48 protein-coding genes and 3 pseudogenes (2 of these 51 running past the window's edge) are annotated in these 57,671 nt (G+C 59.8%); 29 read left to right on the top strand and 22 right to left on the bottom strand.

What is annotated here, in order from left to right; genetic code table 11:
• From hutH to BLL42_RS12240, 11 genes and pseudogenes are all read left to right on the top strand, one after another.
• Window positions 1–165 carry the final stretch of a histidine ammonia-lyase gene (hutH, locus tag BLL42_RS12290; RefSeq protein WP_071552339.1) on the top strand. 1,368 nt of this gene lie to the left of the window's left edge, so the window shows 165 of its 1,533 coding nt (coding positions 1,369–1,533); the start codon falls outside the window, past its left edge; its stop codon occupies window positions 163–165.
• A gap of 71 nt (window positions 166–236) precedes the next feature.
• Window positions 237–1,646, top strand: a complete 1,410-nt coding sequence (locus BLL42_RS12285; protein ID WP_071552338.1) for an L-histidine transporter HutT — start codon at window positions 237–239, stop codon at window positions 1,644–1,646.
• A 16-nt stretch (window positions 1,647–1,662) separates the two neighbouring features.
• Window positions 1,663–2,864 (top strand): annotated as a pseudogene (gene hutI, locus BLL42_RS12280) (imidazolonepropionase).
• Window positions 2,865–2,877: 13 nt separating this feature from the next.
• Entirely contained in the window at window positions 2,878–3,681 is an 804-nt protein-coding gene (gene hutG, locus BLL42_RS12275) for an N-formylglutamate deformylase (protein WP_071552337.1), read from the top strand.
• 344 nt (window positions 3,682–4,025) lie between these two features.
• Window positions 4,026–4,997, top strand: a complete 972-nt coding sequence (gene pip / locus BLL42_RS12270) for a prolyl aminopeptidase (protein WP_071552336.1) — start codon at window positions 4,026–4,028, stop codon at window positions 4,995–4,997.
• Entirely contained in the window at window positions 4,994–5,431 is a 438-nt protein-coding gene (gene dtd, locus BLL42_RS12265; RefSeq protein WP_071552335.1) for a D-aminoacyl-tRNA deacylase, read from the top strand. The genes pip and dtd overlap by 4 nt, the downstream gene beginning before the upstream one ends.
• A 277-nt stretch (window positions 5,432–5,708) precedes the next feature.
• Complete coding sequence (locus BLL42_RS12260) at window positions 5,709–7,484, top strand: glucan biosynthesis protein G (protein WP_071552334.1); 1,776 nt, start codon at window positions 5,709–5,711, stop codon at window positions 7,482–7,484.
• Window positions 7,477–10,064 (top strand): annotated as a pseudogene (gene mdoH, locus BLL42_RS12255) (glucans biosynthesis glucosyltransferase MdoH); the annotation flags it as partial. The gene BLL42_RS12260 and the pseudogene mdoH, both read left to right, overlap by 8 nt.
• Before the next feature lie 277 nt (window positions 10,065–10,341).
• Window positions 10,342–11,139: a transporter substrate-binding domain-containing protein gene (locus BLL42_RS12250; RefSeq protein ID WP_071552332.1), complete on the top strand. Its 798-nt coding sequence runs from the start codon at window positions 10,342–10,344 to the stop codon at window positions 11,137–11,139.
• Window positions 11,140–11,198: 59 nt separating this feature from the next.
• Window positions 11,199–12,158 (top strand): amino acid ABC transporter permease, encoded by a 960-nt coding sequence (locus BLL42_RS12245; protein ID WP_071552331.1) that lies wholly within the window; start codon window positions 11,199–11,201, stop codon window positions 12,156–12,158.
• Window positions 12,151–12,885: an amino acid ABC transporter ATP-binding protein gene (locus BLL42_RS12240; RefSeq protein WP_071552330.1), complete on the top strand. Its 735-nt coding sequence runs from the start codon at window positions 12,151–12,153 to the stop codon at window positions 12,883–12,885. The genes BLL42_RS12245 and BLL42_RS12240 overlap by 8 nt, the downstream gene beginning before the upstream one ends.
• Before the next feature lie 88 nt (window positions 12,886–12,973).
• On the opposite strand, the gene BLL42_RS31050 is transcribed toward BLL42_RS12240, so the two are convergent.
• The 11 genes and pseudogenes from BLL42_RS31050 to ubiE form a co-directional block, all read right to left on the bottom strand.
• The gene (locus tag BLL42_RS31050) at window positions 12,974–13,687 is read right to left on the bottom strand and encodes a methyl-accepting chemotaxis protein (protein ID WP_408004029.1); all 714 of its coding nucleotides are present in this window, start codon (window positions 13,685–13,687) and stop codon (window positions 12,974–12,976) included.
• 144 nt (window positions 13,688–13,831) lie between these two features.
• Window positions 13,832–14,773 (bottom strand): annotated as a pseudogene (locus tag BLL42_RS31045) (methyl-accepting chemotaxis protein); the annotation flags it as partial.
• 194 nt (window positions 14,774–14,967) lie between these two features.
• Window positions 14,968–15,675: a 16S rRNA (uracil(1498)-N(3))-methyltransferase gene (locus BLL42_RS12230; RefSeq protein ID WP_071552328.1), complete on the bottom strand. Its 708-nt coding sequence runs from the start codon at window positions 15,673–15,675 to the stop codon at window positions 14,968–14,970.
• Entirely contained in the window at window positions 15,672–16,466 is a 795-nt protein-coding gene (gene tatC, locus BLL42_RS12225) for a twin-arginine translocase subunit TatC (RefSeq protein ID WP_071552327.1), read from the bottom strand. The genes BLL42_RS12230 and tatC overlap by 4 nt, the downstream gene beginning before the upstream one ends.
• Window positions 16,463–16,897: a Sec-independent protein translocase protein TatB gene (gene tatB, locus BLL42_RS12220; protein ID WP_071552326.1), complete on the bottom strand. Its 435-nt coding sequence runs from the start codon at window positions 16,895–16,897 to the stop codon at window positions 16,463–16,465. The genes tatC and tatB overlap by 4 nt, the downstream gene beginning before the upstream one ends.
• A 10-nt stretch (window positions 16,898–16,907) precedes the next feature.
• Entirely contained in the window at window positions 16,908–17,189 is a 282-nt protein-coding gene (locus BLL42_RS12215) for a twin-arginine translocase TatA/TatE family subunit (RefSeq protein ID WP_071552325.1), read from the bottom strand.
• Window positions 17,190–17,214: 25 nt separating this feature from the next.
• Window positions 17,215–17,547 carry a phosphoribosyl-ATP diphosphatase gene (locus BLL42_RS12210; RefSeq protein ID WP_018929162.1) on the bottom strand — a complete coding sequence of 111 codons (333 nt, stop codon included), beginning with the start codon at window positions 17,545–17,547 and terminating at the stop codon, window positions 17,215–17,217.
• A complete protein-coding gene (gene hisI, locus BLL42_RS12205; RefSeq protein ID WP_071552324.1) occupies window positions 17,540–17,938 on the bottom strand; it encodes a phosphoribosyl-AMP cyclohydrolase in 399 nt (132 codons plus the stop codon). Before hisI ends, BLL42_RS12210 begins: the two co-directional genes overlap by 8 nt.
• Window positions 17,939–18,019: 81 nt before the next feature.
• A complete protein-coding gene (gene ubiB, locus BLL42_RS12200) occupies window positions 18,020–19,624 on the bottom strand; it encodes a ubiquinone biosynthesis regulatory protein kinase UbiB (protein WP_071552323.1) in 1,605 nt (534 codons plus the stop codon).
• Window positions 19,621–20,244, bottom strand: a complete 624-nt coding sequence (locus tag BLL42_RS12195; protein ID WP_071552322.1) for a ubiquinone biosynthesis accessory factor UbiJ — start codon at window positions 20,242–20,244, stop codon at window positions 19,621–19,623. Before BLL42_RS12195 ends, ubiB begins: the two co-directional genes overlap by 4 nt.
• Window positions 20,244–21,014, bottom strand: coding sequence for a bifunctional demethylmenaquinone methyltransferase/2-methoxy-6-polyprenyl-1,4-benzoquinol methylase UbiE (ubiE, locus tag BLL42_RS12190; protein ID WP_071552321.1), 771 nt, complete (start codon window positions 21,012–21,014; stop codon window positions 20,244–20,246). The genes BLL42_RS12195 and ubiE overlap by 1 nt, the downstream gene beginning before the upstream one ends.
• Window positions 21,015–21,169: 155 nt before the next feature.
• On the opposite strand from ubiE, the gene BLL42_RS12185 reads away from it, so the two are divergent.
• The 3 genes from BLL42_RS12185 to BLL42_RS12175 all read left to right on the top strand — a co-directional run bounded on the left by BLL42_RS12185 (window position 21,170) and on the right by BLL42_RS12175 (window position 22,860).
• Window positions 21,170–21,445, top strand: a complete 276-nt coding sequence (locus BLL42_RS12185; RefSeq protein WP_054595210.1) for a polyhydroxyalkanoic acid system family protein — start codon at window positions 21,170–21,172, stop codon at window positions 21,443–21,445.
• Window positions 21,446–21,650: 205 nt separating this feature from the next.
• Window positions 21,651–22,073 (top strand): phasin family protein, encoded by a 423-nt coding sequence (locus BLL42_RS12180; RefSeq protein WP_071552320.1) that lies wholly within the window; start codon window positions 21,651–21,653, stop codon window positions 22,071–22,073.
• A 10-nt stretch (window positions 22,074–22,083) separates the two neighbouring features.
• Entirely contained in the window at window positions 22,084–22,860 is a 777-nt protein-coding gene (locus tag BLL42_RS12175) for a phasin family protein (protein ID WP_071552319.1), read from the top strand.
• 156 nt (window positions 22,861–23,016) lie between these two features.
• Here the strand turns inward: BLL42_RS12175 and BLL42_RS12170 are convergent, their stop codons facing one another.
• From BLL42_RS12170 to BLL42_RS12125, 10 genes are all read right to left on the bottom strand, one after another.
• Window positions 23,017–23,637, bottom strand: a complete 621-nt coding sequence (locus tag BLL42_RS12170) for a TetR/AcrR family transcriptional regulator (RefSeq protein WP_071552318.1) — start codon at window positions 23,635–23,637, stop codon at window positions 23,017–23,019.
• Window positions 23,638–23,699: 62 nt separating this feature from the next.
• A complete protein-coding gene (gene phaC, locus BLL42_RS12165; RefSeq protein ID WP_071552317.1) occupies window positions 23,700–25,382 on the bottom strand; it encodes a class II poly(R)-hydroxyalkanoic acid synthase in 1,683 nt (560 codons plus the stop codon).
• Window positions 25,383–25,496: 114 nt separating this feature from the next.
• Entirely contained in the window at window positions 25,497–26,354 is an 858-nt protein-coding gene (gene phaZ / locus BLL42_RS12160; protein WP_071552316.1) for a poly(3-hydroxyalkanoate) depolymerase, read from the bottom strand.
• Between the two features lie 112 nt (window positions 26,355–26,466).
• A complete protein-coding gene (phaC, locus tag BLL42_RS12155; protein ID WP_071552315.1) occupies window positions 26,467–28,146 on the bottom strand; it encodes a class II poly(R)-hydroxyalkanoic acid synthase in 1,680 nt (559 codons plus the stop codon).
• 242 nt (window positions 28,147–28,388) lie between these two features.
• On the bottom strand, window positions 28,389–28,766 hold the full coding sequence (locus tag BLL42_RS12150; RefSeq protein ID WP_071552314.1) for a gamma-butyrobetaine hydroxylase family protein: 378 nt from the start codon (window positions 28,764–28,766) through the stop codon (window positions 28,389–28,391).
• Window positions 28,767–28,896: 130 nt separating this feature from the next.
• Entirely contained in the window at window positions 28,897–30,237 is a 1,341-nt protein-coding gene (gene hslU / locus BLL42_RS12145; RefSeq protein WP_071552313.1) for an ATP-dependent protease ATPase subunit HslU, read from the bottom strand.
• A gap of 55 nt (window positions 30,238–30,292) precedes the next feature.
• Entirely contained in the window at window positions 30,293–30,823 is a 531-nt protein-coding gene (hslV, locus tag BLL42_RS12140) for an ATP-dependent protease subunit HslV (protein ID WP_007899242.1), read from the bottom strand.
• A 254-nt stretch (window positions 30,824–31,077) separates the two neighbouring features.
• On the bottom strand, window positions 31,078–31,779 hold the full coding sequence (locus tag BLL42_RS12135) for an SPOR domain-containing protein (RefSeq protein WP_071552312.1): 702 nt from the start codon (window positions 31,777–31,779) through the stop codon (window positions 31,078–31,080).
• Between the two features lies 1 nt (window position 31,780).
• Window positions 31,781–33,517, bottom strand: coding sequence for an arginine--tRNA ligase (gene argS, locus BLL42_RS12130; protein WP_071552311.1), 1,737 nt, complete (start codon window positions 33,515–33,517; stop codon window positions 31,781–31,783).
• 185 nt (window positions 33,518–33,702) lie between these two features.
• Window positions 33,703–35,922 (bottom strand): primosomal protein N', encoded by a 2,220-nt coding sequence (locus BLL42_RS12125; RefSeq protein ID WP_071552310.1) that lies wholly within the window; start codon window positions 35,920–35,922, stop codon window positions 33,703–33,705.
• 169 nt (window positions 35,923–36,091) lie between these two features.
• On the opposite strand from BLL42_RS12125, the gene rpmE reads away from it, so the two are divergent.
• The 4 genes from rpmE (at window position 36,092) to BLL42_RS31040 (ending at window position 39,947) form a co-directional block, all read left to right on the top strand.
• Complete coding sequence (gene rpmE, locus BLL42_RS12120) at window positions 36,092–36,325, top strand: 50S ribosomal protein L31 (protein WP_071552309.1); 234 nt, start codon at window positions 36,092–36,094, stop codon at window positions 36,323–36,325.
• Window positions 36,326–36,339: 14 nt separating this feature from the next.
• A complete protein-coding gene (locus BLL42_RS12115; protein ID WP_071552308.1) occupies window positions 36,340–37,143 on the top strand; it encodes a thermonuclease family protein in 804 nt (267 codons plus the stop codon).
• Between the two features lie 181 nt (window positions 37,144–37,324).
• On the top strand, window positions 37,325–38,593 hold the full coding sequence (locus tag BLL42_RS12110) for a malic enzyme-like NAD(P)-binding protein (RefSeq protein ID WP_071552307.1): 1,269 nt from the start codon (window positions 37,325–37,327) through the stop codon (window positions 38,591–38,593).
• A gap of 1,144 nt (window positions 38,594–39,737) precedes the next feature.
• Window positions 39,738–39,947, top strand: a complete 210-nt coding sequence (locus tag BLL42_RS31040) for a DUF6124 family protein (protein ID WP_408004017.1) — start codon at window positions 39,738–39,740, stop codon at window positions 39,945–39,947.
• Window positions 39,948–40,020: 73 nt separating this feature from the next.
• Here BLL42_RS31040 and BLL42_RS12100 read toward each other — a convergent pair whose 3' ends face one another.
• Window positions 40,021–42,459 carry a penicillin-binding protein 1A gene (locus BLL42_RS12100; RefSeq protein WP_408004028.1) on the bottom strand — a complete coding sequence of 813 codons (2,439 nt, stop codon included), beginning with the start codon at window positions 42,457–42,459 and terminating at the stop codon, window positions 40,021–40,023.
• Window positions 42,460–42,675: 216 nt separating this feature from the next.
• Here BLL42_RS12100 and BLL42_RS12095 point away from each other — a divergent pair, with 216 nt between their 5' ends.
• From BLL42_RS12095 to hemE, 11 genes are all read left to right on the top strand, one after another.
• Window positions 42,676–43,740 (top strand): pilus assembly protein PilM, encoded by a 1,065-nt coding sequence (locus BLL42_RS12095; protein ID WP_071552305.1) that lies wholly within the window; start codon window positions 42,676–42,678, stop codon window positions 43,738–43,740.
• Complete coding sequence (locus tag BLL42_RS12090; protein ID WP_071552304.1) at window positions 43,740–44,306, top strand: PilN domain-containing protein; 567 nt, start codon at window positions 43,740–43,742, stop codon at window positions 44,304–44,306. The genes BLL42_RS12095 and BLL42_RS12090 overlap by 1 nt, the downstream gene beginning before the upstream one ends.
• A complete protein-coding gene (gene pilO, locus BLL42_RS12085) occupies window positions 44,303–44,926 on the top strand; it encodes a type 4a pilus biogenesis protein PilO (protein WP_071552303.1) in 624 nt (207 codons plus the stop codon). The genes BLL42_RS12090 and pilO overlap by 4 nt, the downstream gene beginning before the upstream one ends.
• Window positions 44,923–45,450 carry a pilus assembly protein PilP gene (locus BLL42_RS12080; RefSeq protein ID WP_071552302.1) on the top strand — a complete coding sequence of 176 codons (528 nt, stop codon included), beginning with the start codon at window positions 44,923–44,925 and terminating at the stop codon, window positions 45,448–45,450. Before pilO ends, BLL42_RS12080 begins: the two co-directional genes overlap by 4 nt.
• Before the next feature lie 13 nt (window positions 45,451–45,463).
• Window positions 45,464–47,539 (top strand): type IV pilus secretin PilQ, encoded by a 2,076-nt coding sequence (locus BLL42_RS12075; protein WP_071552301.1) that lies wholly within the window; start codon window positions 45,464–45,466, stop codon window positions 47,537–47,539.
• A gap of 4 nt (window positions 47,540–47,543) precedes the next feature.
• Window positions 47,544–48,062: a shikimate kinase AroK gene (gene aroK, locus BLL42_RS12070; protein ID WP_071552300.1), complete on the top strand. Its 519-nt coding sequence runs from the start codon at window positions 47,544–47,546 to the stop codon at window positions 48,060–48,062.
• A 148-nt stretch (window positions 48,063–48,210) separates the two neighbouring features.
• A complete protein-coding gene (aroB, locus tag BLL42_RS12065) occupies window positions 48,211–49,311 on the top strand; it encodes a 3-dehydroquinate synthase (protein ID WP_071552299.1) in 1,101 nt (366 codons plus the stop codon).
• Between the two features lie 10 nt (window positions 49,312–49,321).
• Window positions 49,322–50,917 carry an AAA family ATPase gene (locus BLL42_RS12060; protein WP_071552298.1) on the top strand — a complete coding sequence of 532 codons (1,596 nt, stop codon included), beginning with the start codon at window positions 49,322–49,324 and terminating at the stop codon, window positions 50,915–50,917.
• Window positions 50,918–51,265: 348 nt separating this feature from the next.
• Complete coding sequence (gene gltB / locus BLL42_RS12050; protein WP_071552297.1) at window positions 51,266–55,711, top strand: glutamate synthase large subunit; 4,446 nt, start codon at window positions 51,266–51,268, stop codon at window positions 55,709–55,711.
• 33 nt (window positions 55,712–55,744) lie between these two features.
• Window positions 55,745–57,163: a glutamate synthase small subunit GltD family protein gene (locus BLL42_RS12045; protein ID WP_054595236.1), complete on the top strand. Its 1,419-nt coding sequence runs from the start codon at window positions 55,745–55,747 to the stop codon at window positions 57,161–57,163.
• A gap of 216 nt (window positions 57,164–57,379) precedes the next feature.
• Window positions 57,380–57,671 carry the start of a uroporphyrinogen decarboxylase gene (gene hemE, locus BLL42_RS12040; protein WP_071552296.1) on the top strand. 776 nt of this gene lie beyond the right edge of the window, so 292 of the gene's 1,068 nt are visible here — the first part of the coding sequence; the start codon lies at window positions 57,380–57,382; its stop codon lies off the right edge, out of view.

The raw sequence follows: 57,671 nt of genomic DNA, 5'->3' as shown, positions 1-57,671 counted from the left end.
AAGACTTCGTCGAAACTGGAAAAAGCCCGCAGCACCCTGCGCGCCAAAGTACCGTTCTACGAGAAGGACCGTTTCTTTGCACCGGACATCAACGCCGCGATCGAACTGCTGGCTTCGCGTTGCTTGAATGAGCTGGTGATGGCGAAGCTGTTGCCAAGTCTGTAAGCGACCGGATCGTTCCCACGCGGAGCGTGGGAACGATCATTTCCGCCGATAAAAATAACTAAGGACGAGAAATGCAAAAGCCAGCAAACGGCTTGAAACGCGGGCTATCTGCCCGACATATTCGCTTCATGGCGCTGGGGTCGGCGATCGGCACCGGGCTGTTTTATGGTTCTGCCTCGGCCATCCAGATGGCCGGTCCTGCGGTGCTGCTTGCCTACCTGATCGGTGGCGCAGCGGTGTTCATGGTCATGCGTGCCCTCGGCGAGATGGCCGTGCACAACCCGGTCGCAGGTTCTTTCGGTCAATACGCCAGCACTTACCTGGGACCGATGGCAGGCTTCATTCTGGGGTGGACCTACGCCTTTGAAATGGTCATCGTCGGTCTGGCCGACGTCACCGCTTTCGGCATTTACATGGGCTTCTGGTTTCCGGAAGTCGCGCGCTGGATCTGGGTGCTCGGCATCGTTTCGGTGATCGGCGGCCTGAACCTGTGCAACGTCAAAGTCTTCGGCGAAATGGAGTTCTGGTTTTCGCTGCTCAAGGTGGCGGCGATCGTAGCGATGATTCTCGGCGGCTTCGGCATCATGCTGTTCGGTATCAGCCATGCGCCAGGCTCCCAAGTCACCAGCATCACCAATCTCTGGACCCAGGGCGGCTTCATGCCGAATGGCTTTGGTGGCTTGATTGCTTCGTTTGCCGTAGTGATGTTTGCCTTCGGCGGCATCGAAATCATCGGCGTTACCGCGGGTGAAGCCAAAGACCCGCAGAGCGTGCTACCCAAGGCGATCAACGCCGTGCCGCTGCGCATTCTGCTGTTCTATGTGCTGACCCTGTTCGTGCTGATGTCGATCTTTCCATGGCAGCAGATCGGCAGCCAAGGCAGCCCGTTCGTGCAGATTTTCGACAATCTGGGCATCAGCTCGGCCGCGACCGTACTCAACATTGTGGTGATCTCGGCCGCGGTGTCGGCGATCAACAGTGACATCTTCGGCGCCGGCCGCATGATGTACGGCCTGGCCGAACAAGGTCATGCGCCGAAGGCCTTTGCCCAGTTGTCGCGTCACGGTGTGCCATGGATGACCGTGGTCGTGATGAGCGTCGCGTTGCTGTTGGGCGTGTTGCTGAACTACCTGATCCCGGAAAATGTCTTTCTGTTGATCGCGTCCATTGCGACCTTTGCTACCGTTTGGGTCTGGCTGATGATTCTGTTCACTCAGGTGGCGATGCGTCGCTCCATGACCGCCGAGCAAGTTGCGCAACTGAAATTCCCGGTACCGTTCTGGCCTTATGCGCCGATGGCGGCGATTGCCTTCATGTTGTTTGTCTTCGGCGTGCTGGGCTATTTCCCGGATACCCAAGCGGCGCTGATCGTCGGCGTGGTCTGGATCGTGTTGCTGGTACTGGCCTACCTGACGTGGGTCAAACCGGCGGCAGGGCAGGCGGCCCTGATCGCGCGTGATCCTTCTTTTTCTCATCGATAACTAACGGAGGCCTCGGATGAAAACTCTCTGGCAACACTGCCACGTTGCAAGCATGGCGCAGGGCACTTACTCGATCATCGAGGATGCCGCCATCGTGACGTCAGGAGCGCACATTGAGTGGATCGGCCCACGTAGCGAACTGCCGTCCGGTGAGTACCCCGAGGTCCATGACCTCGCGGGGGCCTGGGTCACTCCGGGCCTGATCGACTGCCACACCCACGCGGTGTTCGGTGGCAACCGCAGCGGCGAGTTCGAGCAACGCCTGCAAGGCGTGAGCTACGCAGAAATCGCAGCGGCCGGTGGCGGCATCGCCAGCACCGTGCGCGCCACGCGTGCGGCGACCGAGGACGAACTGTTCGCCAGTGCGAAGAAACGTCTGAAAAGCCTGCTGCGCGATGGCGTGACCAGCATCGAGATGAAATCCGGTTATGGCCTCGACCTGGCCAGCGAGCGGAAAATCCTGCGGGTAATCCGTCGCCTCGGCGCTGAACTGCCGGTCAGTGTGCGCAGCACCTGCCTGGCCGCTCACGCCTTGCCGCCGGAGTACGCTGACCGCGCCGACGACTACATCGACCACATCTGCGCCGAAATGCTGCCGGCACTGGCCGCTGAAGGTCTGGTGGACGCGGTGGATGCGTTCTGCGAATACCTGGCGTTCTCGCCTGCGCAGGTCGAGCGGGTGTTCGTCGCTGCGCAGCAACTCGGTTTGCCGGTGAAGCTGCATGCCGAGCAACTGTCGTCCTTGCACGGCTCCAGCCTGGCGGCTCGTTATCACGCATTGTCGGCCGATCATCTGGAGTTCATGACCGAAGAGGACGCCATCGCCATGGCAGCAAACGGCACCGTTGCGGTGTTGCTACCGGGGGCCTTCTACTTCCTGCGTGAAACCCAATTGCCGCCGATGGATGCCTTGCGCAAGCACGGGGTGAAAATCGCCATTGCCAGCGACCTCAATCCTGGCACCTCGCCGGCGTTGTCGGTTCGGTTGATGCTGAACATGGCCTGCACCTGTTTCCGCATGACCCGGAAGAGGCTCTGGCCGGCGCGACCATTCACGCCGCCACGGCATTGGGCATGGAGCAAACCCATGGCTCGCTCGAAGTCGGCAAAGTGGCCGACTTCGTGGCCTGGCAGATCGATCGCCCAGCCGACCTGTCGTACTGGTTGGGTGGAGACCTGGAAAAACGCGTCGTGCGTCACGGCGTTGAAGTCGAGTGATAGGAGAACGGTTGTGGATAAGGTTCTGAACTTCAAACAAGGCCGGGTGCCGCTGCTGATCAGCATGCCTCACGCTGGCGTGCGTCTGACGCCTGCGGTTGAAGCCGGTTTGATCCCCGAGGCGCAAAGCCTGCCGGACACCGACTGGCATATTCCCACGCTCTACGAATTCGCCGCCGAGCTGGGGGCCAGCACCCTGGCCGCCGAGTATTCGCGGTTCGTCATCGACCTCAATCGGCCGTCCGACGACAAGCCGTTGTATGTCGGTGCGACCACCGGTCTGTACCCGGCAACGTTGTTCGACGGCGTGCCGTTGTTCCGCGAAGGGCTGGAGCCATCGGCGGCGGAACGTGCGACCTACCTGGAAAAGGTCTGGACGCCGTACCACAGCACTTTGCAGCAAGAACTGGCGCGGCTGAAGGCCGAGTTCGGCTATGCGCTGCTGTTCGACGCGCATTCGATCCGCTCGGTGATCCCGCACCTGTTCGACGGCAAGCTGCCGGACTTCAACCTCGGCACCTTCAACGGCGCCAGTTGCGATCCACAGCTGGCCAGCCAGTTGGAAGCCATCTGCGCCAGGCATCCCGACTACAGTCATGTGCTCAACGGGCGCTTCAAGGGCGGCCACATCACCCGTCATTACGGTAATCCGGCCGAGAACATCCATGCGGTGCAGCTGGAGCTGGGGCAGTGCACCTACATGGAAGAGGTCGAGCCGTTCCGCTATCGCCCGGACCTGGCAGCGCCGACACAAGTGGTGTTGAAGGAGTTGCTGCAAGGGTTGTTGGCGTGGGGGCAGAAGCACTTCGGGGGATGAAGATCAAAAGATCGTCCGAACGCGGCCCGAACCTGCGGCAGCTTCTACGACGGACGCATTCCCCTGTAGGAGCTGCCGCAGGCTGCGATCTTTTCCGGCAGTCGCGAACCGTGCAAGAAACGGTCGCCTCAGGGCGCTTTTGTCGTTCAGACGCGGGGCGCGTGGCCAGGTCGCCGAAGTGGATCGGCTCTATGAAAACCTGTTGGCGTATTTGCATCGTTTTCTTGTAAGCGAAGTCTGATTTTTTGCGGGCATGCTCATTCACGTAATTCGGGTTTATGATGCCGGACGGCAGAATAATTGAAGTCCCCCAGGGATGACCTCGACCCCTTACGGAGTGCGCAATGCAGACTTTGTACCCGCAGATCAAACCCCACGCCCGGCACGATCTGGCTGTCGATAAAATACACACGCTGTACGTCGACGAAAGCGGTTCACCGGAAGGTTTGCCGGTGGTGTTCATTCACGGCGGCCCGGGGGCTGGTTGTGATGCGCAGAGTCGGCGCTACTTCGATCCGAACCTGTATCGCATTGTTACGTTCGATCAGCGCGGTTGCGGCCGTTCCACCCCGCACGCCAACCTCGAAAACAATACCACCTGGGATCTGGTCGCCGATCTTGAGCGGATCCGCCAGCACTTAGGGATAGACAAATGGGTGCTGTTCGGCGGCTCCTGGGGTTCGACCCTGGCCCTGGCCTACGCACAAACCCACCCGGAGCGTGTGCACGGTCTGATCCTGCGCGGGATCTTTCTCTGCCGTCCGCAGGAAATCGAATGGTTCTACCAGTCCGGTGCGAGCCGTCTGTTCCCGGATTACTGGCAGGACTACATCGCACCGATCCCGCTGGACGAGCGCGACGACCTGCTCAGCGCATTCCACAAACGCTTGATCGGCAACGATCAGATTGCCCAGATGCACGCGGCCAAGGCCTGGTCGACCTGGGAAGGCCGCACGGCTACCCTGCGTCCGAACCCGATGGTGGTCGACCGCTTCTCCGAGCCACAGCGCGCGCTGTCGATCGCCCGGATCGAATGCCACTACTTCACCAACAACGCGTTCCTCGAGCCGAACCAGCTGATTCGCGACATGGGCAAGATCGCCCATTTGCCGGGTGTCATCGTTCACGGCCGGTACGACGTGATCTGCCCGCTGGACAACGCCTGGGAACTGCATCAGGCCTGGCCGAACAGCGAACTGCAGGTGATCCGCGATGCCGGACACGCGGCGTCCGAGCCGGGTATCACCGATGCATTGGTACGTGCGGCCAGTCAGATGGCCCGGCGTTTGCTTGATCTGCCGCCTGAAGAAGCATGAAGGGCCTGTTACAACGCGTGCGAGGCGCGCGCGTCGAAGTGGCGGGAGAAATTGTTGGCGCGGTAGACCAGGGTTTGCTGGTGCTGGTGGCGGTCGAGCCGCAAGACACTCGGGCCAGCGCCGACAAACTTCTGCATAAGCTGCTTAACTATCGGGTATTCAGTGACGCCGAGGGCAAGATGAATCTGTCCTTGGCCGAAGTCGGCGGTGGTTTGCTGTTGGTCTCGCAGTTCACCTTGGCCGCCGATACCAAAAATGGTTTGCGTCCGAGCTTTTCTACCGCTGCCCCACCGGCACTGGGAGAAGAGCTTTTTGACTATATATTAGCCAAAGCGCAGCAGGTTCATGGCAAAGTGGCATCAGGTAAATTTGGCGCAGACATGCAGGTGCATCTGGTCAATGATGGCCCGGTAACCTTCCTGTTACAGACCTGAAGGTGCTTGAAACATCTTTTCAGGCGTGTTTCGGTCGAAAATAGGGGTTTTTCGCGATAAATACTTTGTTACCCCTGATGCGTTGTAACGCGGCCTACTAGATAATCCCGCGCTACGGGGATCAGCGTTCGTTGGCCCATTTTTGACTTAGGTAGAGACTTGTCCGGAACCGTTTGGGGAATCATTTAGCCCCATCGGAGTCGGAACAATGCTCGCCAACCTGGCACATAGATAGCTAGCCGTTGGTTTTTTGATCTGTTTTCGGCGAGGGTTGCTCGTGATTGTTAGTCCCTGTAATGCACCAAAATTGTCTGCCAAACGGTTACGAAACGCACTGGTGACGGGCTCTGCTTTGCTTTGCCTGCTCAGCGCCGGCCAGCTTTGGGCATTCAATCTGGATGATGTGTCGGCCAAGGCAAAAGAGCTGGCCGGGCAGAAATACGAAGCCCCGCGCAGCAATCTGCCGAACGAATTCCGTGAAATGAAATTCGCGGACTATCAGAAAATTCGCTTCCTGACCGAAAAAGCCGAATGGGCCGATCAGAAAACCCCGTTCAAGCTGTCGTTCTATCACCAGGGCATGCACTTCGACACGCCGGTGAAGATCAACGAAATCACCGCCAACACCGTTGAAGAGATCAAGTACGACCCGAGTCGTTTCGATTTCGGCGACGTGAAGTTCGATCCTAAATCCACCGAAAAGCTGGGTTATGCAGGCTTTCGCGTGCTGTACCCGATCAACAAGGCCGACAAGCAAGACGAAATCATGACCATGCTCGGCGCGAGTTACTTCCGCGTCGTCGGCAAAGGCCATACCTATGGCCTGTCTGCCCGAGGCCTGGCGATCGACACTGCGCTGCCGTCCGGTGAAGAGTTCCCGCGTTTCACCGAGTTCTGGATTGCGCAACCCAAGCCGACCGACAAGCACCTGGTGATCTACGCCCTGCTGGATTCGCCGCGTGCCACCGGTGCCTATCGCCTGACCCTGCGTCCGGGCAGCGATACCATTGTCGACGTCAAGGCGCAGATGTTCCTGCGTGACAAGGTCAGCAAACTGGGAATCGCGCCACTGACCAGCATGTTCCTGTTCGGCGCCAACCAGCCGTCGAAAGTCCTCAACTACCGTCGCGAACTGCACGATTCCAGCGGTCTGTCGATCCATGCCGGCAACGGCGAGTGGATCTGGCGCCCACTGAACAACCCGAAACACCTGGCCGTCAGCAACTTTTCGGTTGAGAACCCGCGTGGTTTTGGTCTGCTGCAACGGGGTCGTGACTTCAGCCACTACGAAGACCTCGATGACCGCTACGACAAGCGCCCAAGCGCCTGGATCGAGCCTCAGGGTGACTGGGGCAAAGGTACTGTAGACCTCGTAGAGATCCCGACCGCCGACGAAACCAACGACAACATCGTTGCATTCTGGAGCCCGGAAAAACTGCCTGAGCCAGGTCAACCGCTGGACTTCGCCTACCGTCTGCACTGGACCATCGACGAAGCTGCCCTGCATTCGCCGGACAGCGCCTGGGTTCAACAGACCCTGCGTTCCACCGGTGACGTGAAGCAGTCCAACCTGATTCGTCAGCCGGATGGCAGCGTTGCCTACCTGGTGGACTTCGCGGGTCCGGCCCTCAAGGCACTGCCAGAAGACGCACCTGTTCGTAGCCAGGTCAGTGTGGGTGACAACGCTGAGGTGGTCGAGAACGGCGTGCGTTACAACCCTGAAACCCAGGGCTGGCGCCTGACCCTGCGCATGAAGATCAAGGACCCGAGCAAGTCCACCGAGATGCGTGCGGCGCTGGTCAAGGACATCGTAGTCCCTGAGCCGGTCAAGGCCTCGCTGCCGAACGCCAACTCTTCCATTGCCAAGGCCGACAAGATCGCCGCCAAGCAACTCGAGAAGAAAGATAAAGACGCCAAAGACACGAAAGACAAAGATGCCAAGCAGCCTGCCGCTGCCGAAGCAGCCCCTGTCACACCTCCTGCCCCGGATGCAGCCAAGACTGAACAAGTGCTGACCGAGACCTGGAGCTACCAGTTGCCAGCCGATGAGTAATTCCCAAGTACAGCCAGAAACTCTCAGCGAGTATCTGGCGCACCTGCCAATGACCGATGAGCAGCGCGCAGAACTTGCGGGCTGCAAATCTTTCAGCGAACTGCATGAGCGCCTGTCGTCGCAGGCCTTCGACGCTCCGAGCGAAGCTGCCCAGGCTTCGGTCGGTCGCCGGTTGACCCTCAACTCCGCCGAGGAGCTGATCGATGCCGAAATGCTGGCGCTCGACGCCAGCGGTAGGGTGTGCCTGAAGGCAACTCCGCCGATTCGTCGGACCAAGGTCGTGCCCGAGCCATGGCGTACCAATATCCTGGTGCGTGGCTGGCGGCGGCTGACCGGTCGCACCAATCCTCCGGCACCGCCGAAGGATGAGCGCGTGCTGCCGGCAGCTCGCTGGCGCACTGTCGGTTCAATCCGCCGCTACATTCTGCTGGTGTTGATGCTGGGCCAGACCATCGTCGCGGGCTGGTACATGAAAGGCATCATGCCGTACCAGGGCTGGTCGTTCGTCGATCTCAACGAAGTCCTGCACCAACCGCTGATCCAGACGGCCACGCAAGTGCTGCCATATGCCTTGCAAACCAGCATCCTGATTCTGTTCGGGATTCTGTTCTGCTGGGTGTCGGCCGGTTTCTGGACTGCACTGATGGGCTTCCTCGAGTTGCTCACCGGGCACGACAAATACCGCATTTCCGGCGCGAGTGCCGGCAACGAGCCGATTCCAAAGGACGCTCGCACCGCGTTGGTGATGCCGATCTGCAACGAAGACGTACCGCGGGTGTTCGCCGGTTTGCGCGCGACCTTCGAGTCGGTCGCCGCCACCGGTGATCTGGACCGCTTCGACTTCTTTGTGCTCAGTGACAGTAACGACACCGATATCTGCGTTGCCGAGCAGCAAGCCTGGCTGGACGTCTGCCGCGAAGCCAAGGGCTTTGGCAAGATCTTCTATCGCCGCCGTCGCCGCCGCGTGAAACGCAAAAGCGGCAACCTCGACGACTTCTGCCGTCGTTGGGGCGGTGATTACAAATACATGGTCGTACTCGACGCTGACAGCGTGATGAGTGGCGAATGCCTGACCAGTCTGGTGCGCTTGATGGAAGCCACGCCGGATGCCGGGATCATTCAGACCGCGCCACGTGCCTCGGGCATGGACACGCTGTATGCGCGCATGCAGCAGTTCGCCACGCGGGTATACGGTCCACTGTTTACCGCTGGCCTGCACTTCTGGCAGTTGGGCGAATCCCACTACTGGGGCCACAACGCGATCATCCGCATGCAGCCGTTCATCGAGCACTGCGCCCTGGCGCCGTTGCCCGGTAAAGGTGCGTTTGCGGGGGCAATCCTTTCCCACGACTTCGTTGAAGCGGCGCTGATGCGCCGTGCAGGCTGGGGCGTGTGGATTGCTTACGATCTGCCCGGCAGCTACGAAGAACTGCCGCCGAACCTGCTCGACGAACTCAAGCGTGACCGTCGCTGGTGCCACGGTAACCTGATGAACTTCCGGCTGTTCCTGGTCAAGGGCATGCACCCGGTGCACCGAGCGGTGTTCCTGACCGGCGTGATGTCGTACCTGTCGGCACCGCTGTGGTTCTTCTTCCTGGTGCTGTCGACCGCGCTGCTGGCGGTCAACACGCTGATGGAGCCGCAGTACTTCATGGAGCCGCGACAGCTGTATCCGCTGTGGCCACAATGGCACCCGGACAAGGCCGTTGCGCTGTTCTCGACGACCATCGTGCTGCTGTTCCTGCCGAAGTTGCTGAGCATCATCCTGATCTGGGCCAAGGGCGCGAAAGAGTTCGGCGGCAAGTTCAAGGTAACCCTGTCGATGCTGCTGGAGATGTTGTTCTCCATGCTGCTGGCGCCGGTGCGGATGATCTTCCACACCCGTTTCGTACTCGCCGCGTTTCTCGGCTGGGCTGCGACCTGGAACTCGCCGCAACGTGACGACGACTCCACACCGTGGAGCGAAGCGGTGCGCCGCCACGGTCCGCAAACCTTGCTGGGCTTTTTCTGGGCCTTGCTGGTGATCTGGCTGAACCCAAGCTTCCTCTGGTGGCTGGTACCGATCGTCGGTTCGTTGATGCTGTCGATCCCGGTGTCGGTGATCTCCAGCCGCGTGAAACTGGGCCTCAAATCCCGTGACGAAAGCCTGTTCCTGATCCCTGAGGAATACGCACCGCCGCAGGCCTTGCTGGCAACCGACCAGTACACCCACGAAAACCGTTGGCACGCGCTGAACGACGGCTTCATCCGGGCAGTGGTCGATCCGCAGCAGAATGCCCTGGCTTGCGCGCTGGCGACTTCGCGTCACGGTCAGGCCGAGCCGATCGAGTGGCTGCGTATCGAGCGGGTGCGGCATGCGCTGAAAGCCGGGCCTGCCGGGTTGAACAACCATGAGCGCCTGCAACTGCTGAGCGATCCGGTGGCACTGGGTCGCCTGCATGAGCAGGTCTGGAGCGAAGGTCATGCCGAGTGGCTGGATGCCTGGCGAGCGTCGGTGAAAGCCGACCCTCACGCACCGTTGTTGCCACTCAAGCCGGCAACGTCCCAGGCGCTACCGGCCTGATGAAAAGCCCCGCTTCGTTCAGAAGCGGGGCGCCTACAAAAAGATCGCAGCCTGCGGCAGCTCCTACAGAGATTGTGTTAATCCGTAGGAGCTGCCGCAGGCTGCGATCTTTTTGTTTTTCCGTCCTCCCCGAAACAACATTTCCCACCCACCCCCTTGTGCAAATGGACGAGTGAGTTAGCATCGCCACCCTCTTTGGTGTGCCCGGACAACTTTCTGTCCGTAACTGTCGGTTTTGAAAAGAAAATCGGCTTTTTGCGCGCCTCACAACACAATGGGTTAGGGGAGTTGATGATGAACAAGTATCTCTCGATGCTGCTACTCGGCGTCACGGCACTGGTTGCCGTCAACGCGGCGCATGCCGGTGCCATCGACGACGCAGTCAAGCGTGGCACGCTGAAAGTCGGCATGGACCCGACTTACATGCCGTTCGAAATGACCAACAAGCGCGGCGAGATCATTGGCTTCGAAGTCGACATCCTCAAAGCCATGGCCAAGGCCATGGGTGTCAAGCTGGAGATGGTGTCCACCGGCTACGACGGGATCATCCCGGCCCTGATGACCGACAAGTTCGACATGATCGGCAGCGGCATGACCCTGACCCAGGAACGCAACCTGCGCCTGAATTTCAGCGAACCGTTCATCGTGGTCGGCCAGACATTGCTGATCCGCAAGGACCTGGAAGGCACCATCACGTCCTATAAAGACCTGAACACCGCCGACTACCGCATCACCTCCAAGCTTGGCACCACCGGCGAAATGGTCGCGAAGAAGCTGATCTCCAAAGCCAAGTACCACGGCTACGACAACGAGCAGGAAGCCGTGCTCGATGTGGTCAACGGCAAGGCTGACGCCTTCATCTACGACGCGCCTTACAACGTCGTGGCAGTGAACAAGGTCGGCAACGGCAAACTGGTGTTCCTCGACAAGCCGTTCACCTACGAACCGCTGGCCTTTGGTCTGAAGAAGGGTGACTACGACAGCATCAACTTCATCAACAACTTCCTGCACCAGATCCACGAAGACGGCACCTACGATCGCATCCATGACAAGTGGTTCAAAGACTCCGCCTGGCTCAAGGATATGGAGTAACACCCCAGACCTGATCGTTCCCACGCAGAGCGTGGGAACGAGCGACAGAGAATTTCGCAATGAAACAGAAAAAAGCCCAATGGCCCTGGCACGTGTTGACCGTGCTGGTGCTGATCGGCATGGCTGGCGCGTTGTACTACGCCACCTCGCTGATGTCTTACGAATGGCGCTGGAACCGCGTGCCGCAGTACTTCGCCTATCACGCCGAAGAAACCCAGCGTGCCGCCGACATTTCCACCGTCAGCGAACTGGTGCGCAAAGGCGACAAGGCTGAAGTGACCCTGCGTAACGACGCCGGGGTCGAGCAGCACCTGACCGTTGATGACAGCAGCCTGCAAGTCGCCCGTGGTGACGATGTGGCGGAAGGCGATGTGGTTGGCGTGACCCGGCATTGGGCGGCAGGACCGCTGTTGTGGGGCCTGTGGACAACCTTGTGGCTGTCGCTGGTGTCGGGTGTGCTCGGGCTGCTGATCGGTCTGGCAACCGGTCTCTGCCGACTGTCGAACAACCCGACCCTGCGCGACCTGTCGACCGTCTACATCGAACTGGTGCGCGGTACGCCGTTGCTGGTGCAGATTTTCATCTTCTATTTTTTCATCGGCACGGTGCTCAACCTGTCCCGCGAGTTCGCCGGGATCGCCGCACTGTCGCTGTTCACTGGCGCCTACGTGGCAGAGATCATTCGTTCGGGTGTGCAATCGATTGCCCGTGGGCAGAACGAAGCCGCGCGGTCGCTGGGTTTGAGTGCAGGTCAGTCGATGCGCCACGTGGTGTTGCCGCAAGCGTTCAAGCGCGTGCTGCCGCCGTTGGCCGGGCAGTTCATCAGTCTGGTCAAGGACACCTCGCTGGTGTCGGTAATCGCCATCACCGAGCTGCTCAAAAGCGGCCGTGAAGTCATCACCACCTCGTTTTCGCCGTTCGAAATCCTGTTCTGCGTGGCGGGTCTGTACCTGTTGATCAACCTGCCGCTGTCGAAAATCGCCAGCCGGCTTGAGCGGAGGCTCGCGCAAAGTGATTGAAGTCCGCGATCTGGTAAAAGTCTTCGACACACGCGGCCAAGTGGTCCGTGCGGTCGATAACGTCACCACCCAAGTGGCCAAGGGCGAAGTGCTGGTGGTGATCGGCCCGTCGGGCTCCGGCAAGTCGACCTTTCTGCGCTGTCTGAATGGCCTGGAAGCGTTTGACTCAGGCTCGGTAAGCATCGACGGCCTGCAACTGGCGGACCCGAAAACCGACGTCAACGCTTACCGCCGTGAAGTCGGGATGGTGTTCCAGCACTTCAACCTGTTCCCGCACATGACGGTGCTGGAGAATCTCTGCCTCGCACAGAAAGTCGTGCGCAAGCGCGGTAAGAAAGAACGTGAGGCCAAGGCCATGGCCTTGCTGGAAAAGGTCGGCATCGCGCAGAAGGCTCACGAGTTTCCGTCGCGCCTCTCTGGCGGTCAGCAACAGCGCGTAGCGATTGCCCGGGCGCTGGCCATGGAGCCGAAGGTCATGTTGTTCGATGAGCCGACGTCGGCGCTGGACCCGGAAATGGTCGGCGAAGTGCTGGACGTGATGAAAACCCTGGCCGTGGAAGGCATGACCATGGTCTGCGTGACCCATGAAATGGGCTTTGCGCGGGAAGTCGCAGATCGGGTGCTGTTCTTCGATCACGGTAAATTGCTGGAAGATGCCTCGCCGGCCGAGTTCTTCGATGCGCCGAAGGATCCTCGGGCACAGGCGTTTTTGCGGCAGGTTTTATAAAAAAGATCGCAGCCTGCGGCAGCTCCTACAGGGATCACCTCAATCCGTAGGAGCTGCCGCAGGCTGCGATCTTTTTGGCGGTATGACATCAAACCTTGAACTTGCCCACCAGCGTCTGCAGATGGGTGCCCAACCGCGCCAGCTCGGCGCTGGAGGCCGCGGTCTCTTCGCTGGCTGCCGAGGTCTGATCGGAAACGTCGCGCACGTTCAGCACGCTGCGGTTGATCTCTTCGGCCACCGCGCTTTGCTGTTCGGCGGCGGCGGCGATCTGCTGGTTCATCGCCTGAATCGCCGAGACGGTCTGGGTGATGTTTGAGAGGGAGCCACCGGCGCGGCGGGTCAGTTCAACGCTGCTCATCGTCAGGCTGCGGCTGTTGTCCATGATGGTGGCGACCTGCTGAGTACCGCTTTGCAGGCCGACAATCAGCTCTTCGATCTCTTCGGTGGACTTCTGGGTGCGTTGCGCCAGGCTGCGCACTTCGTCGGCAACCACGGCAAAACCACGTCCGGCTTCACCGGCCCGTGCAGCCTCGATGGCGGCGTTGAGGGCCAGCAGGTTGGTTTGTTGGGCCACGGACTTGATCACATCCAGCACGCTGCCGATCTTGTCGCTCTCGCGCTTGAGATGGCCCATGGCTTCAGTGGAATTGCCCACTTCGGTCGCCAGACGTTCGATCTGAGCGATGGCTTCGCCGACCACCTTGTCGCCTTCGCGGGCCTGCTGGTCGGCGGCGACGGCGGCTTCCGATGCTTCCTCGGCGTTGCGTGCGACTTCTTGCACGGTGGCGGCCATTTCGTTCATGGCGGTGGCCACCTGGTCGGTTTCAACCTTCTGGCTGTTGACCCCGGCGCTGGTTTGCTCGGTCACGGCAGAGAGTTCTTCGGCGGCGCTGGCGATCTGTGTCACGCCTTCGCTGATACCGCCGATCAGTTCGCGCAGGCCGACGGTCATGCTTTGCATGGCGCGTTGCAGCTGGCCGAGCTCGTCGCGACGCTGGGAGATGAGATTGTGAGTCAGGTCGCCGGCGGCTACGCGCTCGGCGACTTTGAGGGTCAGGTTCAGCGGAATGACGATCTGTCGGGTGATGGTCCAGGCAGCGAGCAGACCGAATGCCAGCGCCAGCGCGGTCACCAGCAGCAGGGTGTTTTTGGCCTGGGCGGCTTCGGTGTCACGCGTAGCAGTTTGCGCGGCGGTGAGTTTCTTGCTCAGGTCGAACAGCAGGTCGCCTTGCTGGGCCATGTCTTTGAGGGCGGTGGCGCTGGCCACTTGGGAGTCGCGGTATTGGCTGACGGCCGCGCGGTAACCGATCAGTGAGTCGGTGGCTTGTTGCAGGTTGGCAGTGTGCTGTTCCGGTAGTTTTTCCAGCAGGGTCTTGAGGTACTTCAGGGCGTTGTCGATGGCATCCAGTGCCGGTTGTTCAGCTTCAGCCTTGCCACTGTAGGTGTAGCCGCGCACCTGGAAGCGTGCTTGCTGGATCAACTTGCTCAGCTCGATGACGCTGTTGAACTGGGCAATGTTGTCGCCTTGCAGCAGGGACTTTTCGACCTCCGCCACACGGGCTGCGGCGTTGTCGGCGGTGGCTCCGAGTTTGGCGCGGGCGGCTTCGCGGTTGGTGGTGGCCTGGGTCATGTCGGCAAAGGCGTGCTTGTACTCGCTGACGGCTTCAACCTGCTGATTGAGCATCGCCACATTAGCCGGTTGCACGATTATCTTGAGGGCGCCTTGCAGGCCCTCGTCGAGCTTGCCCAACAAGTCGCTGACCGTCGCCGGGCCTTGTTCGCCGCGGCGCATTTCATAGTCCAGACGAGCAATGCGCAGGTCTTTGGTCAGCTCGTTGAGGCTGGAAATATAACCGAGCTTGTCACCGCGACTGATGATGCTGCTCATGCCCGTCCAACCGTCCACGGTGATCAACAGGGTCAGGAGCAACACCAGGCCGAAGCCAATACCAAGCTTGCGATTGACGCTCACATTTCCAAGGTGTTCGGCTAACCATCGGTACATGCTGCGGACTCCCTCTGACCACTTTAATTGGATTTCTAGAGAGAATATCGGCGGGTGAGCAGTTTTCTGTAGGGGTGTCAGAACAGCCGGGAAAGCAGGGCGGTGACGGCGGTTTCGACCCGCAGGATGCGGTCGCCGAGCTGTACCGGTTGCAGACCGGCCTTGGTCAGCAGGTCGATTTCGTAGGGGATCCAGCCGCCTTCCGGGCCGATGGCCAAGGTCACCGGTTCGTCGAGCCCGCGGGGGCAGGGCGGGTAATGGCCGGGGTGGCCGATCAGCCCGAGAGTGCCGTCGGCGATGGCCGGGAGGCGGTCTTCGACGAAGGGCTTGAAGCGCTTCTCGATGACGATCTCGGGCAGCACGCTGTCGCGAGCCTGTTCGAGACCGAGGATCAGTTGCTCGCGAATGGCCGCGGGTTCGAGGAACGGCGTCTGCCAGAAGCTCTTCTCGACCCGATAGCTGTTCACCAGCACGATTCGCGGCACACCCATGGCGGCCACCGTCTGGAACACTCTGCGCAGCATCTTCGGCCGTGGCAGGGCCAGCAGCAGGGTCAGCGGCAGCTTGGCCGGTGGCGGTTGGTCGAGGGTGACGCGCAATTCGGCTTCGTCGGCGTCCAGGCGCAGCAACTCGGCCGAGCCCATCAAGCCGCCGATCCGCCCGACCCGCAGGCTGTCACCGACCGCGGCGCGATGGACTTCCTGCATATGGGTCAGCCGGCGATCACGCAGGATCACCCGGTCGGCCGCAATGAAATCGGCCTCTTCGAGGAGCAGCAGGTTCACGGCTGAGTCGCTGGCGGCTGGTCGTTGTGATCATCAGCCGGCTGGTCATCCGCCGGTTTTTCGCGTTTGCTGACCAGGCTGCCAAACAGGATGCCGATCTCGAACAACAGCCACATCGGCACGGCCAGCAGGGTCTGCGAGAAAATGTCCGGCGGGGTCAGAATCATGCCGACCACGAAGCAGCCAATGACCACGTACGGGCGGATCTTCTTCAGGTATTTGACGTCGACCACGCCGATCCACACCAGCAGCACCACGGCCACCGGGATCTCGAACGCCACGCCGAAGGCGAAGAACAGCGTCATGACGAAATCCAGGTAACTGGTGATGTCGGTCATCATTTCCACGCCTGCCGGAGTGGCGGAGGCGAAGAACTTGAAGATCAGTGGGAACACCAGAAAGTAGGCGAACGCCATGCCGGTATAGAACAACAGGATGCTCGAGACTAACAGCGGCACCGCGATGCGTTTTTCGTGCTTGTACAGGCCCGGTGCGATGAAGCCCCAGATCTGATGCAGGATCACCGGGATGGCCAGGAACAGCGAGACCATCATGGTCAGCTTCAGCGGCGTCAGGAATGGCGAGGACACGTCGGTGGCGATCATCGTCGCGCCCGCCGGCAAGTACTGGCGCAGCGGTATCGAGACGAAGGTGTAGATCTGCTGGGTGAAGGCAAACAGCCCGGCGAAGATCAGGAAGATCGCCGCGACACAGCGCAGCAGGCGGGTGCGCAACTCGGTGAGGTGCGAAACCAGCGGCATGTGCTGGTCGTTCTCTGGAATATCGCTCATGGGGCTCGCGGTGGCAGTGTTGGGTCGTGGGGAGCCGGCGCAGTTGGCACGGCGGCAGGCGCAACAGGTTCTACAGGAGCTGCGGAAACGACCGCTGGAGGCAGCTCAACCGGTGTTGCGACAGCAGCAGCCGCAGGCGCTTGAACCGCCTGCTCGGCCACCGTCTCAACTGGCGTCGGCTGCTGGGTCGGGTTGAGGATTTTGCGGGCCTCTTGCTCCAACGACAGAATGTGCTCGTTGTGCAGTTGCCGCCGAATTTCGTCGGCACCGATTTCACGTTCAACTTCCTGTTTGATCGCGTTAAAGCTGCGCTTCAGGCGTCCGATCCACAGGCCGGCGGTGCGCGCAGCGCCCGGCAGACGCTCGGGGCCCAGCACCAGCAGGGCAACGAGGCCGACAAGCAGCAGTTCAGAGAAGCTGATACCGAACATTAGTCTGCGCTCACGAGTCTTTGCGGGTTGGCTCTTCGACTTTATGGGCCTGCACGTCGATGGTGTGCGGCTCGTTCAGTGTCGAGGCCTGTGGCTGCACCGGCGACGCTGGTTGCGCGGCGGTCGGCGAAACTGTCGGCTCGGCAGGTTTTTCTTCATCGTTCATGGCTTTGCGAAAGCCCTTGATCGTTTCACCGACGTCAGTGCCGAGGTTTTTCAGTTTCTTGGTGCCGAATACCAGTACCACGACAATCAGGATGACGATCCAGTGTTTCCAGTCAAAAATGCCCATGTTGCTGCTCCTTTCTAATCGTTATTCAGGCGGACGGGCGCGAGGCTTTCTCGACGTGACCGGACAGGCCGAAGCGGCGGTCCAGTTCATCGAGCACGGCCTGCGGATGCTGCCCCAGCTGGGCGAGCATGACCATACTATGGAACCACAGGTCAGCGGTTTCGTAGATTACATCACTGCAATCTCCGCTGATGGCGGCGTCTTTGGCGGCAATGATGGTCTCGACCGATTCTTCGCCGACTTTTTCCAGAATCTTGTTCAAGCCCTTGTGGTAAAGGCTGGCGACATAGGAGCTGTCGGCGGCAGCGCCTTTACGCTCTTCGAGTACCTGGGCCAGACGGGTCAGGGTGTCAGTCATGTTTGTGGTCCGAATAGATGGCGTGCGGGTCTTTCAAGACCGGGTCGACGGTTTTCCAGTCGCCGTTCTCATAGACGCGGTAGAAGCAGCTTTGGCGGCCGGTATGACAGGCGATGTCGCCGATCTGCTCGATCATCAGAATGATCACGTCGGCGTCACAGTCCAGGCGCATCTCGTGCAGTGTTTGCACGTGACCGGACTCTTCGCCCTTGCGCCACAGCTTGCCGCGCGAACGTGACCAGTAAATGGCGCGATTTTCGGCGGCGGTCAGTTCCAGCGCTTCGCGGTTCATCCAGGCCATCATCAGCACGCGCCCGGTCTTGTGATCCTGGGCAATCGCCGGCACCAGGCCGTCGCTGTCCCATTTGATCTCGTCCAGCCAATCTTTCATCTTCGACTCCGACAGCGGGCTCGACACTTCAATAGTGGAGCCCTGGCGTTCAAACAGTGTGCCAGCGCGAAGCGCGGCTGGCTATCGGCGAACGATCAGATACAAACCCACGGCCACCATGATTGCGCCGGGCCAATGGCCGAGCCCGTCCAGGGGGCCGCCGGCCAGCAGGATCGCGCCGCCTGCCAGATGCGCGGTGCCGAGCAGGCGCAGGAACCAGTCGTCCGAGCGACGGTGCCAGGCCGGTGGCGGGTTGACGGCGTGCGGCTGTGACATGCGTTCGAGCAAGTCACGGGTCATGTTGGCCAGGTGCGGCAACTGCTCAACCTGATTGTGCAAATTGCCCAGCAAGGTTTTCGGGCTGACGCGCTCGCGCATCCAGCGTTCGAGGAACGGTTGCGCGGTGTTCCACAGGTCCAGTTCCGGGTACAGCTGACGACCCAGGCCTTCGATGTTGAGCAGGGTTTTCTGCAGCAATACCAGCTGCGGCTGCACTTCCATGTTGAAGCGTCGCGCCGTCTGGAACAGGCGCATCAGCACCTGACCAAAGGAAATATCTTTTAACGGTTTTTCGAAGATCGGCTCGCAGACGGTACGGATTGCCGCTTCGAATTCGTTGAGTTTGGTTTCCGCCGGCACCCAGCCCGAGTCGATGTGCAATTGGGCAACGCGGCGGTAGTCGCGCTTGAAGAACGCGAACAGGTTACGCGCCAGATAGTCCTGGTCTTCAGGCGTCAGGCTGCCGACGATCCCGCAGTCGATCGCAATGTACTGCGGGCTCCACGGTTGCACAGTGCTCACGAAGATGTTGCCGGGGTGCATGTCGGCGTGGAAGAAACTGTCGCGGAACACTTGGGTGAAGAAGATCTCCACGCCACGTTCAGCGAGCATTTTCATGTCGGTGCGCTGGTCGGCGAGGGTCGCCAGGTCAGTGACCTGAATCCCGTAGATACGCTCCATCACCAACACTTTTGGCCGGCACCAGTCCCAGTAGACCTGTGGCACGTAGAGCAGCGGCGAACCGTCGAAGTTGCGCTTCAACTGGCTGGCGTTAGCCGCTTCGCGCAGCAGATCAAGCTCATCGTAGATGGTTTTCTCGTAGTCGCTGACCACATCCATCGGGTGCAGCAGGCGCGCGTCGGCAGAGAGTTTTTCTGCTGCGCGGGCGAGGATGAACAGCCAGGCCAGGTCTTGCGCGATGATGGGTTTGAGGCCTGGGCGTATGACCTTGACCACCACTTCCTCACCGCTTTTCAACTGCGCAGCATGGACTTGCGCCACCGAGGCCGAGGCCAGCGGTTCGATGTCGAATCGGCTGAACACATCACTGATTTTCTTGCCCAGCTGTTCTTCGATCAGCTTGACCGCTACTTGCGAGTCAAACGGCGGCACACGGTCTTGCAGCAGCATCAGCTCATCGGCGATGTCTTCGGGCAGCAGGTCGCGACGGGTGGAAAGAATCTGCCCGAACTTGATGAAAATCGGCCCCAGGTCCTGCAAGGCCAGCCGCAAGCGCGCGCCCCGGCTCAGGTCCAGGGTTTTACGCGGGAACCAGCGCCACGGCAGCGCATAACGCAGCGCCAGCAGGAACCACGGCAGTGGCAGGGCGAACAGCAGGTCATCGAGGCGGTAGCGGATCACGACGCGCTGGATGCGCAACAAACGGCGGACGGCAAGCAGCTTCATGCGATATCGCTTGAATCAAGGGATCGGGAAAGACGCTCGAAGCGCGCCTCAAGACGTTCCAGATCAAGCTTGATCTGGTCCAGTTCACTAAACCGCGCTTCGGCTTCGCGTTGGCCGACGAGGGCGCGCGATTCTTCGGCGAGGTATTCGGCAAGATTCTGGTTCAGGCTGGCGAAACCTTGCTGATACCAGCGTGCGCGGCTGCGCAAGTGACCGCCAAGCAGTTGCGTGGCGACCGGGCCGAGCCAGCGCGAGAGTTCGTATTCCCAGTCCAGCTCCAGGTGCTGAAGGATTGACGCCAGCTCCAGCAGCACGCCGCTGTCGCCATCGAGTTCGACTTCAGGGCCATGCAGGACCGATGTCTTGTCCTTGCTCACGGCAAGCGCAAGCAGGCTTGCGGCCGGTGCACGCAAGGTGCAGTCGGCATCCGCGGCCCAGTGCGCGGCCAGCATCAGGCCTTCGTCGCTGGGCACAATGAACATTTGCAACGCCGGGCTGCGGCAATCGACGGCAATCACCTTGCCGTTCAAATGCGCCAGGCGCGGCAGCGCCGTGCTGTCGAGCCGCAATACCCGGTTGAGGCCGAGTTCGACACTGGCGAGCAGGCCGGCGAGCAACATCAGGGTTTGATGCCGCGGTGCAGGGCGACGATGCCTGCGGTCATGTTGTGGTAAGTCACGCGGTCAAAGCCGGCTTCAACCATCATCGACTTCAGGGTTTCCTGATTCGGGTGCATGCGGATCGATTCGGCCAGGTAGCGATAGCTTTCCGAGTCATTGGTGATCAGCTTGCCCATCAACGGCATGAAGGCGAACGAGTAGGCGTCGTAGGCCTTGGACATCAGCGCGTTGGTCGGCTTGGAGAACTCCAGCACCAGCAAACGACCGCCCGGCTTGAGCACCCGCAGCATCGAGCGCAGGGCGTCTTCCTTGTGGGTGACGTTGCGCAGGCCGAACGCGATGGTCACGCAGTCGAAGTGGTTGTCGGGGAACGGCAGCTTTTCAGCGTCGGCCTGAACGAACTCGACATTGCCGGCCACCCCCAGATCCAGCAGGCGGTCACGACCGACCTTGAGCATGGATTCGTTGATGTCAGCGAGCACGACCTGACCGGTCGGGCCTACAAGGTGCGAGAACTTTCTGGTCAGGTCGCCGGTGCCGCCAGCGATGTCCAGCACGCGGTTGCCGGTGCGGACGCCCGACAGTTCGATCGCGAAACGCTTCCACAGACGGTGCATACCGCCCGACAGGAGGTCGTTCATCAGGTCGTACTTGGCGGCTACCGAGTGGAAAACCTCAGCGACTTTTTCCGCTTTCTGGCTTTCCGGAACGTTTTTGAAGCCGAAGTGAGTGGTGGGTTCGGTATCGCTGCCTTTGCGCTGATCAGTCATATCGCTGTCACCAGAAGAGAATGCGCGACATTCTAATCCCGCAGGCATGCTTTGTCTTGGCAAGGCTGAAGGTAAGATAGGCAACCGCCGGGACGTTTTGACGCAGCAGGGGTCAGAATGTTTGAGGCAAGTCCCGATAAAGCAGGAGTCATTCAGTGGCCCATATTAGTGTTGAGCGTGCCCATGGCCTGGGTAAGGAAGCAGCCCGCGAGAAGGCTGACAAACTGGCAGAAAAACTGGCTGCGCAATATGGCCTGGAACCTCAATGGTCGGGCGACACCCTGAACCTCAAGCGTTCTGGAGTAAAAGGCGCGGTGTATGTGGGCGACACCTCAATCAGGGTCGATGTCGAACTCGGTCTGTTGATGTCAGCCATGAGTGGCACTATCAAGTCGGAAATCGAAAGAGCCCTCGATAAAGCGCTGGTCTGATTCTTAAAAGATCGCAGCCTGCGGCAGCTCCTACGGGTGTACGCCGATCCCGCGTAGGAGCTGCCGCAGGCTGCGATCTTTTCCCCCGGGCACCACCGAATTGTTGCGGTTGTTAGGGTGCCGTTTCTAATTTTTCTCACTATTTTGTGCCTGAGCCCGACGCTTGACGGGCAGTTCCTCAAACCTTCTGCGCGTGAGGTGCACCATGGCCAAAGTTACTTTGAAGAAAAAAACTGACGTTCAACCGACATCTTTGAACGAAGTGAAATCCTATGCCCGCAAGATCTGGCTGGCAGGCCTGGGTGCCTACACCAAGGTCGGTCAGGAAGGCAGCGAGTACTTTCATGAGTTGATCAAGGCTGGTCAAACTGTTGAAAAGAAAGGCAAAAAGGTAGTTGCCGAGAAGCTTGAAGCGGCCAATGCCGAAATTGATGAAGCCAAGAGCGAAGTCAGCACGTTCAAAGGCAAAATCGAAGTTCAACTCGATAAAGTCGAAAAGGCGTTCGACACGCGTGTCGCAAGTGCCTTGAATCGTATCGGCATTCCGTCTAAACATGACGTTGAGACACTCTCTGCTAAGCTCGATGAGCTGACGGCATTGCTCGAACGCGTCGCGCGTAAACATTAAGGAGAACGGGATGGCTGGCAAAAAGAACACCGAGAAAGAAGGCAGCTCGTGGATTGGGAAAGTCGAAGACTACTCCCGCAAAATCTGGCTTGCTGGTTTAGGCGTGTACTCGAAGATCGACACTGACGGCAGCAAACTCTTCGATGCATTGGTTAAAGATGGCGAGAAAGCCGAGAAGCTCACCAAGAGTGCTGTCGGCAAAACAGTCGACGCTGCCAAAGACTCCGCTCAATCGGCCAAGTCGCGTATCAGCAGTGTCAAAGATCGCGCGCTGGGCAAGTGGGACGAGCTGGAAGGGGCTTTCGACAAGCGCCTGAACAGCGCCATTTCGCGTCTTGGCGTGCCAAGCCGCAATGAAGTCAAAGCGCTGCACAGCAAGGTCGATACCCTGACCAAGCAAATTGAAAAACTCACCGGTGCCAAGGTTGCGCCTGTTGCAGCTAACACTGCAGCAGCCAAACCCGCCGCTAAAACTGCCGCCAAACCATTGGTCAAGGCTGCCGCTAAACCGGCTGCCAAGCCAGCAGCGAAAACCGCGGCAGCCAAACCTGCAGCGGCCAAGCCAGCAGCCAAACCGGTAGCTGCTAAAGCCGCCGCCAAGCCTGCTGCTGCGAAGAAGCCGGTAGTCAAGAAGCCAGCAGCTGCGAAAGCTGTCGCACCGAAACCGGCAGTGGCCGCCGCCAAACCGGCAGCACCGGTCAGCCCGACGAACTCCGTCGCGGCGCCAACCCCTGCTGTGACCCCGACTGTAACGCCAGCACCTTCGGCGCCAACCAGTCAGTCCTGATTAACCCAGGGCATGCAAAAACGCCCGGCCTGCAAAGGTCGGGCGTTTTTGTTTGGGATTTTAGCCGTCAGCCGAAAAGATCGCAGGCTGCGCCAGCTCCTACATGGGACCGCGTACATTCTGTAGGAGCTGGCGCAGCCTGCGATCTTTTGATTTTCAGTCGTGCTCTTCCAGATACTGTAGCGCTAGCTGCTCGGTTGCGAGTTTCGCCGACGGCTGCAGGTGCGGCGCCACCAGCATCATGATCTGATAGACCACCACTCGTACTTCGCCTTCGCGATCGAGAATCCGCTGATAGTCCAGGGAAAACAGCAAGGTCATGGTGATCTGTTCCACCAGTTGCCCCAGTGCCTGGGTATCGCTGACCAGTTGCCCCTGAGCCTTCAGATGCGCCAGTAACGAGGCCAGTGTGCGCTTGAGGGAATTGAGCAGATTACGGATGCCCTTGGCCAGTTTCGGCAAGCGTCCGGCCAGGTTCGACAGGTCCTGGAACAGGAAGCGGTAGTGCGCCAGGCGTTCGACGATCAGGTGCAGGAACAGCCAGTAATCCTCCGGTGCCAGTTGCACGTCCGACGGCGGATCGAGCAACGGCGTCAATTCGCTCTGAAAGCGCTCGAACAACCCGAGAATCAGCGGCTCCTTGCCGTGAAAGTGGTAGTAGAGGTTGCCGGGGCTGATCCCCAGCTCATTGGCAACTTCCATGGTAGAGACATTCGGCTCGCCCTTTTGGTTGAACAGCAGCAGGGCACATTCAAGAATCCGGTCGCGGGTTTTCATCCAGTCTTCTTAGTGATTCGTCAGACCACGGCCGACACTTCAGGCCGTGGTACGGGGAGAGTTCAGCGTACGCGCACGTAGGTGCCTGGCGCCGCCTCCATCGGTGGATAGTTCTGGTTGCCAAGGGCCGTCAGGGTTTCGCGCTGAGTGCCGGAACGTTCCTGAATCCAGCCCAGCCATTGGTTCCACCAACTGCCGTCGACGTGCTTGGCGTCGTAGTACCAGGCCCGTGGATCGCTGCTCAGTTTCGGGCTCTCGACGTAGTTGGCCTTGGGGTTGCTCGGTGGGTTGAGAATGCTCTGCACATGGCCGCTGTTGGACAGCACGAAGCGCCGCTCACCTCCCAGCAACAGTGTCGAGCGATACACCGCATCCCAAGGCGTGATGTGGTCGTTGATCCCGGCGACGCTGAAGCTGTCGACGTTGACTTTCTGCAAGTCGATCGGCGTGCCGCAGACCTCCAGTCCGCCAGGATGGGTCAACGGGTTGTGCTTGAAGAAGTCCAGCAGGTCGCCGTGGAAGGCGGCTGGCAGGCGAGTGTTGTCGTTGTTCCAATAGAGAATGTCGAAGGCTGGCGGCTCTTTGCCCAGCAGGTAGTTGTTGACCCAGTAGTTCCAGATCAGGTCGTTGGGGCGCATCCAGGCAAAGACCCTGGCCATATCGCGACCTTCGAGCACACCTTTCTGGTAAGAGCGACGCTTGGCCGCTTCGAGGGTTAGTTCGTCGGCAAACAGGGTCGCCGGGCTTTCCAGTTCACTGTCGAGCAGGCTGACCAGATAGGTCGCGCTGGAGACCCGTCGCAGCTGCCGCTTGGCTTGCAGATGTCCCTGCAGGGCGGCGATGGTCAGGCCCCCGGCGCAGGCCCCCATCAGGTTGACCTCGCGGCTGCCGCTGATTGCCCGGCAGGCATTCAGCGCTTCTTCCAGGGCTTCGACGTAACTCGACAGGCCCCATTCGCGATGCCGGACATCCGGGTTGCGCCAGCTGATGATGAACACTTGCAGGCCGTTTTTCAGCGCAAACTGGACGAAGCTGTTGTGTGGGCTCAGGTCGAAAATGTAGTACTTGTTGATCTGCGGCGGCACGATGAGCAGTGGCTTGGCGTACTGCTTTTCGCTCATCGGCTTGTACTGCATCAGCTCCAGCAGTTCGTTGCGAAACACCACGGCACCGATGGTTGTGGCAACTGTTTTACCGACTTCGAAAGCGTGCTTGGTGACCTGGCTCGGCAGGCCATTGTTGTGCATCAGGTCGTCGAACAGATGGCTGAGACCACGCACCAGGCTATGGCCGCCAGAGTTGAACAGCTCCTTGATCGCCAACGGGTTGAGCAGGGTGTTGGACGGCGAAACGGCGTCGTTGATCAGGGCAAAGGCAAAGTGTGCGCGAGCACGATCATCGGCGGACATACCACTGTCATCGATCCAGTGTTTGATCTGCTTCTGCCAGCTCAGATAGGCCTGAAGGCCGCGTCGGTAAAACGGGTTGAGCGCCCAGCTCGGGTCGGCGAAGCGGCTGTCCGAAGGGTTGGGCTGGTGCAGGGTCTCGCCCAGCAGTACCCGTCCCAGTTGCCCGCCCAATGCCAGTGCGTGTTTGGCACTCTGTACCGGGTGACGCAAGCCATGGGCGGCGACGCTGCGCAGAGTCGAGAACAGGTCCCGGCCGCGCAGACCGGTAATCGCACTCTGAGCATTGATGAATGCGGCGGGTGGAGGAAAGGCGCCCGGCGCTTTTTTGTCTCGCATGAGTCAACACTCCTTCGTCAAGCCATCAACAAGTACATCAATCCCGAATAGACACCATAGTCGCTTCGGACCTCCCTTGCGGCTTTCGACAAACCTGTCGACATACGCAGTACGTTATGTGCCGCCGAACGACGCCGGGTGTGGATGCATCACTGCCCGTTGGCGTTCTTCCTGGAGAAATTTCATGATGATCGGTGCGACGGCCTCGGCCCGGGTGATCAGGAATAGATGGCCGTCGTCGATTATGTGTAGCTGGGCATTGGGAATACGCCAGGCGAGTATCCGCATATTGATCAGCGGAATGAGCGGGTCATCATCACCGGCCAGTACCAGGGTCGGCTGCTTGATTTTGTGCAGCCAGTGAATACTGGTCCAGCCCAGGCCCGCGAAGAGCTGCCAGTAGTAGCCGAGTTTGCCCGCCGAACGCACTTTGCTCGCGTGCTCCGCCGCCAGGTTCGGATCACGGCGGAAAGAACCGCCGTAGATCAGGGGCGCAATGCGAATCACGTGGGATGGCTGGATGTAGCGTCGTGGGCTGGCCATCATCCACAGCACTTTCGGTTTGCCCGGCACCATCACCATGCCCGCCGCCGTCGCCGCCAAAACGAGCTTCTTGCAGCGCTCGGGGTAGTCGAAGGCGAACTGTTGGGCAAGTGCTCCGCCCCACGAAACACCGACCACGTTGACTTGTCCGTAATCGAGGTAGTCGAGCATCCGCGCGGTCAGCTTGGCCAGGCCGGGAAAGCGATAGGGGTGGCTAGGCGTTGATGAGCCACCGACACCAGGGACGTCGAAGGCGATCACTTCCAGGTCCGGGTCCAGCGCCTGGACGAACGGAAACACCAGCTCCAGGTTGGCGCCGATGCCGTTGAAAATCAGCAAGGGCGTCAAGTGAGGCTTGCCGGGGCGTACCGCGGTGCGGATGGTTTGACCATCCAGGTCGACGGTACGAAATATGAACGGTTGCGGCATGCTTCAAGCCCTGTGGGTGGATCGTTACCCCTGTAGGAGCACGGCTTGCCGGCGATGGCGTCCTTGAGGTCGCCATCGCGAGCAAGCTCGGCTCCTACAGGTTAGTGGTCAGTTACCGCTCGTGCACATAAGTCCCCGGTGATGCCTCACCTGCTGCATAGGTCTTGTTGCCGAGTACGGTTGGGGCTTTTTTCAGCTTGCCCGAACGCTCGGCCTGCCAGGCCTGCCAGTGCAGCCACCAGGAGTCAGTGTGCTTGGTTGAGTTCTCCATCCAGTCGTTGGCATGGACCGGCATGTCGGTGCTGGTCATGTAGCGGGATTTCGGGTTGCCCGGCGGGTTCAGAATGCTCTGGATATGGCCGCTGCTGGACAGCACGAATTCGACCTTGCCACCGAACAGTTGCGCCGACTTGTAGCACGACTTCCACGGTGTGATGTGGTCGTTGGTGCCTGCCAGGGAATAGACGTCTGCCGTGACCTGCTTGAGGTCGATCGGCGTGCCGCACACTTCCAGTGCATCGGGGCGGATCAGTGGGTTGTTTTTGAACAGTTCGATCAGGTCGCCATGGAACGCCGCAGGCAGCCGGGTGGTGTCGTTGTTCCAGAACAGAATGTCGAAGACCGGCGGTTCGTTGCCCAACAGGTAGTTGTTGACCCAGTAGTTCCAGATCAGGTCGTTGGGGCGCATCCAGGCGAAGACCTTGGCCATGTCGCGACCTTCAAGCACGCCAGCCTGATAGGAGTGACGCTTGGCGGCTTCCAGGGTTTGCTCGTCGACGAACAGTGCGACCTGGGAATCAAGGGTGGTGTCGAGTACGCTGACCAGCAGGGTCAGGGCGTTGACTTTCTTCTCGCCGATCGCTGCGTAGTGGCCCAGCAGTGCAGTGCAGGTGATGCCGCCGGAGCAGGCGCCGAGCATGTTCACGTCTTTGCTGCCGGTGATCGCCGTGACCACATCGACCGCTTCCTTGAGCGCTTCGATGTAGGTCGACAAACCCCATTCACGCTGGGCCTTGGTCGGGTTGCGCCAGCTGACGATGAAGGTCTGCACATTGTTGCGCAGGCAGAAGCGCGCCAGGCTTTTGTCCGGGCTCAGGTCGAAAACGTAGAACTTGTTGATCTGTGGTGGCACCACCAGCAGAGGGCGTTCATGCACTTGTTCAGTGATTGGCCGGTACTGAATCAGCTCCAGCACGTCGTTGCGAAAAACCACTGCACCTTCGGTGGTGCCCAGGCTCTTGCCGACTTCGAAGGCGCCCATGTTGACCTGGCTCGGCATGCCGCCGTTGTTCACCAGATCCTTGGCCATGTGGGAAAGGCCGTCGAGCAGGCTTTTACCGCCGGTTTCGAAGAAGCGTTTGACGGCAGCGGGGTTGGCCGCGCTGTTGGTCGGGGCCATCGCTTCGGTCATCAGGTTGATCACGAAGTGCCCGCGGTTGATGTCCTGCTCGGACAATTTGCTTTCACCGATCCAGTCGTGGAGCTCCTTGCGCCACGCCAGGTAGGTTTGCAGATAACGTTTGTAGAGCGGGTTCTGACTCCACGCCGGATCATTGAAGCGACGGTCATCGCCTTCCGGTCGCAACTCGGATTTACCGAGCATCACGTTTTTGAGCTCAATGCCAAAATGCGCGACATGCTTGACGCTATGGATGGGTTGTTTAATGGCCTGGGTCAGCACCATGCGGGCAGAGGTAAGCAGATCCTTTCGACGCAAGCCGATGACCGGATTAAGCCCCAGGGTATTTTCCGAGGCTTGATATTTCAGGTCATCGTTATTCTTGTTACTCATCTACGACGCTCCATATTCCTGAGGCGAGTACCTGAGTCCTGCTGTGTAGTCACACAGCAAATGCCAGGTACTACTGCTCGGGTGACCGTTAATTGCGCATAGCTACAAATGCACGGAACTTGCCAGCTCCATTGGTTACCCGAGTTTAATTTTTTTCGCAAGCAGGCCGATCCTCGGCACCGCAGCCCAGCATTCAAACAGATGAAATTAGAAAATGCCCTCTAAAGAGCGAAAGCCTTGAGCTAGAGCATCAACTTGACGACAGACTCGCTTGGATCGCGGGATTTTCCGGCGGCTTTGAGTTCGGCAAGATAGTCGTCCCAGAGTGCGTCATATCGTCGCGCCAACTGGTAGAGATATTCCCAGGTGAACAGGCCGCTGTCGTGGCCGTCATCGAAGGTCAATTTCAGTGCGTACTGACCGGCCGGTTCTACCTTGTTCAGGCCTACGCCGATCTTGCCAAATTGCAGGACAGGTTTGCCGTGGCCCTGGACCTCGGCGGAAGGAGAATGCACGCGCAAGAATTCTGCGCTCAGGTGATAGACCTCATCGGGCGCGTATTGCAGCTCCAGGGTTTTCGAGGTTTTGTGCAGTTTGATGGCGGTGGGGAGTTTGGTCATGACCTGTTGTCCGTCTGTATGAGACGCCCTGTAGGAGCTGCCGCAGGCTGCGATCTTTGACCTGACATCAAAAGATCGCAGCCTGCGGCAGCTCCTACAGTGGTTACGTTCTCACGGTAGAGAATGTGGCCTACAGGATATAACGGGACAGGTCTTCGTTCTGCGCCAATTCGCCGAGGTGGCTGTTGACGTAGTCAGCATCGATGCGGATCGGCTCTTCGCTGTGGGTGCTGGCCAGATCGCTGGCGCTGAACGACACCTCTTCGAGCAGGCGCTCGAGCAAGGTGTGCAGGCGACGGGCACCGATGTTCTCGGTCTTTTCGTTGACCTGCCAGGCGATCTCCGCCAGACGCTTGATGCCGTCCGGCAGGAACTCGATGTTCAGGCCTTCGGTTTTCAGCAGCGCGCAATATTGTTCGGTGAGCGAGGCATGCGGCTCGCTGAGGATGCGCTCGAAGTCTTCCGGCGTGAGGGCCTTGAGTTCGACGCGAATCGGCAGACGGCCTTGCAGCTCGGGCACCAGATCGCTTGGCTTGCTCAGGTGGAATGCGCCGGAGGCGATGAACAGGATGTGGTCGGTTTTGACCATGCCCAGTTTGGTGTTGACCGTGCAGCCTTCGATCAGCGGCAGCAAGTCGCGCTGTACGCCTTCGCGGGAGACGTCGACGCCGCCGGAATTGCCGCGCTTGGCGACCTTGTCGATTTCGTCGATGAACACGATGCCGTGCTGCTCGACCGCTTCGAGGGCCTTGGCCTTGAGCTCTTCGTCATTGACCAGACGGCTGGCTTCTTCGTCGCGCACCAGCTTCAGCGCTTCCTTGACCTTGAGCTTGCGGCTCTTGCGCTTGCCCTTGCCCATGTTGGCGAACAGGCTCTGCAACTGGTTGGTCATTTCTTCCATGCCTGGTGGCGCGGAGATATCGACGCCGGACACTTCGGCCACTTCGATTTCGATTTCCTTGTCATCCAGCTGACCTTCGCGCAGGCGCTTGCGGAACAGTTGGCGGGTATTGGAATCCGTCGCCGGCGCGGCGTCTTCGTTGCTGAAACCCATGCGTGCCGGTGGCAGCAGTGCATCGAGAATGCGCTCTTCGGCAGCGTCTTCGGCACGATGGCGAACTTTGGTCATTTCCTGTTCGCGCAGCAGCTTGATCGCGGCATCGGCGAGGTCACGAATGATCGACTCGACGTCACGGCCGACATAGCCGACTTCGGTGAACTTGGTCGCTTCGACCTTGATGAACGGCGCGTTGGCGAGCTTGGCCAGGCGACGGGCAATTTCGGTTTTACCGACACCGGTCGGGCCGATCATCAGAATGTTCTTGGGGGTTACTTCAACGCGCAGCTCTTCAGGCAACTGCATCCGGCGCCAGCGGTTACGCAGGGCGATGGCGACGGCGCGCTTGGCATCGTCCTGGCCGATGATATGGCGACTGAGTTCATGGACGATTTCGCGGGGAGTCATTGGCATAATAATTGGCGGTCCTCAAGCAAGAATGAGCCGTGGCGCGATGGCCAACACAGGCTTACTCGGCGAGGTCCTGCTCCTCAATGGTGAAGGTGTGGTTGGTAAATACACAGATGTCGCCGGCAATGCCGAGCGCGGTTTCGACGATTTCCCGGGCCGACAGATCGGTCTTCTTCAGCAGGGCGCTGGCGGCGGCCTGAGCGTAACCGCCACCGGAACCCATGGCGATCAGACCTTCTTCGGGTTCAACCACATCGCCGTTGCCGGTGATGATCAGGGAGGCGTCTTTGTTGGCGACTGCAAGCATGGCTTCAAGGCGGCTGAGGGAGCGATCGGTGCGCCATTCCTTGGCGAGTTCGACGGCAGCGCGAACCAGGTGGCCCTGGTGCTTTTCAAGCTGGCCTTCGAAACGCTCGAAGAGGGTAAAGGCGTCAGCCGTGGCGCCAGCAAAACCGGCGATGACCTGACCGTGGTACAGGCGGCGAACTTTTTTCGCATTGCCTTTCATCACGGTATTGCCGAGAGAAACCTGGCCGTCGCCGCCCATGACGACTTTGCCGTGGCGGCGAACTGAAACGATGGTGGTCAAGGGAAGAGTCTCCACGCAGCGGGGCGAAAATGCCTTATGCCAACTCATATGGGGGTGGCGAGGCGTTTTTCAACTGTAGGACGCGGCGGGGGACGAGTGGTGCGAGGCGCGTAGGAGCTGCCGAAGGCTGCGATCTTTTCGGGGGGGCAGGGTATTTCGGCTGACCGAGGATCAAGAGCAAGATCAAAAGATCGCAGCCTGCGGCAGCTCCTACAGGGATTTGTGTCTCCTGCGGGAGCTGCGGTGGCGGGTGATCAGCGGCTTTGGCGTTGTTGTAACAACAGGTTGCTGAAGCCACTGCCAGCCAGTTGCTTCTGTGCGGTGGTCAGCTGTTCGCGGTTGCTGAACGGGCCGACCAATACGCGGAACCAGGTTTCGTCCTTTACCGTGCCGGACTCCACCGAAACCGCCTGGCCGAGCAGAATGATCTGTGCGCGGACCTTGTCAGCGTCAGCTTGCTTGCGGAACGAACCGGCCTGCAGGAAGAACTTGGTCACCGGTGCCGCTTTCGCCACCGGTGGCGCTGGCGGCGGGGTGACGCCGCTCAGGGCTGCCTGCGCACGTGCGGTATCAATCTTCGCCGCTTCTGCCGGGGTTACCGGCGCAACGGGTGCGGTCTGCGGTGTCGGCAGGGTTTTCTCCGGCACGGCATCCGGTGGCACGATGACCTCCGATTCCGGCAGCAAGGTGTAGAAGTCGTACTTCGGCTTCACCGGTTGCGTGGGGCTTGGCGGCGTCTTGTTGGCCTCGGCGATCTTGGTGGCTTTCTGTTGTTCGACCTTTTCGCGTTTGACGCTATCGCTGCCTTTGCCCGGTTCCAGTTTCATCAGGAATACGATGAAGGCGCCCACGGTCAGGCCGATGGCCATCCACAGCCATCCCGGAATCGGCTTTTTTGCAGGAGCTTGGTAACGGCTGGCGCCACGCTTGGGTGCTGGTTTTTTCTTGGCGGCCAACTTACATACGCTCCAGAGTTTCCAGACCCAAGAGTTCCAGGCCTTGCTTGAGGGTGCGGCCGGTCAATGCGGCGAGGCGCAAACGGCTCTGCATTTGTGCCGGTGTTTCGGCGCTGAGGATCGGGCAGTTCTCGTAGAAGCTGGAGAACAGGCCGGCAACGTCGTACAGGTAGGTGCAGAGAATGTGTGGCGTACCCTTGTCGGACACGTTGTTCAGCACTTCACCGAACTGCGCCAGCTTGGCGGCCAGTTCGTGTTCGTGAGCGGCTTGGAGAACGATCTGCCCTTCGACTTCGCTGAAGTCCTTGCCGAGTTTGCGGAATACACCCGCCACACGGGTGTAGGCGTACAGCAGGTACGGCGCGGTGTTGCCTTCGAAGTTCAGCATCAAGTCGAAGTTGAAGCTGTAGTCGCTGGTGCGGTGCTTGGACAGGTCGGCGTATTTCACCGCACCAATGCCCACGACTTTGGCGATGTTGCGCAGGTCGGCTTCAGCAAGCGTAGGGTTCTTTTCCTTCACCAGCGTGTAGGCGCGTTCCTTGGCTTCGTTCAGCAGGTCGATCAGCTTTACGGTGCCGCCATCACGGGTCTTGAACGGACGGCCATCGGCGCCGTTCATGGTGCCGAAGCCCATGTGCTCCATTTCCATCGGATGGGTCACGAAGCCGGCCAGGCGAGCCACTTCGAACACTTGCTGGAAGTGCAGGGCCTGACGCTGGTCAACGAAGTACAGCGCACGATCGGCTTTCAGTACGCCGCTGCGGTAGCGCACGGCTGCCAGGTCGGTGGTGGCGTAGAGGTAGCCGCCGTCCGCCTTGACGATGATCACGGGCAGCGGGTCGCCGTCGGCATTCTTGAATTCGTCGAGGAACACGCACTGGGCGCCGTTGCTCTCGACTAGCATGCCTTTGGCCTTGAGGTCGTTGACCACGTTGATCAGGTCGTCGTTGTAGGCACTTTCGCCCATCACGTCGGCCATGGTCAGTTTGACGTTCAGCTGTTCGTAGATTTTCTGGCAGTGGGACAACGAGATGTCTTTGAACTTGGTCCACAGCGCCAGGCAGTCCGGGTCGCCGGCTTGCAGCTTGACCACCAGTCCGCGGGCGCGGTCGGCGAACGCTTCGGATTCGTCGAAGCGCTGCTTGGCGGCGCGGTAGAAGTTTTCCAGGTCCGACAGCTCGTCACTGGTAATCGGGTTTTCCTGCAGGTACGCCATCAGCATGCCGAACTGGGTGCCCCAGTCGCCCACGTGGTTCTGGCGGATCACCGTGTCGCCGAGGAACTCCAGCACCCGCGCCACGCCGTCGCCGATGATGGTCGAACGCAAGTGACCCACGTGCATCTCTTTGGCCAGGTTCGGTGCCGACAGGTCGACCACGGTGCGCTGCACGGAGCCAGCCTTGCGCACGCCGATTTGGGCATCGGCCAGCGCAGCGTCCAGGCGCGAGGCCAGGGCCTGGGTGTTCTGGAAGAAATTGAGGAAGCCCGGACCTGCGATTTCGGTTTTGCTGACGTTTTCATCAACCGGCAACGCGGCGATGATTTTTTCCGCCAGATCGCGCGGTTTCATGCCGGCCGGTTTGGCCAGCATCATGGCGATGTTGCTGGCGAAGTCGCCGTGAGTCTTGTCACGGGAGTTCTCCACCTGAATCGCCGGCGTCAGGCCTTCAGGCAACACACCGTCGGTAACGAGTTGGGTGAGGGCTTGCTGGATCAACTGGCGAATGGTGTCTTTCATGGTCTTCTCTTTCAACCGCAGAGCGGCGGCGCATCAATGCGCAGGTGGAAAAACTGGGCATTATCCGTTGCGAAGTCGGGCTTGCCAACCATAGCAGGCAGGTTATGGATATGCGGTGACAAGATCGAGTTCCCTATGTAGGCGCTGCCGCAGGCTCGGGCCGCGTTCGGACGATCTTTTGATCTTCAATACAAATCGACGGGGTCGACATCCAAAGACCAGCGCACCGCTCGCCCGCTCGGCATCTGTTCCAGCGCGAGCAACCAGGCACTCAACAGTCGATGCAGCGGCGCCCGTGCCGTGGCTTGCAATAATAGTTGTGCACGATAACGTCCGGCTCGACGCTCCATCGGTGCTGGCACTGGCCCTAGCAATTCGATGCCGGTCAGGTTGAGTTCGGCCAGTAATCGCTCCGCCTCGCTGCAGGCTTCATCGAGGAAACTTTCGGCTTGTCCCGGTTTGTGCGCTTCGGCCCGCAACAGCGCCAGGTGTGCGAACGGAGGCAGCCCGGCGGAACGACGTTCGCTCAAGGCCTGCTCGGCAAAGGCGAAATAACCCTGTTCGGTCAGCTGCACCAGCAGCGGATGGTCAGCCAAATGCGTCTGGATGATCACTTTGCCCGGCTCTTCGGCGCGACCGGCACGCCCCGCCACCTGCACGATCAACTGGGCCATGCGTTCGCTGGCGCGGAAGTCGCCGGAGAACAGTCCTCCGTCGGCATCGAGAATTGACACCAGCGTCACCCGCGGAAAGTGATGCCCTTTGGCGAGCATCTGCGTGCCTACCAGAATACACGGCTGACCTTTCTGAATGGTCGCGAACAGCTGATTCATCGCGTCTTTGCGTGAGGTGCTGTCGCGGTCGACCCGCAACACCGGGTAGTCCGGGAACAGAATCCCCAAGCGCTCTTCGGCTCGCTCGGTGCCGGCGCCCACCGGTCGCAAATCGACTTTGGCGCATTTTGGGCAGTGCCGAGGGACACGCTCGACGTAGCCGCAATGATGGCAGCGCAGCTCGCCGGAGCGTTGGTGTACGGTCATTCGCGCATCACAGCGCTGGCATTCGGACATCCAGCCGCAGTCGTGACAGAGCAGGGTGGGGGCAAAGCCGCGACGGTTGAGGAATACCAATACTTGCTGGCCGGCGGCGAGTGTCTGGCCGATCGCCTGTTGCATCGGCCCGGAAATACCGCTGTCCAACGGGCGACTTTTGACGTCCAGACGCAGGAAGCGTGGCTGTTTCGCCCCGCCGGCGCGCTCGTTCAGGCGCAGGAGCCCGTAACGGCCGGTGTAGGCGTTGTGCAGGCTTTCCAGTGATGGAGTCGCCGAGCCGAGGACAATCGGAATGTTTTCCTGCCGCGCTCGCACCAGCGCCAGGTCTCGGGCGTGGTAGCGCAAACCTTCCTGCTGTTTATAAGAGCCGTCGTGCTCTTCATCGATGATGATCAGTCCGGGGTTTTTCATTGGCGTGAACAGTGCCGAGCGGGTGCCGATAATAATGTCGGCGTCGCCATCCCGGGCCGCGAGCCAGGCTTCCAGGCGTTCGCGGTCGTTGACTGCCGAATGCACCAGGGCGATGCGCGCATTGAAGCGCTGTTCGAAGCGCGCCAGGGTTTGCGGTCCGAGGTTGATTTCGGGGATCAGCACCAGCGCTTGCTTGCCGGCCTCAAGGGTTTCACGGATCAGCTGTAAATAGACTTCGGTCTTGCCACTGCCGGTGACACCGGCCAGCAGGAATGCGTGGAAACTGTCGAAACCTGCGCGAATCGCTTCGTAAGCGGCGCGTTGCTCCGGGTTCAGTGGCAGCTCCGGTTGCGCCAGCCAGTGTTCGTGACGCTCGCTCGGCGCATTTTTACGGATCTCCACCTGCACCAGTTCTTTGGCCAACAGCAGGTCGAGGCTGTCCTTGCTCAGCATCAACTTGCTCAGTAGTTGATGGGCGACGCCGTGTGGATGCTGGGCCAGCGTCGCCAGGGCCTCGCGCTGACGCGGAGCACGGGTAATGCGCGGGTCATCCAGCTTGGCCCCCGGGGTGATCGACCAGAACCGCTCCTGGCGTGCTTCGGCCAGTTCACCCTGACGCAACAGGACCGGCAGCGCCCAACTCAAGGTGTCGCCGAGGCTGTGCTGGTAATACTGGGATGTCCACAGGCACAGCTTGAACAAAGCTGCCGGTAGCGGTGGCGTGGCATCGAGCAGGGCCAATGCCGGTTTGAGTTTGTCGGCCGGGACTTCGCTGTGGCTGGTGATTTCCACCAGGATCCCGATCATCTCGCGGCGACCGAATGGCACCCGCAGTCGCATGCCTGGGTGCAAGTGCGCGCGCAGGACGCCGGCCGGGGCACGGTAGTCGAACAGGCGGCGCAAGGGCGAAGGCAGGGCGAGGCGCAAAATGGCGTCGGGCACGCGGGGGGATCTCATTGAGCAGACGGTAAATGAGGGTCGGAGCCTAGCAGACGGTCGGAGTGAGGCATAGCTTGCGTGATTGCAACGGTCTGGTAGAATCCGCGGCCTAATTACGTGCGGTATTCAACAATAGTGTTGAGTGGCGGCACGCTAGCCCGAGGAAAACACCATGAAAGCCGATATCCATCCAACATACGAAATCACCGCAGTTACCTGCAGCTGTGGCAACAAGTTCGAAACTCGTTCGAACCTGGCCAAGCCTCTGGCGATCGACGTATGCAACGAGTGCCACCCGTTCTACACCGGTAAGCAGAAGACTCTGGATACTGGCGGCCGTGTACAGCGCTTCGCAGACCGTTTCGGTGCTTTCGGCAAAGCCAAAGCTCCTGCTGCTGCAGAGTAAGGCTGAAAAGCCCTATGGGCTTTTCCCTGCTGTTAAAAAAGGCGTCCCTCGCGGGCGCCTTTTTTATGTCTGCGATTTGGTTCCCCAGCGCCCAGGCCCTCTGTCCTGCGCCAACCAGTAAGCTGGAAGCTGTCAGCGTGCAGCGCGTGGTGGATGGCGACACGGTGCGCCTGAACGATGGCCGCAGTGTGCGCATGATCGGCTTGAATACCCCGGAACTGGGCAAAAAAGGTCGCTCCGACGAACCTTTCGCCATGGCTGCACGCAAGCGACTGGAAGTTTTGGTGGCGGCAAGCGACGGACGGTTGGGTTTGCTGGCGGGTCAAGAGGGCAAGGATCGTTACGGGCGTACCCTGGCCCATCTCTACAGCGCCAACGGTGACAGTCTCGAAGCGCAGATGCTTGCCGAAGGCCTCGGCTACCTGGTGGCAGTGGCGCCGAACGTCGATTTTGTCAGTTGCCAACAGGCCGCCGAACGTACTGCGCGGCAGGCCGGGCTGGGGCTTTGGCGGCAATCGCCTGTACTGAAAGCGGAGCAGATCAACACTTCGGGTTTTGCCGTGCTCAGCGGGCGTGTGAGCAAGGTTCAGCGCAATCGTGGTGGCGTTTGGATCGAGTTACAGGGGGCGGTTGTATTGCGCGTTGCACCCAATCTGTTCGGTCAATTTGATCTGGCGGCGCTGGAGCGGCTCAATGGCAAGCAGATCGAGGCGCGTGGCTGGATACTCGATCGCTCACGGCGCGCTGGTTTGGAATCCGGCCAGGCGCGCTGGTTGTTACCATTGACTCATCCGGCCATGCTGAAAACAGTGCCGTAGAAATAAATTGTGGACATTTTTTAAGTTGATTGTGAACAGTTAAGCCCTTGTGTTCCGAGGCTCTTGGCCCAAAGTCGTAAGGCAGGGCCCTTGACAGGGGTGACCGGTCAGTCTTGTGGGGACTTTGCGACGCGAGTATCCTCGGCGGTCCGTCGTTCAACAGTAAAAGCGGAATGCCCACATGTCTGATTTGAAAACTGCCGCTCTCGAATATCACGCCCATCCTCGTCCAGGGAAGCTGAGTGTCGAGCTCACCAAGGCCACCGCTACCGCTCGCGATCTGTCGCTGGCCTATAGCCCCGGCGTAGCCGAACCAGTACGCGAAATCGCCCGCGATCCTGAACTGGCCTACAAATACACCGGCAAGGGCAACCTGGTTGCAGTCATTTCTGATGGCACCGCGATTCTCGGCCTAGGTAACCTGGGTCCATTGGCTTCCAAGCCGGTGATGGAAGGTAAAGGCGTGCTGTTCAAGCGTTTCGCCGGTATCGACGTGTTCGACATCGAAGTCGACTCCGAAAGCCCGCAAGCCTTCATCGACACCGTAAAGCGTATCTCCATCACCTTCGGTGGCATCAACCTGGAAGACATCAAGGCACCTGAGTGCTTTGAGATCGAACGCGCTCTGATCGAACAGTGCGACATTCCGGTGTTCCACGATGACCAGCACGGCACTGCGATCGTGACGGCTGCCGGCATGATCAACGCCCTGGAAATCGCTGGCAAAACCTTGCCAGAAGCCAAGATCGTCTGCCTGGGTGCTGGCGCTGCCGCTATCTCCTGCATGAAGTTGCTGGTGAGCATGGGCGCCAAGATCGAAAACATCTTCATGGTTGACCGTACCGGCGTGATCCACTCCGAGCGTGACGACCTGAACCAGTACAAGGCTGTCTTCGCTCACGCGACCGACAAGCGCACTCTGACTGACGCCCTGAAAGGCGCAGACGTGTTCGTGGGTCTGTCCGGTCCGAACCTGCTGAGCGCTGAAAACCTGCTGCTGATGGCGGCCAACCCGATCGTGTTCGCCTGCTCGAACCCGGATCCGGAAATCTCCCCGGAACTGGCTCACGCCACCCGTAGCGACGTGATCATGGCGACCGGCCGTTCGGACTACCCGAACCAGGTGAACAACGTACTGGGCTTCCCGTTCATCTTCCGTGGTGCTCTGGACGTTCGCGCCAAGCGCATCAACGAAGAAATGAAAGTGGCTGCGGCCAACGCTCTGCGTGAATTGGCCAAGCTGCCAGTGCCTCAGGAAGTGTGTGACGCTTACGGTGGCATCAAGCTGGAGTTCGGTCGTGAGTACATCATTCCGAAGCCAATGGATGCGCGTCTGATCACTCTGATCTCGGATGCTGTGGCCAAGGCTGCGATCGAGACCGGTGTGGCTACCCTGCCGTATCCGAAGAACTACCCGCTGAAAAGCGTGGATGACGTGTTCAACGGCTAAGTCGTTGTAGCGCTTCAACAGAAAGCCCCGGCTCTTGTGAGTCGGGGTTTTTTTATGCCTGTCATTTCCTGACGCACCCCGATTTACTGTGGAAGCTGGCTTGCCTGCGATGGCGGCCTGATAGCCGGCCAATCTCTTGCAGGTGTACATATCCGTTTCTGCGGTAACGGCCGCTTAGGGTTCCGCTCTTACAGCGTGTCACTTTTGCAGACGCCGGAGTGCCGGCCCAGCCAAAAGTAACCAAAACGCTTCGCCCCAAGCGTCCGGCCCCTCGCCTAGGCTCGGCGTCCCCTCGCTCCGGCATTCATCAGGGGGCATCGCCTACGGTCTGCTGCGCGACGACCTCCTCTCGATGTGTCCGGCTGCGCCGTACGGCGCTGCGCGCCAACCCCCTGATGAACACCTGCGCTCGGCCTGCCGAAGGGGCGGGCAGGTCAAGGTCAACAGCGGCAGGCGAGCTAACGCTCGGCCTGTTGAGTGGTGAAGGAGCGCTACTGGTGATGATCTTCGTAGGAGCTGCCGAAGGCTGCGATTTTTTGATTTTGATTGTTACTGTTTTGGCCTGTGAATAACCAGCCACCGCCAAAAGATCGCAGCCTGCGGCAGCTCCAGAATGCGCGTCGCGTCAATATGATGGGCACACCCGTGTTTATGCGGTGCGTTATAAGGCAGAACATTCCCACGCTCCTTTCAGGTTGCCTGTCGGAAGCGCCGTCTCTAGCCTTTGAACGTCGCTGCCAATTCAGTAATCGGATTTGACCGTCCGTGTAAATCAAGGCGCACCAGCGCCCAAGACCTATATCAGGCGCTTTTTTTCGTCTGAGGTATCGTGTCATGGCGGCTGTGCGTGGGACACCTTCGGGTGTGCCGGGTTCCTTGATTCCTGGTCGGTCAACCCGCGTACAGCTGCCACCTTTTCGTTTGACCGCGGACGGTGGTAGCTCCAACAATCAAGGAGTTCCACCATGATCAAAGAAACCCCCAGCCCCCCAGAACCCGACGACGTCTCCCCTACGAATCCCTCGATTCAAAAAAGCTCCACGACGCCGCGTACCGTGCTCTCGATCATTACCTGAAACCCACCCTAGCCAAACTGCGCTTCAGCGATCTGCGATCTGACCGCCTGTTCAGCGTTGCTCCAGACGTGGGCCTCGAAAGCCTGTTGGCCAATGCTTCGGAGGATCTGGCGTCGGTCAAGGTCATGGCCGCCGATTTGGCATTCGAAATCGAGGGCTCGCGACGGAGTGTGGCGTTGGCGATTTGCCGGATGGTCGATGGCGCCCTGTTGTTGGTGGACAAGGCGCTGGATGACTACAATCCGTCGGAGTCAGAACAGTTTTACGTCAAAGAGTAGAAGCACGAAGTCCAGAGACTAAAAAGCCCCGCCTTCAAACGAAGAGCGGGGCTTTTGGGTGGGGCTGTTGTGATCAGAACAAATCGATCGGCGCCGCTTCGTCCGCTGGCAGCGGGCTGCCCGGTGCATTGCCGTTGCCCAGTTCGTTGACCGATGGTGGCGTGTCTTCGGACTTGAACAGCTCGAAGTAGGCACCTGGCGTACTTGGAGTGGCCGCACGGCCGCTGACCGGATCAACCCGCAGGCTGAGGATGCCTTCCGGCTCCGCCTGGGTATGCGGTGGCTTGTCTTTGAGCGCAGCGCCCATGTAGTTCATCCAGATCGGCAGTGCGACGGTGCCCCCGAACTCGCGCTTGCCAAGGCTTTCCGGTTGGTCGAAACCGGTCCAGACCGTGGTCACGTAATCGGCGTTGTAGCCCGAGAACCAGGCATCCTTGGATTCGTTGGTGGTCCCGGTCTTGCCCGCGATGTCGCTGCGGCCCATTGCCAGGGCGCGACGCCCGGTACCGAGCTTGATCACGTCTTCGAGCATGCTGTTGAGGATGAACGTGGTGCGCCCGTCGACGATGCGTTCCGCGACTGCCGGTGCTTGTACAGTGGCTTGCGCCGCCGGCGCTTCGCCTGGCATCGGGTTGACCGTAAACGTGTTGCTCGCCGGGGCTGCAATCCCGCTGCTGGCAACATCGCTCTTCGGCACGCTTGGCGGGTTGGCGACGAACAGCGTGTCACCGTTGCGGCTTTCGATCTTGTCGATGATGTACGGGCTGATCTTATAGCCGCCGTTGGCAAAGGTGCTCCAGCCGGTGGCGATTTCCATCGGCGTCAACGTCGCAGTGCCCAGCGCCAGAGAAAGGTTAGGCGGCAGATCCTGCTTGTTGAAGCCAAAGCGAGTGATGTAGTCGATGGTCTTGCCTACGCCCATCGCTTGCAGCAAACGGATCGATACCAGGTTGCGCGACTTGTAGAGCGCTTCACGCATGCGGATCGGGCCGAGGAAGGTGTTGGTGTCGTTCTTCGGACGCCAGACTTTGTCCAGGTACTCGTCGACAAACACGATCGGTGCGTCGTTCACCAGCGTTGCCGGGGTGTAGCCGTTATCCAGCGCAGCGCTGTAGACGAATGGCTTGAAGCTCGAGCCCGGTTGGCGCTTGGCCTGCATGGCGCGGTTGTAGTTGCTCTGCTCGAACGCGAAGCCGCCGACCAATGCGCGGATGGCGCCGTTCTGCGGGTCCAGCGAAACCAGCGCGCCTTGGGCGACCGGAATCTGGCTGAACTTCAGGGCGTTGTCCGGTTGGCGTTGTACGCGGATCAAGTCACCGACCTGGGCGACGTCCGAGGGCTGCTTCGGTGCCGCGCCCATGCTGTTGGTATTCAGGAATGGGCGCGCCCATTTCATGCTGTCCCAGCTGACATGTTCTTCGCCGTTACGGGTCAGGACCTGTACGCCGTTTTTCTCGACCTGGGTGACGATGGCCGGCTCCAGGCCGCTGATGGTGCGCTGCTTGGTCAGCTCTGTGGCCCAGGCGTCGGGCGTCTTGCCCGGCAGGCGGGATTCAGGGCCGCGATAGCCGTGACGCTGGTCGTAGGTGATCAAGCCTTCATGAACGGCGGTGTTGGCCATTTCCTGGAGGTTGCTCGGCACGGTGGTGGTGACGCGGAAACCTTCGGTGTAGGCATCGCTGCCATAACGACCGACCATTTCGGCACGGGCCATTTCAGCGATGTACGGCGCGTTCACTTCCGGCGTCGGTACGTGATAGCTGGCGTTCAGCGGCTCGTTGATTGCGGTCTGATACGCCGCTTCGTCGATTTTCCCGAGCTTGTACATGCGCCCCAGGATCCAGTCGCGACGTTCCTTGCTGCGCGCAGGGTTAGCCAGCGGGTTGAAGCGCGAAGGGGCTTTCGGCAGGCCGGCGATCATCGCCATCTGCGCCAGGCTGACGTCGCGAATCGGCTTGCCGTAATACACCTGCGCCGCCGCCTCGATTCCGTAGGCACGGTTGCCCAGATAGATCTTGTTCACGTAGAGCTCAAGGATCTCGTCCTTGGTCAGCTGACGCTCGATTTGCAGGGCCAGGAGGATTTCCGTGGTCTTGCGCGAAAAACTGCGTTCGCTGGTGAGGAAGAAGTTCTTCGCCACCTGCATGGTGATGGTGCTGCCGCCGGATTGAATGTGTCCGCTTTTGACCAGTTGGGTCGCGGCACGCATCAGGCTGCTGGGGTCGACACCATAGTGATTGGCGAAGTTGTCGTCTTCAGCACTGAGCAGCGCATTGATGAAATTGGGCGGGATGTCGGCAAAGCGGATCGGCGTGCGGCGCATTTCGCCAAATTCTGCGATCAATTTGCCGTCGCTGCTGTAGACCCGCAAAGGAATCTGCAACTGAATGCTTCTCAGCGCCTCCACGGATGGCAATCCCGGACTAAGGTAAAGAAAGGCGCCGCTCAGACCGAGGAGCAGTCCGCAGAAAACGGCGACGATGGACCACCCGAAAAATTTCAGCAGACGAATCAAGGCTTTTGGACATCCAGGGTAAAGAATGAATTAGGCGTCAGGGCATTCAAGGTAAGCAAGGGTAGGCCCGCGCTTGAGAAAGCGGAAAAAACGCTGGGCATTATAAGCATTTTTCCGCCAAAAGCGCATTTGGCGCCTCTGTCAAGGCGCAGCTAATGAACGCAACGAATGATAAAGAGTCCGTAACTCACGGATAGTCATAGGGAATTGCAAGTGCCAGGACTCTTCAATAAAAAAAGCCGCACGCTTTTGGGGATCGATATCAGCTCCACCTCGGTGAAGCTGCTTGAGTTAAGCCGTGCAGGCAATCGATACCGGGTCGAAGCCTATGCGGTAGAGCCGCTGCCGATCAACGCGGTGGTCGAAAAGAATATCGCCGAACTGGAAGGTGTCGGACAGGCACTGTCCCGAGTGCTGCTCAAGGCCAAAACCAGCGTCAAAAGTGTCGCGGTGGCCGTTGCCGGATCAGCGGTCATCACCAAGACCATCGAAATGGACGCCGGACTTTCTGCCGATGACATGGAAAATCAGCTGAAGATCGAAGCTGACCAATACATTCCCTATCCCCTCGAAGAAGTCGCCATCGATTTTGAAGTGCAGGGCGTCTCCCGGCGTAATCCCGAGCGTGTGGATGTACTGCTGGCGGCCTGTCGCAAGGAAAACGTCGAAGTTCGCGAAGCCGCGCTGGCTCTTGCCGGCCTGACCGCACGGGTCGTCGATGTAGAGGCGTACGCGCTGGAGCGTTCATTCGGCTTGCTGACGGCACAGTTGGCCGGTGTAACCGAGCGTTCGACGGTGGCCGTGGTCGACATCGGCGCCACCATGACCACCTTGAGCGTGTTGTCCAACGGACGAATCATTTACACCCGAGAGCAGTTGTTCGGCGGCCGTCAGTTGACGGAGGAAATCCAGCGTCGCTATGGCATGACCGTCGAACAGGCCGGGCTTGCAAAAAAACAGGGTGGTTTGCCTGACGACTACGTCAGCGAAGTGCTGCAACCGTTCCGCGAGGCGCTGGTGCAGCAGGTTTCGCGATCGTTGCAGTTCTTTTTCGCCTCGGGTCAGTACAACGCGGTCGACTACATCCTGCTGGCCGGTGGCACCGCCTCGGTCGCCGGGCTGGATCGGCTGATCGAGCAGCGTCTGGGCACACCGACGCAGGTGGCCAATCCGTTTGCGGACATGACATTGAGTAGCAAGGTCAACGCCAGTGCCCTGGCCAGTGATGCGCCGGCGCTGATGATTGCCTGTGGCTTGGCGCTGAGGAGTTTCGACTGATGGCGCGGATCAATCTTCTCCCTTGGCGCGAAGCGTTGCGCGAGGAACGTCGCAAGCGCTTCCTGGTGGGGCTGGCCGGTGCGCTGGCAGCGGCAGTCGGGGTGATTCTGCTGGGTGACCACTTCATCAGCAGTGCCATTGATCGGCAGGTCGCACGCAACGATTACATCGGCAAACAGATCGCTGTGCTCGATGACCGGATCAAGCAGATCAGCGATCTGAAAGCCCGCCGTCAGCAACTCGTCGAGCGGATGCGGATCATCCAGGACTTGCAGGGCAACCGGCCGGTCAGTGGGCGGATTTTCGACCAATTGGCGCGTACGCTGCCAGACGGGGTGTATTTCACTGACCTGAAAATGGTCGATAAAACGCTGTCCATCAGCGGTGCGGCAGAATCGAACAATCGCGTCTCGGAGTTGATGCGCAACCTTGACGCGTCCGACTGGTTCGAAGCGCCGAGCCTGACCGAAGTCAAGGCAACCACTGCCGGTGCGCTGGATCAGGCCAACGTGTTCCAGTTGAGCGTTCGTCAGACTCAGCCGGCCGCAGCGGAGGACGCGAAATGAGTCCGTCCCAATGGTTCGAGGGGTTGCGCAAGGTCGATATCAACGACCTGGACCTGAACAACATAGGCTCCTGGCCCACGGCAATCAAAGGCCTGGCCGGCGGGCTGCTGATCGTGCTGGTGCTGGCGCTGGGTTACAGCTTTTACCTGAAGGATCTTGAAAATCAGCTTGAACAGGCCCGAGCCGGGGAAGCGACCCTCAAGGAGCAGTTCGCGAGCAAGGCACGCCTGGCGGCCAATCTGGAGCGCTACATCGAGCAGATGAAGGCAATGGAAACCTCCTTCGGCGTGCTGTTGCGGCAGTTGCCCAGCGATACCGAAGTGCCCGGTCTACTGGAAGATATCACTCGCACCGGATTGGGCAGCGGGCTGGAGTTTGAAGAGATCAAGCTGCTGCCGGAAGTCACCCAGCAGTTCTACATCGAGCTACCGATCCAGATCACTGTCACCGGCGCCTACCATGACCTGGCGACCTTCGTCAGTGGCGTCGCCAGCCTCCCGCGGATCGTCACCCTGCACGATTTCAACGTCGAGCCGGTCGTTCCGGACAGCGGCGCGAAACTGCGCATGAACATCCTGGCCAAGACTTACCGCTACAACGACAAGGGGTTGCAGAAATGAACGCGGCCCGATGGTTTTCGCTGGCTGTGCTGCTGGGTGGTCTTGCCGGTTGTGGCAACGGTAACGACGTCAGCGATCTGGACGCCTACATGAACGAGGTGCGCCTGCGCCCGCCCGGCAAGATTGAACCTGTGCCGACGTTCAGGTCTTACGAGTCATTCACTTACAACGCTGCGTCGTTGCGCAGCCCGTTTTCACCGCAAGTCAGGGTCGGTCTGGCAGGTCGAAAACCGGGGGCGCGCAACGTCAAGCCCGATCCGAATCGGGTCAGGCAATACCTCGAAGGTTTCAACATCGAGCAGTTTGAAATGGTCGGCACTATCTCCAATGCCTCCGGCGCTTTTGCGTTGCTGCGCGGTGCCGGTGGGGTGCATCGGCTGAAGGTCGGTGACTACCTGGGGCGCAACGATGGCCGGATCGTGGCCATCAGTGACTCGCAAGTCGATGTGGTCGAAATCGTTCCCGATGGCGAAGGTGCCTGGTTGGAGCGGCCGAGGACTATTCCTTTGAAAGAGCACTCATAGTGGAACTCGTATCATGAACAGGATCTTCTCAACCCTCGGTTTTTCGCTATGGATGGCGCTGCTTTCTCCGATGGTCCAGGCAGTCAATCTCAAAGCGCTGGATGTCGCCGCGCTGCCTGGTGATCGCGTCGAGTTGAAACTGGCTTTCGACGGGCCGCCGCCCGCGCCCCATGGCTACACTACCGATCAGCCGGCCCGAATCGCCCTCGATTTGCCGGGCGTGAGCAGCCAACTGGCAAGCAAGACGCGGGACCTGGGAGGCGGCAACGCTCGCAGCGCGACGGTGGTCGAGACCAAGGACCGCGCCCGTTTGATCATCAACCTGACGCAGTTGACGCCTTACAGCACACGAGTTGAGGGCAACACGCTGTTCGTGGTGGTTGGGCAGGCCGCCGCCGCTCGGAAACCCCGGCCCGCTGCACCGCGAGTGGCCAGCGCCTTGCCAGCGCCAGCCAAGACTTATGCTCCCGTGAGCAAGGCCATTCGCGGCGTGGACTTTCAGCGCGGTGAGCAGGGTGAAGGCAATGTCGTTATTGATTTATCGGACCCAGGTATCAGTCCGGACATCCAGGAGCATGACGGCAAGATCATCCTCAACTTCGCCAAAACCCAGTTGCCTGAACGGTTGCGGGTTCGTCTGGACGTCAAGGATTTCGCCACGCCGGTGCAGTTCGTCAACGCCAGTGCGTCTTCCGATAAAGCCAGCATCAGTATCGAGCCCAGTGGCACATACGACTATTCGACCTACCAGACTGACAACAAACTGACCGTCAGTGTCCGCCCGATGACCGTCGACGATCTGCAGAAGCGTAACGCAGAGCGCTTCGCCTACAGCGGCGAGAAGCTGTCGTTGAATTTTCAGAACATCGATGTGCGCTCGGTACTGCAACTGATCGCCGATTTCACCAACCTCAATCTGGTGGCCAGCGACACGGTGCAGGGCGGCATTACCTTGCGCCTGCAAAACGTGCCGTGGGATCAGGCACTGGATCTGGTGCTCAAGACCAAAGGGTTGGACAAGCGCAAGATCGGCAACGTCTTGCTGGTAGCGCCGGCAGATGAGATTGCCGCCCGTGAGCGCCAGGAGCTGGAGTCACGCAAACAGATCGCCGAGCTGGCGCCACTGCGCCGTGAGCTGTTGCAGGTCAACTACGCCAAGGCGGCGGATATCGCCAAGCTGTTCCAGTCGGTGACCAGTGCCGAGGCGAAAGTCGACGAGCGTGGTTCGATCACTGTCGACGAGCGAACCAACAACATTATTGCTTACCAGACCCAGGACCGTCTGGATGAACTACGGCGAATCGTCGCTCAACTGGATATTCCGGTGCGTCAGGTGATGATCGAGGCGCGGATTGTCGAAGCCAACGTCGACTACGATAAAAGCCTCGGCGTGCGTTGGGGCGGTTCGGTGAGTAACAAGGGTAACTGGAACGCTTCCGGGGTCAGCAGCGGCTCTTCGACCACCGTCGGTACGCCGGGCAGCACCAGTACCAACTCACCGTTCGTCGACATGGGCGCGGCGGGGAATACGTCGGGGATTGGCATCGCCTTCATCACCGATAACGTGTTGCTGGACCTTGAGCTGACGGCCATGGAGAAGACTGGCAACGGGGAAATTGTCTCTCAACCCAAAGTGGTCACCTCCGACAAGGAAACCGCGAAGATCCTCAAAGGCACGGAAATTCCCTATCAGGAAGCCAGCTCCAGCGGCGCGACATCGGTGGCGTTCAAGGAGGCCTCGCTGTCTCTGGAAGTGACACCACAGATCACCCCGGACAACCGCATCATTATGGAGGTCAAGGTCACCAAGGATGAGCCGGACTATCTGAACAAAGTGCAGGATGTACCGCCGATCAAGAAGAATGAGGTTAACGCCAAGGTACTGGTCAACGATGGCGAAACCATCGTCATCGGCGGGGTTTTCTCAAATACTCAAAGCAAGGTTGTAGATAAGGTGCCATTTCTCGGTGATGTGCCGTATCTTGGCCGCCTTTTCCGGCGTGACGTGGTGTCGGAGAAAAAATCCGAGCTGCTGGTATTTCTCACTCCGCGTATCATGAATAACCAGGCGATTGCTGTGAGTCATTGATTCTGTGCGAAATTTGATTCTTGTTGGGCCAATGGGTGCTGGAAAAAGCACCATCGGCCGCTTGTTGGCCAAAGAGCTGCGCCTGCCGTTCAAGGATTCCGATAAGGAAATTGAATTGCGCACGGGCGCCAATATCCCGTGGATCTTCGATAAAGAAGGCGAGCCCGGCTTTCGAGACCGCGAGCAGGCGATGATCGCCGAGTTGTGCACGCTTGATGGTGTGGTGCTGGCGACTGGCGGCGGGGCAGTGATGCGCGAAGCCAATCGTCGGGCGCTGCATGCTGGCGGGCGCGTGGTGTATCTGCACGCGTCTGTCGAACAGCAGGTCGGGCGCACCGCGCGCGATCGCAATCGTCCGCTGTTGCGCACCGCCGATCCGGCAAAAACCCTCCGGGATCTACTGGCATTACGCGATCCGCTGTATCGGGAAATCGCCGACCTGGTGGTGGAAACCGATGAGCGGCCGCCGCGGATGGTGGTCCTGGACATCCTGGAACGCTTGCAGCAGCTACCTCCCCGTTAATGCGCAGAACGAAATGCGCTATCCTCGGCGTCGCGTCATGACCGCTCGAAGGTGTGGCGCATGACGAGTGGGCAGCGTCACACAAGCAGATGTTGCCAGTCGATAATGTAAGGCAGGACGCCTGATTCCAACTTCACTGTGGGGACACATGCAGACACTTAAGGTCGATTTAGGCGAGCGTAGCTACCCGATCCATATTGGCGAAGGGTTGCTGGATCAGCCCGAACTGCTGGCGCCGCATATCGCCGGGCGGCAAGTCGCGATCATCTCCAACGAGACCGTTGCGCCGCTGTATCTAGAGCGTCTGACCCGCAGCCTTGCACAGTATTCGGTTATTTCCGTGGTTCTGCCCGACGGTGAAGCCTTCAAGAACTGGGAAACCCTGCAAACCATCTTTGACAGCCTGCTCACCGCTCGCCATGACCGCCGCACCACCGTGATCGCTCTGGGCGGCGGTGTGATTGGTGACATGGCTGGTTTTGCCGCCGCCTGTTACCAGCGTGGTGTCGATTTTATTCAGGTCCCGACGACATTGCTCTCGCAAGTCGACTCCTCGGTTGGCGGCAAGACCGGCATCAATCACCCGCTGGGCAAAAACATGGTCGGCGCCTTCTATCAGCCGAACGTCGTGTTGATCGATACCGCCACACTCAATACCTTGCCGGCCCGCGAGCTGTCTGCGGGTCTGGCGGAAGTCATCAAGTACGGGCTGATCTGCGACGAGCCGTTCCTGACCTGGCTCGAAGAAAACGTCGATCGCCTGCGGGCACTGGATCAAACGGCCCTGACCTACGCTATCGAACGCTCCTGCACGGCCAAGGCTGCTGTGGTCGGTGCCGACGAGCGTGAGTCTGGTGTACGCGCCACTCTCAACCTGGGCCATACCTTCGGCCACGCCATCGAAACCCACATGGGCTATGGTGTCTGGCTACATGGTGAAGCAGTGGCTGCTGGCACTGTAATGGCCCTGGAAATGTCTTCGCGTCTGGGCTGGATCAGTGAGCAGGAGCGTGATCGTGGCATTCGCCTGTTCCAGCGGGCCGGGTTGCCGGTCATCCCTCCGGAAGAGATGACGCAAGCCGATTTTCTCGAACACATGGCAATTGACAAGAAAGTAATCGACGGTCGTTTGCGACTGGTATTGTTGCGCCGCATGGGCGAAGCCGTAGTGACCGACGATTATCCGAAAGAGGTTTTACAGGCCACGCTGGGGGCGGATTACCGCGCCCTGGCTCAGCTTAAAGGTTAATAAGATCCCGATGACTAGTTTGCATGCCGACGAGGCGTTCCTCGGCCACTACCAGTTGAGTCACGACCCTTTCGCTCCACGGGTGCCTGGCTTCAAATTCTTCCCTGCCCAGCGCAAGCCCGTGCTGGGGCAACTGCATCACCTGGCTCGTTACAGCCAGTTGTTGCTGGTGGTCACCGGCCCACAAGGCAGTGGCAAGACCTTGTTGCGTCAGGCGCTGGTAGCCAGTACCAACAAGCAGTCGGTGCAGAGTGTGGTGGTTTCCGCCCGTGGTGCCGGTGATGCGGCGGGTGTATTGCGTCAGGTGGCTCAGGCGTTGAACGTTGCCCAGGCTGAAGTCGGCGCGATTCTCAAGCAGGTGGTACAGCTCGCACTGACCGGCCAGGAAGTCTATTTGCTGGTCGATGACGCCGAGCAACTCGACGAGTCCGCCCTTGAAGCGCTGCTGGCGTTGGCGGCGGGTGCGCCGGAAGGTCGTCCGCACGTGTTTCTGTTCGGTGAGTCGTCGCTGATCGCCGAGCTTGAGCAGCTAAGCACCGAGGAAGAGCGCTTCCACGTTATCGAGCTGCAACCTTATGCCGAAGAAGAAACTCGCGAATACCTGGCGCAGCGACTCGAAGGCGCCGGCCAGGGAATCGAACTTTTCTCTGCGAATCAGATCTCTGAGATTCACGAAAGCTCCGATGGATGGCCTGGCAACATCAATCAGGTCGCCCGCGATGCGATGATCGAAGCCATGATTGCTAGCCGCTCAGCGGTCAAGCGTCCAAGTATGGGGTTCAACATGCCGAAGAAACACGTATTGGCGATATCCGCCGTAGTCGTGGTCGCGGTGGCCGCAGCCTGGTTGATGCCAGGTCGCAGCAAGGCACCAACCACCGGTGCGCCAGCCAATGAGCAGGCGCAATTGCCACTGGGCACACCGAAGCCGAACGGCGGTGCTCCGGCGGTCGAGTTCGCCGGTAATACTCAGCCGATGCCGTTGCCGTTGGTCGGACAATCGCAGCCGGTTATGCGCGGCCCATTGGCGGAAGCTGCGGGCGGTATCACTGAAGGTGACGACGGCGTGCCGGTCGAAGGCTCCAGCGCCACGCCGCCTACCGTGACCACTACTGCGCCTCCAGCCGGTATTCCGGCCGGTCCGACGCCAGCTCCTGCGGCCAAGCCAACGCCTGCGCCTGCACCGACTCAGGTCGCTACCGCCAAGCCTGCCCCGGCACCTGCGGCCAAACCGGCTCCAGTGGTCAAACAAGCCCCAGTCGCCAAGCCTGTCGAGAAACCCGTCGAGAAGCCGGCGAACGTCGCCAAAGCCACGACCGGTGGTACCTGGTACGCAGGTCAGGCGCCAGGCAACTACGTGGTGCAAATCCTCGGCACCAGCTCTGAAGCCTCGGCGCAAAACTTCGTCAAGGAACAGGGTGGCGAGTACCGCTATTTCAAGAAAGTCCTCAACGGCAAGCCACTTTACGTCATCACTTACGGTAGCTTCGCCAACCGCGATGCAGCCGTTACCGCCATCAAGGCCTTGCCAGCGAAGGTTCAGGCTGGTAAACCTTGGCCTCGCTCTGTCGCCAGCGTCCAACAGGAACTGGCTACAACTCGCTGAAGATTCGGCGGCCTTACCCAGGCCGCCTCTCCCGGCACCTCAAAATTTCTGCAAGCGCATGCTGCCTCCAGGCCGCGTGCCTTGTGGTGTCTGCGTCACAGTAGTCTTTGAGTCGTTGCGGTCAACATTAAAAATGTTTTGACTAGCACAGCATATCGCTTTAAACCTTTCACGAATGCGACATAGATTTGCGACATTTCGTCGTCAAATTTGTGAGCCTTTGTGTCGGTATGTACAATGACCTCCCTTTTGCCCCCGCAAAGCTGGCGTACGTTCGGCGTGGAAGGTAACTGGCTGAATTGAAAAGAAATTTGTCTCGATAAGAGGCAGCCTGGTGAGAAAGTGTCTATGAAAGCAGGTCTGTACCAACCAGATGAGTTTAAGGATAACTGCGGTTTCGGCCTGATAGCCCATATGCAGGGCGAACCCAGTCATACCCTGTTGCAAACGGCCATTGAGGCCCTGACCTGCATGACCCACCGCGGTGGGATCAACGCTGACGGCAAAACCGGTGACGGTTGCGGTCTGCTGATGCAAAAACCCGACGTGTTCCTGCGCGCCATCGCCCAGGAAACGTTCGGTGTTGAACTGCCCAAGCAATACGCCGTGGGCATGGTGTTCTTCAACCAGGATCCGGTAAAAGCCGAAGCGGCTCGCGAGAGCATGAATCGCGAGATCCTGGCGGCCGGCCTGCAACTGGTTGGTTGGCGCAAAGTGCCGATCGACACCAGCGTCCTCGGCCGTCTGGCGCTCGAGCGCCTGCCGCAGATCGAGCAAGTGTTCATCGGCGGTGCTGGCCTGAGCGATCAGGACATGGCCGTCAAGCTGTTCACGTCCCGTCGTCGTTCGTCCGTGGCCAACGCCGCCGACCTCGACCACTATGTCTGCAGCTTTTCCCACAAGACCATCATTTACAAAGGCCTGATGATGCCGGCGGACCTGACCGCCTTCTATCCAGACCTCAGCGACCAGCGCCTGCAAACCGCGATCTGTGTGTTCCACCAGCGCTTCTCCACCAACACCCTGCCGAAATGGCCGTTGGCTCAACCGTTCCGCTTCCTCGCGCACAACGGCGAAATCAACACCATCACCGGTAACCGCAACTGGGCGGTGGCTCGTCGCACCAAGTTCACCAACGATCTGATGGATCTGGAAGAACTCGGTCCGCTGGTCAACCGCGTGGGTTCCGACTCCTCGAGCATGGACAACATGCTGGAACTGATGGTCACCGGCGGCATCGACCTGTTCCGTGGCGTGCGGATGATCATTCCGCCTGCGTGGCAGAACGTCGAAACCATGGACCCGGATCTGCGTGCGTTCTACGAATACAACTCGATGCACATGGAGCCGTGGGACGGCCCGGCCGGCGTGGTAATGACCGATGGTCGTTACGCGGTGTGCCTGCTCGACCGTAACGGCCTGCGCCCAGCGCGTTGGGTCACCACCAAGAATGGCTTCATCACCCTGGCCTCGGAAATCGGTGTCTGGAACTACCAGCCAGAAGACGTGATCGCCAAGGGCCGTGTCGGGCCTGGCCAGATCTTTGCCGTGGACACCGAAACCGGTCAGATCCTCGACACCGATGCCATCGACAACCGCTTGAAGTCCCGTCATCCGTACAAGCAATGGCTGCGCAAGAATGCCCTGCGCATCCAGGCGACCATGGAAGACAACGACCACGGTTCAGCGTTCTACGATGTCGATCAGCTCAAGCAGTACATGAAGATGTACCAGGTCACTTTTGAAGAGCGTGACCAGGTGCTGCGTCCATTGGGCGAGCAGGGCTACGAAGCGGTCGGCTCCATGGGCGACGATACGCCGATGGCCGTGCTGTCTCAGCGTGTGCGCACGCCGTACGACTATTTCCGTCAGCAGTTCGCGCAGGTCACCAACCCGCCGATCGACCCGCTGCGTGAAGCCATCGTCATGTCGCTGGAAGTCTGCCTCGGCGCCGAGCGCAACATCTTCCAGGAGTCGCCGGAACACGCCTCGCGCGTGATCCTCAGCTCGCCGGTCATTTCCCCGGCCAAGTGGCGCTCGCTGATGAACCTCGATCGCCCGGGCTTCGAACGCCAGGTCATCGACCTCAACTACGACGAGGCGCTGGGCCTTGAAGCCGCAGTGCGCAATATCGCCGATCAGGCTGAAGAAGCCGTGCGTTCCGGGCGTACCCAGATCGTACTGAGCGACCGTCATATTGCTCCGGGCAAACTGCCGGTTCACGCTTCCCTTGCCACGGGCGCGGTGCACCACCGTCTGACCGAAAAAGGCCTGCGCTGCGACAGCAACATCTTGGTCGAGACCGCTACCGCGCGCGATCCGCATCACTTCGCGGTGCTGATCGGCTTCGGTGCCTCTGCGGTTTATCCGTTCCTGGCTTACGAAGTGCTGGGCGACCTGATCCGCACCGGTGAAGTACTGGGCGACCTCTATGAGGTGTTCAAGAACTACCGCAAAGGCATCACCAAAGGCCTGCTCAAGATCCTCTCGAAGATGGGCATCTCGACCGTCACTTCGTACCGTGGCGCGCAGCTGTTCGAAGCCATCGGCCTGTCTCAGGAAGTTTGCGATCTGAGCTTCCGTGGCGTGCCGAGCCGTATCAAGGGTGCGCGTTTCGTCGACATCGAAGCGGAGCAGAAGGCATTGGCTGCCGAGGCCTGGAGCCCGCGCAAGCCAATCCAGCAGGGCGGTTTGCTGAAGTTCGTCCACGGTGGCGAATATCACGCGTACAACCCGGACGTGGTCAACACGTTGCAAGCCGCTGTGCAGCAGGGCGACTACAGCAAGTTCAAGGAATACACGGCGCTGGTGGACAACCGTCCGGTGTCGATGATCCGCGACCTGCTCAAGGTCAAAACCCTTGAGACGCCGCTGGATATCAGTGAGATCGAGCCACTGGAGTCGGTGCTCAAGCGCTTCGACTCTGCCGGCATCTCGCTGGGTGCACTGTCGCCGGAAGCTCACGAAGCCCTGGCCGAAGCCATGAACCGCCTCGGTGCGCGTTCCAACTCCGGCGAAGGCGGCGAAGACCCGGCGCGTTACGGCACCATCAAGAGCTCGAAAATCAAGCAAGTGGCCACCGGCCGTTTCGGGGTGACCCCGGAATACCTGGTCAACGCTGAAGTGCTGCAGATCAAGGTCGCGCAGGGCGCCAAGCCCGGCGAAGGCGGTCAGCTGCCAGGCGGCAAGGTCAACGGTCTGATCGCCAAGCTGCGTTACGCCGTGCCGGGCGTGACGCTGATCTCGCCGCCGCCGCACCACGACATCTATTCGATTGAAGACTTGTCGCAGCTGATTTTCGATCTGAAACAAGTCAACCCGAAGGCGCTGGTCTCGGTGAAGCTGGTTGCGGAAGCCGGCGTCGGCACCATCGCCGCGGGCGTGGCCAAGGCCTATGCCGACCTGATCACCATTTCCGGTTACGACGGCGGCACCGGCGCGTCGCCGCTGACATCGATCAAGTACGCGGGTGCACCGTGGGAACTCGGCCTGGCTGAAACCCACCAGACCCTGCGCGGCAACGACTTGCGCGGCAAGGTTCGGGTGCAGACTGACGGCGGTCTGAAAACCGGCCTCGACGTGATCAAGGCCGCCATCCTCGGCGCTGAAAGCTTCGGCTTCGGCACCGCGCCAATGATCGCCCTGGGCTGCAAATACCTGCGTATCTGCCACCTGAATAACTGCGCCACCGGTGTGGCGACTCAGAACGAAAAACTGCGCAAGGACCACTACATCGGTACGGTCGACATGGTGGTGAACTTCTTCACCTACGTCGCCGAAGAAACCCGTGAGTGGCTGGCCAAGCTGGGCGTGCGTTCCCTCGAAGAGCTGATCGGTCGTACCGATCTGCTGGAAGTCCTCGAAGGCCAGACCGCCAAGCAAAACCACCTGGACCTGACTCCGCTGCTGGGCAGCGATCACATCCCGGCGGACAAGCCACAGTTCTGCCAGGTCGACCGCAATCCGCCGTTTGATAAAGGCCTGCTGGCCGAGAAGATGGTCGAGATGGCTACTTCGGCGATCAACGACCTGAGCGGCGCCGACTTCGCTCTGGATATCTGCAACTGCGACCGCTCCATCGGCGCGCGGATTTCCGGCGAGATCGCTCGCAAGCACGGCAACCAGGGCATGGCCAATGCGCCGATCACCTTCCGCTTCAAAGGGACGGCCGGTCAGAGCTTTGGTGTGTGGAACGCTGGCGGCCTGAACATGTACCTCGAAGGCGATGCCAACGACTATGTCGGCAAAGGCATGACCGGCGGCAAACTGGTCATCGTTCCGCCAAAAGGCAGCGTCTACAAGACTCAGGACAGTGCCATTATCGGCAACACCTGCCTGTACGGCGCCACTGGCGGCAAGCTGTTCGCCGCCGGTACCGCGGGCGAGCGTTTCGCGGTGCGCAACTCCGGTGCTCACACCGTGGTTGAAGGCACTGGCGATCACTGCTGCGAGTACATGACCGGTGGTTTCGTCTGCGTACTGGGCAAGACCGGTTACAACTTTGGCTCAGGCATGACCGGCGGTTTCGCCTACGTGCTCGACCAGGACAACAGCTTCGTTGACCGGGTCAACCACGAACTGGTGGAAATCCAGCGGATCAGCGGTGAGGCGATGGAAGCCTATCGCAGCCACTTGCAACGCGTGCTGAACGAATACGTCGAGGAAACCGACAGCGAGTGGGGTCGTAACCTCGCTGAAAACCTCGATGACTACTTGCGTCGGTTCTGGTTGGTCAAGCCAAAGGCTGCCAGCTTGAAATCGTTGCTTTCCAGCACCCGTGCCAACCCGCAGTGATATGCGCCTGAAGAGTTTGATGAGGTTTTAACAATGGCTGAACGTCTGAATAATGACTTCCAGTTCATCGAGGTCGGGCGCAAGGATCCGAAGAAGAAACTGTTGCGTCAACGCAAGAAAGAGTTCGTGGAAATCTACGAACCCTTCAAACCCCAGCAGTCGGCCGACCAGGCTCACCGCTGCCTGGGTTGCGGTAACCCGTATTGCGAATGGAAGTGCCCGGTGCACAACTTCATTCCCAATTGGCTGAAGCTGGTGGCCGAAGGCAACATCCTCGCCGCCGCCGAACTGTCGCACCAGACCAACACCCTGCCGGAAGTCTGCGGCCGCGTGTGCCCACAGGACCGTCTGTGCGAGGGTGCATGCACCCTTAACGACGGCTTCGGCGCAGTGACTATCGGTTCGGTCGAGAAGTACATCACCGACACCGCGTTCGCCATGGGCTGGCGCCCGGACATGTCCAAGGTCAAACCGACCGGTAAGCGTGTTGCGGTGATCGGCGCAGGCCCTGCTGGCCTGGGTTGTGCCGACGTGCTGGTACGCGGCGGCGTGACCCCGGTGGTGTTCGACAAGAACCCGGAAATCGGCGGTCTGCTAACCTTCGGCATCCCCGAGTTCAAGCTGGAAAAGACTGTGTTGAGCAATCGCCGCGAAGTCTTCACCGGCATGGGCATCGAGTTCCGCCTGAACACCGAAATCGGCAAGGACGTGTCCATCGAGCAACTGCTCGAAGAATACGATGCCGTGTTCATGGGCATGGGCACCTACACCTATATGAAGGGCGGTTTTGCCGGTGAGGATCTACCGGGCGTCTACGACGCGCTGGATTTCCTGATTGCCAACGTCAACCGCAATCTGGGCTTTGAAAAGTCGCCGGAAGATTTCGTCGACATGAAAGGCAAGAAGGTCGTGGTGTTGGGTGGCGGCGACACGGCGATGGACTGCAACCGCACCTCGATCCGTCAGGGCGCCAAGTCGGTGACCTGTGCCTATCGTCGTGACGAAGCGAATATGCCTGGCTCGCGCAAAGAGGTGAAGAACGCCAAGGAAGAAGGCGTGAAATTCCTCTACAACCGTCAGCCAATCGCAATCGTCGGTGAGGACAAGGTCGAAGGTGTGAAGGTGGTCGAGACCCGTCTCGGCGAGCCGGACGCCCGTGGCCGCCGCAGCCCCGAGCCGATCCCGGGCTCCGAAGAGATCATCCCGGCCGACGCCGTGGTCATCGCGTTCGGTTTCCGTCCAAGCCCGGCGTCGTGGTTTGAGCAGTTCAGCATCCAGACCGACAGCCAGGGCCGTGTTGTGGCTCCGGAGCAAGGTCAGTACAAGCACCAGACCAGCAACCCGAAGATCTTCGCCGGTGGCGACATGGTGCGTGGTTCTGACCTGGTGGTAACCGCGATCTTCGAAGGCAGAAACGCTGCCGAAGGGATCCTGGATTACCTGGGCGTCTGATACCTCTACCTGTAGGAGCTGCCGAAGGCTGCGATCTTTCCAGCGTCCAACACGCAATACGGACGGGCGATAAGATCAAACGATCGCAGCCTGCAGCAGCTCCTACGGGGGCTCAGGACGCGACAAATTGACCCGATAGACAAAAGGCGCGGCTCTTGCCGTGCCTTTTGCGTCGCGCTCTGAGAAAATGCCCGCACTTTTTTTCCGGATGCCGACATGACTGCCCTGAAGAACGACCGTTTCCTTCGCGCCCTGCTCAAGCAACCCGTAGACGTCACGCCCGTGTGGATGATGCGTCAGGCCGGTCGCTACCTGCCTGAGTACCGCGCCAGCCGTGCCAAGGCCGGCGATTTCATGAGCCTGTGCATGAACCCGGAGTTCGCGTGCGAAGTCACAATGCAGCCGCTCGACCGTTATCCACAGCTGGATGCGGCGATCCTCTTCTCCGACATCCTGACCATTCCCGATGCCATGGGCCAAGGCCTGTACTTCGAAACCGGCGAAGGTC

It is taken from the genome of Pseudomonas frederiksbergensis, assembly GCF_001874645.1.
In the GTDB taxonomy this organism is placed as follows: domain Bacteria; phylum Pseudomonadota; class Gammaproteobacteria; order Pseudomonadales; family Pseudomonadaceae; genus Aquipseudomonas; species Aquipseudomonas frederiksbergensis_B.
The sequence above is the reverse complement of the archived record's forward strand: the minus strand, read 5'-3'. Positions and strand labels throughout refer to the sequence as shown.

Coding starts and splice junctions, on each gene's coding strand:
- BLL42_RS12285 (WP_071552338.1), top strand. CDS start 237: ATGCAAAAGCCAGCAAACGGCTTGAAACGCGGGCTATCTGCCCGACAT.
- pip (WP_071552336.1), top strand. CDS start 4,026: ATGCAGACTTTGTACCCGCAGATCAAACCCCACGCCCGGCACGATCTG.
- dtd (WP_071552335.1), top strand. CDS start 4,994: ATGAAGGGCCTGTTACAACGCGTGCGAGGCGCGCGCGTCGAAGTGGCG.
- BLL42_RS12250 (WP_071552332.1), top strand. CDS start 10,342: ATGAACAAGTATCTCTCGATGCTGCTACTCGGCGTCACGGCACTGGTT.
- BLL42_RS12245 (WP_071552331.1), top strand. CDS start 11,199: ATGAAACAGAAAAAAGCCCAATGGCCCTGGCACGTGTTGACCGTGCTG.
- BLL42_RS31050 (WP_408004029.1), bottom strand. CDS start 13,687: ATGAACGAAATGGCCGCCACCGTGCAAGAAGTCGCACGCAACGCCGAG.
- tatC (WP_071552327.1), bottom strand. CDS start 16,466: ATGAGCGATATTCCAGAGAACGACCAGCACATGCCGCTGGTTTCGCAC.
- tatB (WP_071552326.1), bottom strand. CDS start 16,897: ATGTTCGGTATCAGCTTCTCTGAACTGCTGCTTGTCGGCCTCGTTGCC.
- BLL42_RS12215 (WP_071552325.1), bottom strand. CDS start 17,189: ATGGGCATTTTTGACTGGAAACACTGGATCGTCATCCTGATTGTCGTG.
- BLL42_RS12210 (WP_018929162.1), bottom strand. CDS start 17,547: ATGACTGACACCCTGACCCGTCTGGCCCAGGTACTCGAAGAGCGTAAA.
- hisI (WP_071552324.1), bottom strand. CDS start 17,938: ATGAAAGATTGGCTGGACGAGATCAAATGGGACAGCGACGGCCTGGTG.
- ubiB (WP_071552323.1), bottom strand. CDS start 19,624: ATGAAGCTGCTTGCCGTCCGCCGTTTGTTGCGCATCCAGCGCGTCGTG.
- BLL42_RS12195 (WP_071552322.1), bottom strand. CDS start 20,244: ATGTTGCTCGCCGGCCTGCTCGCCAGTGTCGAACTCGGCCTCAACCGG.
- ubiE (WP_071552321.1), bottom strand. CDS start 21,014: ATGACTGATCAGCGCAAAGGCAGCGATACCGAACCCACCACTCACTTC.
- BLL42_RS12180 (WP_071552320.1), top strand. CDS start 21,651: ATGGCCAAAGTTACTTTGAAGAAAAAAACTGACGTTCAACCGACATCT.
- BLL42_RS12175 (WP_071552319.1), top strand. CDS start 22,084: ATGGCTGGCAAAAAGAACACCGAGAAAGAAGGCAGCTCGTGGATTGGG.
- BLL42_RS12170 (WP_071552318.1), bottom strand. CDS start 23,637: ATGAAAACCCGCGACCGGATTCTTGAATGTGCCCTGCTGCTGTTCAAC.
- phaC (WP_071552317.1), bottom strand. CDS start 25,382: ATGCGAGACAAAAAAGCGCCGGGCGCCTTTCCTCCACCCGCCGCATTC.
- phaZ (WP_071552316.1), bottom strand. CDS start 26,354: ATGCCGCAACCGTTCATATTTCGTACCGTCGACCTGGATGGTCAAACC.
- phaC (WP_071552315.1), bottom strand. CDS start 28,146: ATGAGTAACAAGAATAACGATGACCTGAAATATCAAGCCTCGGAAAAT.
- BLL42_RS12150 (WP_071552314.1), bottom strand. CDS start 28,766: ATGACCAAACTCCCCACCGCCATCAAACTGCACAAAACCTCGAAAACC.
- hslU (WP_071552313.1), bottom strand. CDS start 30,237: ATGCCAATGACTCCCCGCGAAATCGTCCATGAACTCAGTCGCCATATC.
- argS (WP_071552311.1), bottom strand. CDS start 33,517: ATGAAAGACACCATTCGCCAGTTGATCCAGCAAGCCCTCACCCAACTC.
- rpmE (WP_071552309.1), top strand. CDS start 36,092: ATGAAAGCCGATATCCATCCAACATACGAAATCACCGCAGTTACCTGC.
- BLL42_RS12115 (WP_071552308.1), top strand. CDS start 36,340: ATGGGCTTTTCCCTGCTGTTAAAAAAGGCGTCCCTCGCGGGCGCCTTT.
- BLL42_RS12110 (WP_071552307.1), top strand. CDS start 37,325: ATGTCTGATTTGAAAACTGCCGCTCTCGAATATCACGCCCATCCTCGT.
- BLL42_RS12090 (WP_071552304.1), top strand. CDS start 43,740: ATGGCGCGGATCAATCTTCTCCCTTGGCGCGAAGCGTTGCGCGAGGAA.
- pilO (WP_071552303.1), top strand. CDS start 44,303: ATGAGTCCGTCCCAATGGTTCGAGGGGTTGCGCAAGGTCGATATCAAC.
- BLL42_RS12080 (WP_071552302.1), top strand. CDS start 44,923: ATGAACGCGGCCCGATGGTTTTCGCTGGCTGTGCTGCTGGGTGGTCTT.
- BLL42_RS12075 (WP_071552301.1), top strand. CDS start 45,464: ATGAACAGGATCTTCTCAACCCTCGGTTTTTCGCTATGGATGGCGCTG.
- aroB (WP_071552299.1), top strand. CDS start 48,211: ATGCAGACACTTAAGGTCGATTTAGGCGAGCGTAGCTACCCGATCCAT.
- BLL42_RS12060 (WP_071552298.1), top strand. CDS start 49,322: ATGACTAGTTTGCATGCCGACGAGGCGTTCCTCGGCCACTACCAGTTG.
- gltB (WP_071552297.1), top strand. CDS start 51,266: ATGAAAGCAGGTCTGTACCAACCAGATGAGTTTAAGGATAACTGCGGT.
- BLL42_RS12045 (WP_054595236.1), top strand. CDS start 55,745: ATGGCTGAACGTCTGAATAATGACTTCCAGTTCATCGAGGTCGGGCGC.